Origin of the sequence: Fructilactobacillus hinvesii, assembly GCF_024029435.1 — a bacterium.
GTDB lineage: Bacteria > Bacillota > Bacilli > Lactobacillales > Lactobacillaceae > Fructilactobacillus > Fructilactobacillus hinvesii.
Map to the genome: position 1 here is coordinate 114,131 of NZ_CP097118.1, position 57,671 is coordinate 171,801.

Genomic DNA, 57,671 nt, shown 5'->3' on the forward strand with positions numbered 1-57,671 from the left:
TCAACCAGTGGTAAAGCAGGAGCACTGGCATTTAGTTCGGCTACGTTATGCACAGAGAGCCCGATTAACCAATCTGGATGTTGTTCGCGAAGCGGAGCAACGTTCGCATCAGTCTGGCCGACGTGAATCCCTTCGGCACCAACTTGTTCTGTAAGCTGCACGTTATCGTCAATGAAAAGGGGCACGTTCGCGGCAGTGGTCAGCTGATGAACTTTTCTGCCCAATTCCACTCGCTCTGCTTCATGCAAACGCGAACCGTCTTTATCCCGAAACTGAACCGCGGTTACTCCAGCAGCAAGCGCTTGCTTAACCACGTCTAACAGTCGGTTTGGTTGATTATCAACGTCCTGGGTGCCAATCACTAGGTAAACTTGCAACATTGCTGAATTAAATTTCATCGTGTTCCTCCCATAATCCATGATTTACCGGTCCGTGCCCGTGTCCCAATGGCAGCGGGTGGGGAATAATTTGTGCTAGATAGTCGTGAGCCAACCGAATCGCTTGGTTAATACTGTGACCGTGAGCCACGTACGCTACCATGGCCGCTGAAAGCGTGTCGCCCGTGCCATGGGTTCGGTTGGTGTTCACCCGCGGGCTTTCTAGCCAGTAGTCGGTTCCGTCGGCCAGTTTAACGTAGTCGGAAACCACCGGATCCGTGCCGTGTCCTCCTTTAATGACGACGTTTTCGACTCCCAATTGCTGAATCTTTTTAGCAGCGTTTAAAATATCGACTGGCGTCGTAATCGTTTGCCCAGCCAGTAACTCCGCTTCTGGTAAGTTCGGCGTTACTGCGTCAGCCACCGGCAGCAACTCCTGCTTGAGAACCGTAATGCCTTCGTCATCTAACAAGTGGCTCCCACCCTTGGCAACCATGACCGGATCCACAATGACCACTGGAAAATGGTATTTAGCCAGATTTTGAACCGCTAAGCGCACATGGTCGGCATCAAACAAGGCTCCCGTTTTCACAGCCCGGATAGCAAAATCAGTTGCGACCGCAGCAAATTGTGCGTTCACCATGGCTGCTGAAACGGTCTCAATTCGTTGAACGTCCTTCGTATTCTGCGCGGTAATGCCCATCACCACGGCAGTGGCAAAGGTTTTTAAAGTTTGTATCGTTTTTAGGTCCGCCATCATTCCGGCACCCCCGCCAGAATCAGTTCCAGCAATCGTCAATCCCGTTGGATATTGTCGCATTTTAGTTTTCCTCCTCCGCCTGGGCAAAAAAGGCTAATTCATATTCACAACTCTTTTGAAACACAACCAGTGCTTCCTGCCGGTCTTCATTTGCAACCGTCGGGCTTAGTTGATCTAATTCATGAAACATCGTCTGGTCAAAACCATCATCCGTTCCTGCGTAAAAATTAATCCACGCGGCAAACGGATTAGTGGGAACATTAGCGTCTTTTGCCACTAGTTGATTGGCTAAAGTAACGTACACTGCCGGACAGGCTTGCATGCTCGCTAATCCGATAAAAGCTGATTGTTTGGCAGCTGATTCCATGTGTTGCAAATAGGTTTGGGTCACATTCTTAGTTGGCGGCCACGGCGTCATAATTTCTTTTGTAGTTGTTTGGGCAGCTTGTAACAGCACCTGGTGAGCACCATTCTCCATCCGAATATCATGTTCGGTATTTGCCAATAACTCTGGAGAAAGTTGGCCCAGCACTCGCTGGTATAAGTTCAAAAAGCGTTGCAGGTAGATGTTATCCTGCTGAACGTAGTTAATGACCACCGCGCGGGGTAAATCTCCTGTCGCGATTCCTTGCACAAATGAATTCGCCCCAAATTGTGGCATCATCGTCTGAACGGTTTGTTGCATTTGTTCACTAATTGCTGGTTGCATTAGTAGTTCTCCTCATCACTAGCTAAATTTAACCAAATAAAAAAAAGTTCCCAGCATCAGCTGAGAACTTGGGAATTGGTATTTTTATTTGAGGACGGACTCCGCCCGCAACATAAAAGTTTCCTGCGGTAGTGTTAACTACATCAGGTTCAATGGGTTTAATCTCAGCTCATGGCACCCCAACTTTTTATTTGATTGTCATCAGTGTAGCATTAGTTGGACTAGACGTGCAACTTACACATCCCGGTCCAAATTGTTGTAGTATTCCACTTCAATTGTATCCGGTTGAATTAACAACTTAGTGATGCTCCCATTTTGGGCGGCTTGGCCCTCATCCAATTCGGGTGCGTACCGGTCCACAATTGAACGAATCGTCATCCCGTGCGAAACAATCAGGATCTTTTGCCCGTCACTAGTGTTTTCCCGAATCCGGTCAAAACCTCGGTCTAGTCGTTCCCAGAATCGTTGGTTATCTTCGGCATCATTATACAAATCAGCCTTCGCAATCAGATCCCGAGCTCGTTCTAACCCATAGTGGTTTAACACGCCCGCTTCGTTGGTAATGTTGACCTGTTCTCCCACGAACTGCCACATTTGTTCCAGATTTTCCCCTTCAAAGTAACCATGGAACTGTTCACGCAGTTCTGGAAACTGGTAGGTAATGATATCCATTCCCCGGGGGTTTTGCTTCAAAATTTCGTTACCGGTTTCGACTGCTCGACCTGAATCACTGGTAAAGGCCGCATCAAAATCAATTTTAGCTAGGCGTTTCCCAGCAGTTTGGGCATCGGCAATTCCCTTATCAGTTAAGGGCGAGTCAATCCATCCCTGCACTTTGTTATATCGGTTTAAATAGGTTTGTCCGTGTCGGACTAAGTAAGCTGTTACTGTCATTTGGCATCTCTCCTAACCGTGCGCTTTTTTCGCCACCACCAGCTGGCCAGTAAAGTTCCCACTAAGCCCAATAGCGAAATGAGCACTCCCACTTTAAGCCCCGGTGTCTGGTATCGGAACGTTAGGCGATGAGTTCCCGGAGTCAACCGGACCTGAGCCAGGCCATTCACCGCCTTCTTCATTTTAACAGGTTTCTGGCCGTCTGTAATCGTCCATCCCTGATCATAAGGGATGCTAAGCAAAACGACAGGACGCGCTGTGGTAGTCTTCACCTTAGCCGTAAATTGATTGCCATGTAAGGCTAATCGAGCTGGATCATCCACCTGCAGTTGGTAAGGAACCGTCGCCTGGCTAAAGCGCTCAACCGCATCGCCTTGATAGCTAGCAAAGGTCGTCTTGAGATCTTGCTTCGTTAACTTCCGGTTACTCATAAACTGAACGGTTAACTGATCGCCCTGCTGGCGGTGCCCCAGTTCAATTAATTCGGCTCCATTTTGTGGATACCGACTGGCTAAGGCCTGTCCATTAACCTTGATTTGCAACTGCTGGTTCGGACTAACTCGTTGTAAATCGAGGTACTGCATCCCGGTAGTTTGCGCCGTTACCCGAACGCGGTAGCGATACTGACCCCTCTGCTTTTGTAACCGCAGCACTTGAGCCGGATTAGGGTGAAAGACCAACGCCTTCGACCCACTTTCTGACTGAAAGAGGCGGTTTAAGTTCCCATACACATCGTTATTAACCAAATGTAACTGGTCAAGAGTTGGAGCTACCGCATACCCCACACCAGTTAGCTGCGGATTAGTGTGTAACTGCATTTTTCCCGTCCGACTAATATTAACCTGCCGGCCAACGCTTAGGAGTTGAGCGGTTACCGGGGTCAAGCCCCGGACGCTCACCCGACGTTCGTTTCGACTATATAAGCCGAGCTTCGTCAACGCATCATGAGTATGCACGTTGAGCGAGGACGTGTAGCTGTTGACTCCGTAAAAGTTAAACAGCAACGAATCATTATATTGATTATAATTAATGTTGAAATTGTGCACGTACAGTTGGTTATTCACATCTAACCGGGTAAACTGACGTTGGTTTTGCGCGGCTTGCACGAGCTGTGCCGACCGCTCGTACTTTTGGACAAACTGACTCTGATTACCATATTCATGGGTTCCGCCAAGGGCAAGCCAGAAGTTAGTGCCCATTTCTAGGGAAACTACGACTAATAGCAACGGCCACCAACGTACATCACGCTTGCTAATTCCAATCACAGCGACCGTTACTAAAATAAAGAGTAGCGCAATTAACCAGTTCCAGTAGCTAGTCACGTAGAACGGAGTCGCCCAGTGAAAGGCCCGGGCCACTCGAATTTCCACAAAGGCGGAAAGGTAACCCAGGGTAATTAGCCCTGCCAAGATCACAGCGGCCTTTTTGACGATTGCTAACTGGGAAAAGGCTCCGCGCCGCCAAGCTTGATAGCCAAAGCCAATCATGACAAAGCTTAACATGTAAACTTCACGGAACGGGAAGCCGGCTGGCATCTGGAACATGTGCCACACCGTGTCAAAGGTGGCAATTAGCATCCCCACAAAGATGGCCCCGACGAGCCAGAGGGAGGCCCGTTTTTCCTGGCGTTTAATCTGCGGACTCAACCAAAAGATTAACATCCCAAGGGCAAAGAAACTCCCCACAAACAACGATGGTTCGTGGTTTAAACGACCGACGAAATTGGTTGCTCCAACCCCGAAACTAAGTAAATCGGAAGGTAAAAAGCGAAAAATTGGTAAGAAACTGGTCCAATCGAAGTTCCCCTTCCCGGTCGATAACATCCCGACCAGAGTGGGAACTAATAGAAACGCGGAGAGTGCTCCCCCCAGTATCGAACTACCGATGTACTTCACTAGAACCGCTTTTCTAGTTCTAACGAAGGACCAGAATTTCATCGTCTGTGGTTGCTGCAAAATAAACAGGTACACAAAATAAATCACAGAGTACACACACAACATATACCCCATGTAGTAATTTAAAATGATACCCACTAGTAGGGTAAACGTGTACCAGCCCCACTTTTCCTTTTTAAACAGTCGATCAATCGCCAACGTTAAAAACGGTAAGACCATGAGGGCTTCCAGCCACATAAAGTCGTAAAAGTACATGGCCACAAAGCCACATAAACCATAGGCAACGCCTGCCACTAGTTGGCGCCAGTTTACGGCATGTTCCTTTACCCGTAAAAAAATCACCATTGAAAGACTAATCAAGCCAATCTTAATCATGATGATGGCTTCCATTAGCAAGGGAATTTGGGCACTTTTCACAAAGAACACCAGTAAATTCAACGGACTCATCAAGTAGTAGGTATAGACCGGTATGGTATTATCCCCGAGCGAAAACAAAAAGGAATAGGTACTAATCCCCCCATTGTGTAACTGCGTTCGTAAAAAATTAAAAAAGGGGAAATACTGGGTGGCCAGGTCACTCACCAATAAATTGTGCCCCCCCAAGGGCGCAATTCCCCGCCCAGCAAAGACTCCAATTACGATGAGAATCGGAAGGAAGAAGGCTCCCAGGTAGGCCAGTACCTGAGACATTTTTTTATTCATAAAATTCAACACTCTCTTCAATTTTTAATTTCGAAAAAAATTGCTATCAATTTTATTTTACTATAAAAGCAGAATGACTTCCTAAATATGCTATAATTAATAATATCTTAAGATATAAGGAGGAAACAAAATGTTTAGTTCCGCAAGAAAATTTGACCCATTTACGTTGGTTGTCGGAATTTTATTCGCCATCCTTTCGTTAGTGATTTTGAAATACCCTGGCGGCTCACTCATGGTTGTTGCCTACATCATTGCCTTTGCGATGATCATGGAAGGAATCTTTAAATTAGCCGACTTAACTGCTATCGATAAATCATTAGGAATCAGTAACACCTGGGTGATTATTAGTGCCATCTTGGACTTGATCCTAGGGGTCTTGATTATCTTTATGCCTGGTTTAGGTGGGATTTACCTATGGATTGTCTTATCAATTTCATTCATCATGGACTCCCTCTTCGAACTCTGGGCTAGTCGTTACATCGGCAAGAATCACAAGGGTTACTTCTGGTTCACGGTTATTTTAGCCGTAATCGGGTTAATCCTAGGAATTTTACTGTTATTTAACCCAATGCTGGGGGTAAGTACCAGTCTCTTCCTGATTGCTTTTTACCTGATGTTCTTTGGAATCTTATTAATTATCCGTTCGTTCTAAAGTACGAACCCTGAGGAGTGACGAAAAGTCGCTCCTTTTTTATTGGAAAAATAAAGGAGGAGTTTTTATGAAATACGCCATAACCGCTGCTACTGGTCGTTTCGGACAACTAGTTGTCAATCAATTGTTAGACAAAGTACCCTTTCGAGACATTGTGATCATTGCCAGAAACCTTGAAAAAGCCCACCAGCTGTTCCCCCCACTATTTAGACATCCGAATGGGGGACTACAAAGATGCTACTAGCATGGATCAGGCGCTAGCCGGTGTAGATCGCTTGTTACTAATCTCTTCTTATCCTGACCAATCAGTGCCGCGGTTCACCCAACATCAAAACGTCATTAATGCAGCCGTGCATAATCAAGTTAAATGGTTAGGTTATACCAGTTTTTTCCATGCCGACCGAACTCAGAATCCCCTGGCAGCTGATCATTTAAAAACCGAGCAGTTCATTACCAAAACGGATCTCCCCCATTCTTTTCTGCGAAATAATTGGTACCTAGAAAACGAACTTCCGGCGCTCCAAGCGGCTCTGACACACCAGCAACCAATCGTGACGACCGCCGGTAAACAAACCATTGGCTGGGCGAGTGAACGCTACTACGCACAAGCCGCTGCTAATCTGCTAAGCAACAGCGAGGACGAGTTAAAATTCGTTTACGAACTAACCGGCACTTTTCATACCTACGCAGAACTAATCAAAACCGTAACCAACGTCACCGGTCAGGAAGTTAAACTCCAGCAACTACTTCCCGCTGAATTCGCGGACTGGATAAAACAGCAAAATTGGAACGCTCCGACCCAACAATTCTTTCTTAATTGTCAAAAACTGATGCGAGCTGGGGACCTCGGTCCACAAGAAGAACAGCCAGCAATTCAAATGGGTATGATTCATGCAGAGATTAACCAAAGTCGTTCACACTACCAGGACCTACCGCAGGTGTTAGGACGTCCCTTGCCTAGCCTCACGGACCAAGTGCGAGACCTGATGACTCCCAAACCAGGTTACCTGCTATAGCTAAATTAATTTTAAAATGCTCCAATTTAGTCGGAAGATTTGGGGGAGCCTCAGTTGTACGACCGGAAGTGCTTTATTAATAAAATCCTATCAACCATAGGAAAGAGAGCACTATTTCCAGGTTAGGACTGGCACTTGGAAACTTAGTAGCGGGCCCGTTTAGCAAATGGGTAACATGTCTCAAATGATGCTTCTAATCCTAATTTTCAGCATTATTACTTTCATCGCGTATGATTGGAAAAATTTAATTCTGAAATGAATTAAATTCATTTTAATTGCCTAGCTACTAAAAAAGCTTGTCAGAGATTAATGAGGTGTACCCCATAACTGACAAGCTTTTTAATTTATTCCATCTTACGTGACCAAATCAGAGCCACCGTAATAAACAGCACGGGTCCCAGAATCATCCACATCGTAGTGGTCCATTGTCCACTCATGACCGGAGCAACCAGGGTAAAGAGAATCGCAGCACCCACCGTTACTAAAACAACGATGGAAGCTAACCGAGCCACTGAGTAACTCTTAAAGAACACGAAGGGATGCTCAATTTGTTTCTTGCGGAACTGCCAAAAGGCATAGGCCACAAACAGGTACGGTAGTGACATGGCCACGTTAGTCATCGACACCACGATTTGGAAGAACATCTTCGCATCCTTCCCTCCAAACGAAACCAGCAAAATGAATGCAATTACGATAAGTGCCTGAATTTTCATTGCGTTTACCGGAAGGTCCCGTTTCACCTTCCGCATCCATTGTGGCCACATATGATCCGGGGTCCCCTCTACCAACTGTTTGATTGGCGAGAAGACCACCGTGGTAAAGGCTCCCATTAACGCTAGAAACATGGATAACCCAATGTAACGCGCCACCCAGAGCCCCATTTGCACGGCCACCCCATGGTGAAAATGCAGGGCTAAGCCGAGCTGGTACCCAAAGTTATTCATCGCAATGAAGGCCTCGTTTCCAATGTTCACGTGCTTGCCACCGTTAGCGTTAAAGACCTGGTTCCAGTTGGTAAACATCCCGGTCACAAAGATTCCCAGCGCGTACACAATTGTAATCAAAATGGCGCTGATGGCAATTCCCCTTGGGAAAGTTCGTTGGGGATTCTTGGTTTGGTCCACCAGGCCACTAATGATTTCAATCCCACCAAAGGCAAAGATTGCGTAGACAGAAAAGCCCAGAACTGCGATCCCGGTTTGATAATCCGGATTCGGAGAATGAATGAAGCTCAGCAAACTCAATGGTTGCAGCGGGTGTCCGTTTAAAAGCAGGATCACACTGCCCCCCACAATCAGAATGAAGCTGGCCAGTAACATGGCCGAACCCCCGATTGAGGTAATCAGCTTGAACTGATTCAAACCCCGACTGGCAATGAAAGTCACGAGGAGCACCAATGCCACCGCCAGGATTCCGAGGGTTTGCACGTCATTGAGTCCCAACAAGTGCCAACTTTGGGTCTTATCTACCCCAAAAATGGCGGTCGAAATCGGGATCCAAATAATGGAACTGGTATTCAACATCCACGTAATAAACGAGGTATACCACATCACGATTCCCACGAAGGCGTACCGAGAGTTAACCGCAGAGGCCATCCACGTGTAAATCCCGCCCTTCGCGCTCGGATAAGCAGAACCAAACTCCGCTACCATGAAGGCAAACGGTAAAAAGAAACACAAGGCCGCAATTACATAAAAAATGATGGAGGCATAACCCATCAAGTAAAAGGCCCGGGGAATGTTAACAAAGTTAAAGATTGAGGTAAAGATAATCAATACCAACGATAACAGGGTGATTTTTCGGTTATTCATTTGTTAATCCTCTCAAAGTTAGTCTGTGAGTTTATAGTAACTCCCGTAACTCTGATTTTGGACTTTGTTCCAGATTACGTAGGTAAATGCGCATCGAAGCATCGGTGCGGTACCCACGATCGTCGCCGCGTTCGACCACCCGGTGGAGCGGAATTACCAGCCACATCGGACAGTTTTGCAAGGCTGCTTGCACCACCTGTGGTTCTAAGCGTAATTGATCTGCAATTTCAGCCAACGTCAGAGTTTTTCCGTATGGAATTGCTCGAACGAGCTGCCAGACCTCTTCTTCCTGAGGAGTCCCGTTGACAAAGTAATCCAAGGTAAAACCAAAGTGGTCACTCTTGCCTTTTAGATAGCGTTTCAACGCCTTGCGGTAGTGGTCGGTCTGCTGGTGATCGTGAACATACTCAAATGCCTGCGGATAAAACCGTAGCACCTGTGAGACTCCGTGCTCTGGCGAGCTGACGAAGTTTAAACCGGCATCGGTCACCGTGTAAAAGACCTTCTGACCGTTAATGTTAATCGCATCCCAGTATAGCCGTTGCATCCGCTAACTCCTCATTTCGTTCCAATTAATGTGACTGTTATTTTAGCACACTTTCTAGCTACCGCCTAGCTGCTTTCCGCTCCCTAGCGCGGCGCCACCATTTGCTGATAACGAGCCCTAGTCCCCAGACCAATAATCCGGCCCAGGCCGTAAGTGAACCAAAAATAGCCACTTTAACCCATAAGGGGGCTCGATAAGCTACCAGTACGTGGTTCACTCCCCTCCGTGGTTGGACCTGAATACTCCCAATGTCAGTAACTTGATAATGATGAATATCTGCTTGCTGGCCCCGGTGGAGTAACTGGCCGTTCAAGCGGACCGTGGTATCGTGGTAAGCCACCACGGGCACCGTCACTAACCCATTCTGCTTACTGTTCCAGGTCACATGCATCTGTCCAGAACCATCGACCCGTTTCTTCACAAAACGATTACGTCGCATAATTTGGGTCTGATACTGTGGTTGCAATCGTTTCACGTTCATTCGACCACTATAGTTTGGCAGATAATCAGTGATTCCACGCCGTTCATCCAGTAGTGGTTTTTCTAAATCGGCACTCATAAAGTCTGTTTTTAACTGCTTCTGTGTCGTGCCTTGTTGGTAGTAATCGTACCGATGTTTAACTGGGGTATAAACTCCCACCTGGGGCGGACGATTCCCCTTTTCCCAATCATTATCGGCTTGAATCTTAACGTTGCGCATCCCCAACATCACCGCCGTTACGGCCAATAATCCGACTAAGGCAAAGATGGATTCAAAGCTCCAGTGCCAACGCGGAGTTTGTAACACCTGGGTCAAAGACATGAGCACACTAGCTAATAATAGGAGCGCTGCAAATGAAAAGAAGCGTGAGGGAAACTGCAAAAAGTGTTGCAAAAACGGAAAAACTCGTTGCATCAACCGCCACGGAAACAGGGTCGAGGATAACCAAAAGAAGACCAGTCCCACGCCGGTTAGAAAGTAGTTTAACCGGTGCAGTGGTCGAACCAGGAATACCAACAAAAGTTGTAATCCTAAGATTACGATGAACACAATCCCTACATCCGCCTGTAACCAGTTCGGACTCATCAAGTGCATAGCACCAGTCCGTAAACTCTTAACGGCAAACGGTGACACCAACCGATTTTGCAACACGACGTTCAAGAAAGTTACCGTGTAGTTAGCCGTCAGCACTACCGCCAACAGTACGTTCAAGGCTACGCGGCCGAGGTACTTCCCTTTAGATGCTGCCTGCTTCCACCCCACTAAAAAGAATGGTAACAGCAAACAACAGGTCATCACTGCACTCAACGTGTGCACCTCAATCAGAATCGACATAATGAGGCCAAGCCCCCAGTGAATCTGACGTGGTTCCCCCTTTATCAAACTTAGTCCCGCCAAAACGGCAAAAGGCAACAGCATCGCGCCCCAATCTAAAAATGCGGAACTGGTAATCCAGTAAGTAATAAAATTCTGGGCTAAGTAAATAACCGCTCCTAAAACCGCTAGGACCGGATGAATCTGTAACCGGCGAAACAGGATCCAGGCACTAAGACCCGCTCCCACTAAAATCAAGCCCCCGGTCAGCATTTGAAAACTAAACCAGCTTCCGGTTAACCACAAAAAGACTCCTAAGAGATACGCAAAATAAGGTCCATATAGCGCGTTAATCATCTGGCCCGAACGCTGGTAGCCAAAGTTACTCATGAAGTAATTAAAATGGCCCGTCCGTAACTGTTCTGCTGCATCATAAATGCGATTAAAGTGAAAAAAAGTGTCGTAGCCGAGAATCACCGTGTGTAATTTCCACTGCATCAACATAATTAATGCCGACGCAAGTCCAATTAACAGAACTGCCGATCCCCACGCCCGAAATTTTTGCACCAGTGATGCCTCCTTTTCTTTTTAACTTTTCCATTTTACACCAAAAAAGCACCCCTCACCACGATGAAAGAGGGATGCCCATTTATGCTTGTTTGCGGCGTTTCCACACGTAATAAAGCGTTACCAATCCATACGGAATGTACGCACAGACCACCAAAATGGCAAGAATAATTACCAAAGGCGTCACCGCTTTTTGGACAAAGTACACCACGATGAGCGCCAAACATAACGGGGTAATTGTCCAATTAGCAATCCGGCGGAGCTTGATTAAACGCTGATCAATTTCATCTTGCTTCATCGCAAACCATCTCCTTCAAGCATTACTGAAAGACTTTAAAGCGTTGATCGTCATCCATGAAGTCCTTGTCGGCAGCCGGCTTTTCTACGGAACCAAAGTTCATTTCGGCCCGCAATTGCCAACTAGCAGGCAACTTAAATTCAGCCGCTACAGCACTGTTAATTAGCGGATCATAATGTTGAATGTTAACCCCTAACCCATTTTCCTCAAGCCCGGTCCACACGGCAAACTGAGCGTTCCCCTGTGCTTCTTCAGACCAGTTGTATTCTTGGTATTGGTAAGTAGCCAGTTTCTCGTTATCGGCGTAAGACTGAACCACCTTCATGTCGGTAAAGAAGAGAATCGAACCAAAGGCATTTCTAAAACTACTAATCTTTGCTTTGGTCCGTAAGAAAGCGTCTGGAGCGACCTTTTCTTCTAAAGCAGTCTCAACGATATCCCACAACTTTTCGTGGTGTTCGTTAAACAGGATGACAGCCCGCACTGGTTGGCTGTTAAAAGCCGATGGTGTGTGGCGAATCACCGCTTTAATGTATTCCGTTAGTTCTGGTTCTGGAATCTGAACGTTGCGACCTAGGTTATAAATGGTGCGCCGGTGTTTCATCAAATCTAGTAATTGGGTATCCAAAGTAGCTCCTCCTATTTAATTTGGTTTTCGGTTTCGCCTTTTTCAATGGCATCCTGAAAGTTTTGGAAGCTCACCCGAATCATATCCTGAGTAGCCGGTTGGGTATCATAACCCATGTGAGGAGTAATAATAACGTTGGGGTAGTGCTTCATCAAACTCAATAACTCTGGATTGGGAATGTCGTCTAAGCTATCGAATTGCTTCCCATCAATGGCCATTTCGTTCGGAATCACGTCAGCAGCATAGCCAGCTAAATTTCCGTCGACAAGTGCATCTGAAACGGCATCCGTATCCACTAATTCTCCGCGCGCCGTATTAACCAATACGGCACTGTTCTTCATGTTTCCAATTTCAATGGCCCCAATCATGAGATCATTTTCACCTGGGAAGTAGGGAACGTGAAGTGAGACAACGTCTGATTGCATCAGTAATTCATTTAACGAAACAAAGTCAACGTTGGGATTATCATCCGGGTGACGTTGGTAACCAACCACATGAGCTCCTAGATTATGCCACAGTTCGGCTTCCGCTGCTCCCATGTGACCAACACCAATGATTCCAACCGTCAAATGATCAATTTCATTGGCAAAGTAATCCTGTTGCAAAATGAAGTTTCCCTGATTGGTGTTATCAGCTGCTTCTGGCACGTGGCGAATCAGGTCCAAGCCCATCGTCAAAGCCAATTCAGCCACAGAGTATGGCGAATAACTAGGTACCCGGGCCACCATGATGTCTCTAGCGCTCGCAGCGTCTAGATCAATGTTGTTGTAACCCACAAACCGAGTAAAGCAATACTTAACGTCCAGCCCTTTCAGCGCTGCCAATAAGTCAGCGTTAGCAATGGTCGTCCCATCAATCAGAACTCCAATCGAGCCTTCAGCCGTATCTACGTTTGCTTCTGTTAGTGGTTCTGTTAGTAAGTTTAAGTCGAAGCGACCGTGATTTAAGTCTTCGTACATTGGTTTTTCAAACTCACGGACGTTATACACCGTAATTTTAGCCATCTTTAATTCCTTCCTACTCGTTGATTGGGTACAATGGAGTGCCCTTTTCCAACGTGTTGGCAAAGTTCTCAAAGCTAATCCGAATCATGTCTTCTACCGCTGGTTCCGTAAAGAAGCCCATGTGCGGGGTTACCAGCACGTTCGGGTAGTTTTTCATTAATTCAATGTTAATTGGGCTCGGTAAATCATCGAGGGAGTCAAACTGTTTGCCAATGATGGCGTCTTCATCCAAGATCACATCGGTTCCATAACCACCGATTTTGTTGCTTCGGATTGCATCAGCTACCGCTTGGTTATCAACCACTTGGCCCCGTGCGGTGTTAACCAAAATGGCATCATCCTTCATTTTATCAAGTTCTGCATCACCAATGAGATTACCAGTTTGACCAGGAATGTACGGAATGTGCAGTGAAACGATGTCTGACTTATGCAGCAAAGTATCCATATCCGTAAATTCAACCACATCATTGTTTGGATCTGGTTTCCGTTTGAACGCCAATACCTTAGCTCCTAAAGCCTTGTACAGCTTAGCTTCGGTCATCCCAATCTTACCAGCTCCAATGATTCCAACCGTAGCGCTGTGAATTTCGTTAGCGTAATAAGTGGGTAGCAAGCGAAAATCACCGGCATGGGTGTTAGCAGTCGCTTGAGAAACATTCCGGAAGAGGGTTAACCCTAAACTCAGTGACAATTCAGCCACAGCCCGTGGTGAGTAGTTTGGAACATTTGCCACTTGAATCCCTAGGTTCCGGGCTGCTTTCACGTTAATGTTGTTAATTCCCACCACTCGAGTGTAAATGTACTTAACGCCGTAACCAGCTAATTTTTCAATTACTTCTTCATCACAGTCATCAAAGGCCGTGATTAAAATAGCATCGGCTCCGTCCGCACGGTCCACGTTATCAAGCGTCATCCGTTCTGCAACTAAAGTCAGCTCATAATTATCTTTGTTCAACTTCTCAAACAGTGGGGTTTCCACCTCACGTACGTTATACACAGTTATTTTAAACATATTCATTCTCCTCGTTGGGTCGTCTACTTCTAATTATAAGGTACTTCGAATTTAGATGGCAAGAAATTAGGAAAACTCTATAATTTAGATTTGAAAAGCAGTGAAATTTGACCAAATCAATGTCATACTTAGAAATGGTGTTAATAAAGTCTTAAGAAAGGTGCTTAGTTTATGCATAAGCGAATCATCTATATCGATTTAGTTAATATTTTTGCCATCTTCGCAGTTCTAATGCTACATTCCTCGCAATATATCTCTAAAAACGGACTAGTTTTAAAAAATAACATCATTCAAGCTATTTTTGTCCCTGCCGTCTATCTCTTTTTTATGAATTCTGGAGCTACACTTCTAAATTATAGAACTAAATATTCGACTAAAACCTTTTTAGTTAAACGAATTAAAAGAGTTGGCGTTCCACTAATAATTTGGAGCCTGCTTTACTATTTGTATGACATTAGATTCACTGCTTTTCCCGGTCCAATCGCTCACCCGCACCCTGGGATCACAGATTTTATCTACAGCTTTTTGAACAACAACATCAATAATATTTTTTGGTTCTTCTACGCTGTCATTCTTCTTTATCTACTTACTCCAATATTGGCAGTCCTAGCTAATAAAAATAAAGATCTCCTCTTCTATTTAGTCGGTTTAAATTTTATCGGGAATTACGTTTACTTGTACTATGCTCATGCCCTCAATCTTCCAATCATTGGCGGAACAACTGGACTACAGATTAATCCCATTGCTTCTGAATTTGTCGGTTTTTTTATTATGGGTTATCTCATTAAAAGCAATTATTTTTCCGACAAGGCACAAAAAATTATGATTAGCTTGGGAGTCGTTTCCTTATTTATATCATTATTGCTGTGTCTTTTTAAACTCGATAATTTGGCAATTGGTGGTGCTTTACTCTTCTTTTATTCCACCGCTCTATACCTTTTAATTAAAAAAAGTAGTGAAGTCACAAACTTTTTCTATCATCATGCAAAGCTATTTGCTAGCGCTGCTTCAACTAGCTTGGGAATTTACATTCTTCATCCCTTATTTTTTAAAATTTTTGAAATCTTATTTAATCCGCACCCCACTAGTTTCCTTTACGTTTGGATTATGCCAATCGTTACCTACTTGATTGGGTGTGTATTCCTATTTATGATTAGAAAAGTTAAAATAATTAAAAGCATCCTACCATAAAAAAGTAAATATAAAATAATTAATATAAAGGAAAAATCAATGCTAAAATTACAACGTGTTTTTAAAGACCATCTGCAAGAAATAATTGTCATCGGTTTTGCTTTCATATCATTATTAATGATTCTTCCGTTGCTCCACGGTGGAATTGTTTATAATCAATTTGATTTACAATTTCATTTAACGAGTGTTCAGGAGAGTTACTTAAATTTAAAAAACGGAAATTGGAATCAGATTGTTCCTGCAATCAGTACGAGGAGCTTTGGTTCCTTTGGATATCCCAATAATCTTTTTTATCCGATTTTTACGTTCTTACCTGAAGCACTTATTCATTTAATTATCCCTAATCCTTGGTTAGCCTATCTTTTATTCATGGCTCTAGTCATATTTTTGATTTTTATTTCAATGTACATCCTAGGATTAAAGCTAAAATTCCCGGTATTTGCTTCAGCATTAGGTGCTTTAATTTATGGTTTTTCTGGATTCGTATTTCTCTGGTCCTATAATAATGAAGATCTTGCCCAAGTAATTGGATTAATGTTTCTGCCAATGGTCTTTTGGGGACTTTATCAGATCATTTTAAAAAAGCAAAACAAATGGATTTGGCTTAGCTTGGGTATGTTTGGAATTGCCATGACGCATATTCTGTCATTATTAATAGTTTCATTTTTTGTTGCCTTTCTTCTTCTATTTTTATTAATTAATCCCCATCAATCATGGAAGGAAAAAGGAAAACGATTCTTGAAATTTATTTATGCAACAATCACTACTATTCTGATGGGATCATTTTTTCTCATTCCACTAGCAGTTAATATGCACTATAACGGTGACATCACGGTCGCAATCCTGCAACTAAGCAAGTTTACCATTTCTCTTTCTAATTTCTTCTTTAGTAATATTTACGCAATTCACACTCAGCCTAATTGGACGGAATCAAGTGGAATTGGAATCACCAGTTTAATTACGTTACTGGTAATTGCTTTCAATTGGAAAAAGTTAAATTTTTTCTTTAAATATTTAACAATTGGATTAGGATTATTCAGTCTTCTTTGTACCAATCTCTTCCCTTGGGATTTATTCCAAAACTTACTAAAATTCATTCAATTCCCGATTCGCTTCATGATGATTGTAAGTTTCTTAATTGCTCTAATTGGAGCAAAATCCTTTGCAAATCTTGAATTAGATTCGTCTTCTCTTCTTAATCAAAAAAATTATCAAAAACTAACTATCAGCTTATTTTTATTTTTAGGAATTTGCTCTTTCTATTCTGGAGCAGAATTTTTAAAGCACGGTGGCTTAAATAATCTTTCTCAAAAACAATTCAAACGGGTCGCCACAAAATGGAATACGTTAGACTACTTGCCTCCCCAAGCGGTTAAGATTCAACCCAAATTAGAGGATCACGCTACCGCAAAACTAAATCCCGGTAAAAAAATTAAACAAAAGAATTATCAGACAAAACCAAATGAACTTATCTATACAATCAATAGTTCTAAATCTTATTCAAAAATAGTTATTCCGACTATTTATTACCCTGGATTTCAAACCACTGTAAATAATAGAGTCGTAAAAGTTAGAACAAATCAAAATAGAGCCATCGTGGTTCCAATTCAAAAGGGAGTTAATAAAATAACCGTGAAATACCAAGATCCCTTAATTAAAGTTGTTGCAATTTGGATCAGTATTTTCACTTGGATATTTATTCTCTTCAAATTTATTTATAATTGGAAATTTGAAAGATAGCAAAAGCTATCCGTGGCGTTGACCTGTACCCCCATAGGTTAAAATTAAAATTTTAATGGCTCTACAATTTTTGGTACTGATGACATTCACTAAGTGAATGTGGTCAGTACCTTTTTTGTATACTTAGTGAAAATAAAAAAAGAACATATCGGACGATCCCCGATATGTTCCCAACCCCTAAAAGGAGTTAATTGTTATGAATGAAATAACAATCAACAATTATATTAGGCCTCACAGACCCTAATATAATTGTTGATGATACCATGAAATCCAGAACAATTGTTAAAGAAGATGGCATCACTAAAAATTATTGGCACTTTATTTTAACTTATAAATCAAAGTGCAAAAACTGTGGACATTACTTGAATAAGAATGGCTTTAAAAAGGTTCAACACTTGGCACCCGCAGGTCTTTGGGGCTTAAATTTTATTGTCATCAAGAAGAAATCAAAAATAGCTTTACTTATTCCTTCAGTAATGGTCCTTTAGAAGGAATTAATAACAAAATCAAAGTCATAAATAGAACCGCTGATGGTCATCGTAGTTTCAAGAATTTCAGACTTAGAATTCTCATCTCATTTTCAAACAACTATTTCTCAAAAAATTATAAACAAAAAGCGACAGAATCGATTAAGGATTCCATCGCCTAGTGTCAGACTCATTTATTAAATGATCTACTCATCAGTACCATTTGACAAAGAGCCAAAAATGACAGCCTTGTTTATTATTTAGTTTTTTTATCCATCTCATAAGTCAGATACAAATTAGTAGGACTTACTTCCGGATAATTTCCGTACAATTCATGATTTCGATACGTAGGATTATCTTGATCAGCATGACTATATTGATATCCATCAATTTCTGGAATTTGTTTTGTATAATCCCATTTAGTCCCAACTTTACCGGTTAACTTCTTTGGTTGTGCAATTTCATTTCCATTTTCATCATGGAAATAAACTTTAACAACTCCCGCTGGCGCATAAGTTAAATAAACATTAGTTGGGCCTACCGCTGGATAATTTCCATACAGTTCATGATTTTGATACGTTGGGTTGTCTTGATCAGCGTGGTCATATTGATATCCGTTAATTTCTGGAATCCACTTTGTATAGTTCCAAGGAGTCCCCACATCATAATTCCAAGCAAAATGATCATGACCATCATTGGTTTGCAATTGCTTCCCATTTTCATCATGGAAGTAGAAGTTAACCGTCCCAGTTTTATGATAAGTCAGATAAACATCAGTGGGACCTACAGCTGGATAATTTCCAGATAGTTCATGATTTTGATACGTTGGATTATATTGATCGGCATGATCATAACGATAACCATTAATTTCTGGAATCCAGTTATGATAATCCCATGGAGTTGACACATCGCCCTGCCAAACAAATTCACTCTTACCATCGTTAGTCTTAATTTCATTCCCATCTTGATCATGGAAGTGGAACCGAACTATTCCAGGTACATTTCTAGCATAAGTTAAGTAAACGTTAGTGGGACCTACAGCTGGATAATTTCCATACAGTTCATGATTTTGATACGTTGGGTTGTATTGATCAGCATGATCATAGCGATAGCCATTAATTTCTGGAATCCAGTTTTTGTAGTCCCATGGAGTGCCAATGTCATAATTCCAAGCAAAATGATCATGACCATCATTAGTTTGCAACGGATTTCCATTCTCATCATGGAAATAGAAGTTAACCGTTCCAGTCTTACGATAAGTCAGATAAACATCAGTGGGACCTACAGCTGGATAATTTCCATACAATTCATGGTTTTGGTAAGTTGGATTGTATTGATCAGCATGATCATAACGATAACCGTTAATTTCTGGAATCCATCTCCGGTAATCCCACGGTGTAGCTATATTTCCTTGCCAAACAAATTCATTCTGACCGTCGTTAGTTTTAATTTCATTCCCATCTTGATCATGGAAGTGGAACCGAACTATTCCAGGTATATTTCTAGCATAAGTTAAGTAAACGTTAGTGGGACCAACTGCTGGATAGTTTCCGTACAATTCATGGTTTTGATACGTTGGATTATATTGATCAGCATGTGAGTACCAGTAACCACTAATTGCAGGAATCCAATTCTTGTAATTCCACGGCGTACTAACATCATAAATCCAAGTAAAGTGATCATGACCATCATTAGTTTGCAATGGATTTCCATTTTCATCATGGAAGTAAAAATTAACTTCTCCTTGCTTATGGTACGTTAAGTAAACATCTGTTGGTCCTTCTGCTGGGTAATTACCATATAATTCGTTATTTTGATACGTTGGATTCTCTTGAGAAGTATGGTCATAACGATAACCATCAATTTCTGGAACCCATTTTGTATAATCCCATGGTTGTCCTACTTCACCATTCCAAGTAAAGGAATCATGACCATCGTTAGTCCGGAGCTCATTCCCATTTTCATCTTGGAAATGAAACCGAACTACACCAGGCTGATTTTTAACGTACGTTAAGTACACATTAATCACACCATACAGTGGATATTTACCTGACAAGGTATGGGTAACCTTTCCACCTTCATATTGATCAGCATGATCATAGCGATAACCGTTAATCTGTGGAACCCACTTGGTATAATCCCAGTCAGTCCCAGCAAGGTATTGCCATGTAAAGTGGTCGTGACCATCATTGGTTTCAATTGGATTTCCATTTTCATCATGGAAATAAAAGTTTACAGTCCCTACTTTCGGTAATTCATCTTCTTTTCCAACCAAATTAAAGTAGTGCATTTGATTGTTAGAATACATATAAGCATCACGTAGCTCTACCCCATTAGGTAAGAAGAAATAAGTTTCACCATTAATTTCACGCTCACCAGTCACCATATTGCCGTTTTCATCGAAGTAATACCAGTTAGAAGCGTACGGAACAAAAGAGCTTTTAGCCTGATACCCACTTGTAGAATAATACTGGGTATTGTCCCCATTCTTAACGAATCCAGTTTCAGCACTACCTTCTAATAATTCTTTTGGTAGAAACACTTGACTATCATTTACAGTAAAGTAGCGATTCGAACCCCAGTCTTTTAAAACATACCAAGCACCACGGCCCTGAATGTTAGTCCCATTAAAATATTTAGCAGACCATTCCTTAATCTTTTCATCAGGATTCATTGGTTGACCATTAGATACTTGTTTAGCTTCAAAGATCCAAGGATACATCTCTTTTAATTTATCTAAGAATGCACCACCGTATATCTTTTGATATTCTCCTCCACCAACTGTGTGAGAATCATAAAGAGTGCTTCCATCTAAATCAGAGTTCTTCACTGGATTCCCAGATTTATCCACTCGTTTAGCCGCTACCACTTCTTCACCTGGTAAATTATAGAGTTGGTCTGGAACCCAATCATCAATTGCCTGCATCCCATGAGCATGCAATGCCTTCAAACAATCTAATAACTGTTGGGCAGTTCCATACTTGGTCGGTGCCCCAAAACCAACATCATAGCGATCAGTAAACGAGTATCCATTTTTAACTACGGAATCAACAAAACTACTATCCGTACTTGGTCGATATTGTGGTGCTAGCTCAAAACTAGTAATTCCAATACTTTGGAAGAAATCAGCATTTTGCGCAATTTTAACGTTGGCATACTGATCAGTAGTGGTGGGCATATCTAAGAAATTAGAGAAACCTTCAAAAATCATTTGTGAATCTAATGCCGCATTAGAATGATAAACATTTCCATCCGTAGAATCAGCAGTGCTACTTTCAGTTCTTGCATCTTGATTATTTGGCGCACCAACTGGAACCCATACTGATAATGCTCCAGATACTTGAACATCACTAACCCCATAAACGTAATTACCATCTAAAATTAATTGGCCTTGATCATTGGTCCAAAGGGTTGGTGCTCCAGCGTCACTATCATAACTTTTTAAACCATTATTGGTTGACAGTAAAACCGCACGATACTGCTGGTTTCGGTGTGCAGCCCCCATATTAATTACAATCTTATCTGTATCACTCAGCTTAAGATTCTTATTGTTACTGAGAACCACTGCCATTCCTTCAGTTCTAGTATTTTGGTCTCCCAAATCATTGGCAGTCATTGCCCCTTTTCCGTAACGAACTGAGGTTAGAACTCCCCGATAATCATTAGGTCCCATTGACTGATTACCATTAACATATTGAACATTCATGTTCTGGCCACCAGCTACATATTTAATTCTGGAACGTAACAGATTAACTAAAGCATCATAATATGGACTATGCTGTCCCATATATTGTCCATTGTCCATGAATAAGTCTCCGTAATAAATTCGCGGAACAGAGTCCTTATTCGTTAGTAACATGGCATAAGCAGCAGGAACATTATATAGAGCATACTTTTTATTAACACTATTTAAATCATCATTATAAATCTCAAAGGCTTTTTTAATTTCATCTGGAGTAGGATTCAATCCATCTGCATCTGGATTAATTTGATCAGTAATGATTTTTCCAATTACTTCTTGTACTAAAGAATCATGAGCACGAATAAAGTTATAGTTAGGGTGAGCCTTGTTCTCACTAGAGTTTTCACCCTCACGGTTATTTAAACTAGTCGTCATTAATGGTTCAAGTTTACTTCTATTCTCCGAAGGAGTTGTTAACCCATAAATAATCCCAAGGTGCCCTAAAAAGTCCATCGTTAACTGCGTATTGCCATGCTTAGCAACGTAGTCTGGATCAGCAAAACTCCAGTCTTCCAAAATTGATAAATGCTGATTGGCATTTTTATCATTTTTATTAATTCCATACGCAGCTTTAAAGTAATCGCCAGCAATTTTTAATAAATCAGCATCTACGTTATCAACTGCATCAACTCGATATCCATCAAAGTGAGCATCAGGATCATTCGCAATGATGGTTCCTAAATTCATCATATAGTACAGCCAATTCAATTGTTCTGCTTGAACTGCTGGATTAGAGTTATCAATATCATTGGCTAACAGTAATTCATAACCATCCGTAACCTTTTTCTGTTGTCCTTCCTGGTTAACAGGATTGCGATTGATTAATCGGTAATCAGAGTTAGCATTAGGAGTCAATTTATTATTGACGTAAGACAGTGCTCCTCCCTGAAGATGATCATCACTTCTAAACTCACTCTTAATATTCCAAGCAGGTTGAGAATTGACAAAATGTGTAATATCCTCACGTAACCAATCAACATTTCCTGAAGCTGTAATTCTTTTTTCAATGTTCTTTTGCACAGTTAGTGCCATAATATTTAATAATTTTTGATCAGCTTTAGCAAAATCAAATTTAACATTTGGTAATAACCCAGCAGCTTGCATATTTTGTAAATATGCCACTTGCGTGTCTTTATCAGGCCACCAAGCCATTAACAATGGTCGACGATCAGAATCAGTAGAAGGAACCCATTGTTCCCCATTTTCATAAATATCTTTAGGTCGATACCATGAATTAGCAGTTAAAAATCCATCGACATTATCAAAATTCTTGGCATCCTTAGAATAAGCAACATTATGTTCATTTCCAATTGTTGTTAATCCAGTTTTAAATTGATCAGTTGGGGTGGTTAATTCACCAGTCGTATCATTAAACCACAAAGTTTGCCCGCCAATAACGACTGTAAAGTTCTTCCGTAATTGACCATAATCATCATAAAAATATGTCTTACCATCAATTTGGTGAATATGAGGATCATCATACTTAACCTCATTCTGATTTGTCGCATTTAAATTAGTAAATAAAGCTGGAGTAGAATTTTGTTTCTCTTGATTGTCATTATTTTCGGTTGATGGATTGGGTTGATTAGTAATTTCTGCCGGTTTACTAGTAATTTTTTGAGATCCGTCATCACTAACGACCTTTTCGGAATCTTTATTATGGTCAGTAGCTTGGTTTTTATCTAGATTGTTCTGATGATTAGAATCAGCTTGTTGCGTTTGATTAGAATCATTAGTTGAATTATTTATACCACTATCATCAGATTGGGATTTATTTTGACTATCATTCTTTTCAAAAACATCAGAATGATTATCATTACTTGATTTGTCAGAATTGTCAGTTTGATTAGAATCTGATTTTTGTCCCGTAGAAATCGGTTGGTATTTAATTTCCGTACTATTAGAAGTTGTGTTGACCGTTTGAGTAATTTGAGATTGCTGTTGGTTATCATCACTCTTTTGTGATGATTGAACAGAATCATTATCATTAATTTCTTTAACAGCTAACTGCTGATTAGATTTAGATTGATTATTATCAGTAGAATTATTTGGAGACTGAACAGCCGTGCTGGTTTGATTTACAGAATTAATCTGATCATCGGCATGAGTAGTCATACTAGGTAATATTCCCACCAATCCCAACGCCACAGTTGCAACTGTTAAACAAGCATATACCCACTGCTTTCCCTTTTTGTACATTTTATAATGTTCTTTAATTTCCTGGCCTGGTCTCAATTACATAGCTCCTTTATTTATAAAATCATTTTAAAAATTTAATGATTTCTTATTAATTAAAGTCTTGTTTATTATATCTTAAAAAATTACATCTGTTACAAATGTAACATAATTGTAAAGTTTAATTGTTAAATGGTTACTTACAATTGTAAAGCTATTATTATTTAATTTATAAATAATTAGATAAAAAAAGACCTAATTCCAACTTAAATTGGAATCAGGTCTTTTAACTAAAAATGTAATCCTACTTTTAATAAGCTGCATTCGGTTTTACCATAATTTTTACTGTATTAAAAATTAATTTAAGGTCATAAAGCAATGAGCTTTTTTGAATATATTCTAAATCTAAATCAACCATCGTATTAAAGTCACCACTATTCCGGGTGGTGGTTTGCCAAAGCCCTGTACAGCCAGGGACAACTAAAAGTCGTTGCATATCGTAATCCGTATATTCAGCAACTTCACTAGGAATAGGCGGACGCGGTCCAACTAGGGACATGCTTCCCCCAATTACGTTTAATAACTGCGGTAATTCATCCAAACTATATTTACGAATAAACTTCCCCACGCGAGTAATCCGGGGATCATCTTTCATTTTAAACATTGCACCCTGAACTTCATTTTGGGCTTTTAGTTCGGCTAGTTTTTGATCAGCATTAGGAATCATTGACCGAAATTTAAACATTTGAAAATGCTTGCCGTTTTTACCAACTCGTTCTTGAACGTACAAAACTTTTCCATGGGAACCATCGAATTTAACTAAAAATGCAACTACTAGTAATAACGGGCTCAAAGCTAGCAATCCTAAGCAACTTAGTAATACATCGAAGATTCGTTTAAATGTAAAATAAATCGGTCGATCCTGTACCTTTTTCGGATCAAGCTGAATTTTTGTTTGCATTCCACCTTCTACCAAACTAAATCACCTTTTCTTTAAATTCGTCCATTCTCTTTTTAGCATAAAAGCACACTAATTATACCATAAAGAAACTAATCCCTTTTTTTATCTGAGTAATCTTTAGATTAATTCAATCAAGTTTAATTCTTTTTGATTACCTTTTGTAGTACATTTTGCACTAGTTGCGGTCGTAATATTAACAACATCAATAGATAGCTAATCATTCCGACCACAATTTCTAAAGCAAGCATCCCCCAGGTATCTTTCAACTCAATATCCATGGTAAACACTAATAAAAACATTATAATTCCAGCAATTAAATACTTGAAATAACCATTGAATAACCGTTTCAAGTCGATTTGATCCCTAATAATATAAATTTGATAGATTGTAACACATAACTCCGAAAGAACCGTTGCAAGCGCCGTTCCGGCTGCTCCCCACAGTAAAATTAGTGGGATATTGGCAACAATATTCACAATTGCTCCTAAAATAACAGAATAGTTATAAGCTTTATTTTGTCCCGTCGGAACCAAATATTGCACTCCAATTGCATTACTCCAAGCAATTAATACAATTACAATTGCTTCTAGCATCATCAAAGGAATCACTGGCATAAATTTAGAAGAAAAGAACAATGGAACAAACGAAGGTGCAACTGCCGCAATTCCACAAGTTAAAGGGATTGAAAGTGCCGTAACAAATTCAAACGTAGTGTATAAATAACCACGAACTCTTTCCATTTCTCCCCGTTGAAATGCATTAGCAACGTGGGGAAGCATCACCATTCCGGTCGCGGTTACAACCGCTAGTGACATTTTAATAATTTTATCCGACTGACCAAAGAAACCAGCTTGGGTTACATTGGTCATTAATCCCAACATGTACTTATTCACATATAAATAAATTTGGGTGGCAATTTCGGGAATAAAAAGAACTAAAGATGGATGTAAATGCTTCCACAAATGAAAATGTTTCCAATCGGGTAACCCAATGTACCGCTTCAAACTAGGAAAGAGCGTCAAATTACCAATTAATAATGAGAGCGATAAAATCAAAATATAAGTAGCTAAATCACTATATGATTTAACTAACGTAAAAATACTAATTAAAGTAATGATTTTAACTAATAGATTTCTCAGTACGGTTACCGCAAAGTTCTCGACACCTTGAAAAAACCAAGAGATGTCAAAAGCAGCAGCTAATAATGAGAATGATTGGGCGAGATAATAAATTTGAAACCGATGTACTAACGAAAGGAAAATAAAGAAAGCCACATACGCAATTCCAATGGTAATCATCCGCATGAAAAATATTTCATAAAAAGTATTAGTTAACTTTTCTCGATTATTACGAACGTATGCAACTTGGCGGTTCCCATACAATGCCACGCCAATACTACCAAAAATAATAAAAAATTGAATTACCGCGTTAGTATAATCATTAATTCCAACCCCTTTTGGCCCTAAAACTCGAGCCAAATAAGGTGAAGTAATCAAAGGAACTAATAAAATAAAAATCTGGTAAAAAGCATTGTATAGGTAATTTTTAATTACCTTCATTATTAATTACTCACCAAACTCAGTTTTAACTAAACGCAAAGCAGACATGATCGTTTGATCCATGTTGTAGTAACGATATTGTCCTAATCGACCACCAAAGACAACGTTATCAGCTTCTTTAGCTGCTAAATCAGTATATTGCTTGTAAAGGGACCGATTCTGCTTGTTATCAATTGGATAGTATGGTTCATCACCACGATGCCAATCCTTGGGATATTCGTGGGTAATCACAGTTTTGCCCTTGTTCCCCTTACCAAATTCAAAGTGTTTGTGTTCAATTACCCGGGTAAATGGTGTTTCGGCATCAGTGTAGTTAACTACCGCATTTCCTTGGTAGTTATCAACATCTTTAACCTCAGTTTCAAACCGTAAGCTCCGGTATTCCAATTCACCAAGGGCATAGTCAAAGAATTGGTCAATCATCCCGGTGAAAATAATCCGCTTGCCAGAGTTTAAATACTCATCTTTGTGCGCAAAGAAATCGGTGTTCAACTTCACGTCAATTAAGTCACTGGACAACATTTTTTCAACAATTTGCGTGTAGCCGCCCTTAGGAATTCCTTGGTATGGATCGCTAAAGTAGTTGTTATCATAAATAAACCGAACCGGAATTCGACGAATAATAAAGGAAGGTAAATCAACTGCTTTTCTTCCCCATTGTTTTTCGGTGTAACCTTTAACTAATTTTTCATAAATATCGGTTCCAACTAAGGAGAGCGCTTGTTCTTCTAGGTTAGTGGGCTTTTCTGGAACGTTCGCATTCTGCTTTTGTTCTTCAATTTTAGCCTGGGCTTCTGCCGGTGTCCGAACCCCCCAGAGCTTACTAAAGGTATTCATATTAAACGGTAAGTTATAAATTTCCCCGTTGTAATTAGCAATTGGACTATTAACGTAATTATTAAATTCGGCAAACTGGTGTACATATTCCCAGATGTCCTTCATTTTCGTGTGGAAAATGTGTGCTCCATACTGGTGAACCTGGATCCCTTCCACTTCTTTGGTATAAATATTTCCCGCGATGTGGTCACGTTTTTCAATTACTTCTACGTGATTACCACGTTTTGCTGCTTCGTAGGCAAACGTTGATCCAAATAAACCTGAACCAACTACTAAATAATCAGTCATTTTCGTTCCTCCAATTTGGTAGTTCTTTACAAACCATAAAAATCAAAATGAAAATTAATAAAGGGGTTTCATTGACAATCGTTAGGGTTAATAAAACCATGACCAATAATAACACAAACGCATCAACATAATGTTTTCGCATAAAGGCCATGATTAACGGAATCAGGTAAAAAGCAAGAAAGATAACTCCACCATATGATAAGATCTGTAGAATCCCTAATGAAAAGCCATGATTCCCCCCCTTCATTAACCGGTAACTAGCCATCAACCGTTTAATGGCACGAAGGTTCCCTAGTCCATTCCCAAAAATTGGACTCTGTAAGAACGAGTTCCAGCCAGCCTTAATGTCATCCGACCTAATGCTAACGGATCCTTGAAATGTATTGACTTTATTAATCCAAATCAAGGATAGACCCACTAGTAAAAGTCCTCCTAGTCCAATCCAAATGTAATATTTTTTTCTTCTCGGTAATCTAGTATATAAATCCCAATGCTTCATTACCAAGTTCCCTACCAAAGCCAAGAAGCAAATCAGCAATCCAGTGGTAGAAACCGTAGTAATAATTGTGGCAAACAACACAATTCCCCGAAAATAATAAGTAGGTGAATGCTTCAAATAAAACAAATTAAAAATAAAGGCAACGGATAACACAAACGAAAACATTGGTGCTTCTGCATAAAGGCCTGTATTTCTGACTAGTTGGAGGCCAAAGAAGCTGGCTGGCTCCTGGGCTAAAAAGTGAAGTCCCCAGAAACCCGGAACGTAGTGTTTTCCACCCCAATTAATGAAAATTTGTGAATTAAATGGATATTGGATTTCTGCCAGAATCCAGAAAAATAATGAAATAATTGCAAGTACCACAGCAATATTTACAATTGCAGAGAGCAACTTTGTTCCGCGTTTTAGCAAGAAAACCAGCATACAAAAGCAGAAAAATAAAACTGGAATCACTAAGTAAAATAGGAAAACATGAAAGAAATGGAATTTATAGTTTAAAAAGCTAATTAACAAAAATAGTGATATTAAAACTACATAGGTGCCGACTACCTTAAATATAAGGCCATAATTAACGTGGATCTGATACTTTTTTAACACTAGAAAATACACTAAAATCCCCAAGCTAGTGAATAAGGGAACCACTAACCTGAGTTCCTTAGGAAAAAATCCAGGAGCTACAAAATAAACCACGTTCGTGGATAATAACAAAAAAAGTGAAAACAAATAGTCAGCCACTGATAATAATTTAAGATCTTTGTTTTCCATAAATCTCCCATCTTTGCTTAATTATGCTTTTTAAATTGGGGAAATTGGATGGTAGGCTTAAAAAAGAGCCCTTTCCAGTAACCCTTGGTTAACACTCTTACTTTTTTTAGTTTATATTGCGACTTCCCAAACGTAATTTTAAACAACAGGTAAAAATACTTCAGCCCGTTTTTCACGCGATCGCGTTTTCCAAACTCACGGGCAATGTAGGCTTGATTTCTAAAGTTATAGTAATAACGGCCAATTTTATCCGGGTTTTGTTCCGCAATAATATCAACTCCGGTATTGGCTTTAGTGGCGTGTTCCACTAAGCTACTACCCACAAAGTAGCCATCAAATCGTTGGGTGATCCGCCGTGAATACTCCACGTCGTCTCCCCAAATGAAAAATTCAGCAACTGGTAACCCACACTGCCGAACTGCTGCATCGCTAATCAACATCGAAACAAACGAAGAAGACGTAATTCCAACTAGTCCTTGTTCAGCGTATTGATTCCACTGCTCATTAACTTGAGGAATGTTCATGATGGCTGGCACGGAATCTTTTCCCCACCGAACGTTACTTGCCAATACTCCCACTTGCTCTGGCTGATTGACCTTTTGCAACGCCGCAATTAATTCTTGCAGTGAGTCTTGCTTCGGATATGTATCGTCATCCATTACCCAATAATAATCGAATTGATTTGCTTCACATGCAATTTTAAGGCCCGCACTAAAACCACCGGCGCCTCCAACGTTCTGGTCTAAGTTAACTACCTCAATTAAATCATTATCTAACGTTGCTAAATAATCAGTTGTCCCGTCAGTACTAGCATTATTAATGACATAAATCTTAGCAGGCAAATACTGCTGTGCTAGCAGATAATTAAGTGATTCTTTCAAGTACTGTAAACGATTAAACGTTACCAAGACGACTGCAACGTTTGGATTATAATTAAAATCAGTCATAAACTACTCCATATATTGATCGATTGCATTCATAAAAACTTCAAAATAGTTTGCGCTATAGAATTGGTTAATCGAATTCTTAATTTTCTGTGGATCGTTAAAATCAACCTGGCGGTCAATGAATTTTTGTAAAACATGCGCCAGTTGTTGTGAGTCCCCACTTTGATACAAATAACCATTGTCACTATTCACGATATCATCCGGGCCGGTATCACAATTAGAAGAAATCACAGGGATTCCATTCGCAATCGCTTCATTTAGAACCATCGGTAATCCTTCAAACGTCGAAGTTAACACTAAAGCATCACATTTTTTCACTTCATGCCACAAATCATCTGCAAAACCATGAAAATGAATTCGATCGGATATCCCCAGCTTTTGCACATATTCCTGTGCCTCTGCGACATCTCCCATACCATAAACATCTAGTTGCCATTTTCCATGTGTTTGACTTAACCCGTCAAATAATTCATGAAGATTCTTTTGGCCATTCATCATGATCCGCCCAACATATAGAAAATGAGTCGGTTCATCGGGCGCCGAACGCGGAACCACGTGGTCCGTTTTTACAATTGGATTATAGATTACATTGATTTTAGACTGAGGAATGCCCCGCTGCTCCAATTGATGGGCAATTCCCGTGCTAATTACCAAATAACCATCCGCTGCCTTCAAAAACATTTCGGGAACTTGGTGGGAATCTAACGAGAAATGGTACCACGCCATCACTTGATAGTGATAACCGAAGATTCTTTTCAATACCGTCAAACAAAACCACATAATGTAACTATTAGAAATAACCACGTCCGGACGTTCTTTTCTGATCTGATGATTCAGGATAAAGAATAAAGAAATTAAATACTCAATTTTTCTAATTTTTTTGTTGCGACTTAACTGTAAAACCGTTTTATTTTTAATTTTACTCAACCAACCAGTATCAATCGTTCCCCCAATGCTACTTAGGCTTAATTGATACCGATCGTTTGGCAACGTCTTGTTGTATTCATCGAAAAGATTTTCGATAACCGTCTCTGTGCCCCCGTATCCAGTCATAAAGGGAACAAAAATCATAATTTTTTTCATTTTTGCACCCCCTCTACTAAAAGTGCGAATTCACTTGATTTTTGTCATCGTTATTTTGGAACTTTCGTTTCAAAAAGCCCCAAGCCTTTTTGATTAACTGTCGATCTCCAATTTGAACCCAATTACATTCCACAAATTTGACTTGGTTCTTGGTGACCCAAACATCCATCAACAATTCGGACAGATAGCCATACACACGCGCCTCTTGGACGGAATAATTAGAGATGTCCGTTTGTTCCTGCACTTTAAATAAAACGGGGAAAATGAACTCACAATAGTCATCAAAGGCAGTTTTCTTCATGATGAACATGTTAAACATGTGGGCCGACCGACGATTAAGCACTTGATCAAACGAGGACAAATAGTCAGGATAGTCCTGCTTAATTACATTTCTCAAATTAATTAAGGGTTGCTCATGATGGGAATGAACGTAATGAGAGTAAATCGTTTCAATCACGTAGTGCCGTTTCTTAGGTAAAACTACTGGTGCTTTTTCTAATAACTCAGCCACCTCTGCCGAAGTTAAAACATGCTCCAAATCACGCTTATGCGTCTTACTAAAAAGCCGTCGGTAGTGAACTAAACCCACAGCATCAACATCTGGCAGGTTCTTAAAAGCCCAGTAAACGGCCGTTAATTCGTTATAGTTCGGATTTAACCGAGAAATGTTCGTTCCCGTATTGTCTAGTTGATACCCCTTTTGCCCCTTAAAGTTTCGATCTGCTCCGACCAAAATGGGCAGATAAACCGGATCTTTAGGCATTGGTGCATCTTTATGAGTGGCGACCAAAACTTTGGCTTTAATTGAAATCAACTCCTTTAACTCGGTTTAAATTAATAAGTACTGCCCGCTGTTCCATCATAGCCATAATTAGAACTGGTCATTCCAGTTCCAGTGGTTGTCGTGGCTGGACTTCCAGCGGTGAGACCAGTGGTTGGTTTCGGAGTTGGTTTAAGTTTTGGCTTCGACTTATCTTTTTTAACTTCTCCGTTCACTTTTCCCTCATTTAATAAATCCAATTGCTTTTGAGCATCTTTGGAGCCATTAAACTGGGCATGATTTTTATATTTCCAGGTAAATGGGTGCACCATAATTTTAACCTGATCACCTGTATTCAACGCTAATAACTCTTTGTTAGTAAGGTGAGTCCCTCCATATGAAACAATCAAAGGATCGTGAGGAGAAACCGGGCGATTATTCACTTTAGCAATAATGGGATTATCTTCATGCCGATCATTGGTAACGATTGCCACTTTCCCATTTTCTCCATCAATTGAAGCTACGTGTCCCGTCGTCGCTAACTTAATTTGTTTACTTGGAATTAACTCGCTTGGTGGGTCAACCTTTGCCAAGCCCTTTTTACCCCCGACAAAAAGAACTAACAACAGTAACGGAATGATTGCCAGCCAAATTTCTTTCCGAATGTTATTTTTCCGCCCGTGCTGACCCTGTTTTAAAGTTCCAGAAAAAATCGGACCATTTGTCCGATAGTCATACCAAAAGACAGCTGCTACCAGTACAAAAAATAAGACTGCAAAAGCGAGCAGAAAGCCTTTGCTACTAAATAAATTGCTCAAGTGATACAGCATATACTTAAATTTTGAATATTCCATTAATCTGCGAACCCTCCTTTTAATTTAAAGCGATATCTCCAGTGGTGGCCTGCGGCAGATCTAAACTACTTCTGATTTGGTTGGTCGTCTTTTGTAGTTCAGATTGTGGCGTAACTTCCATATCTTGCCCTTGAATTTCTTCTCCAGACTGCCCGCTTAAGTACGTGTTTTCAATGTTGTTACGAGCCGACAGGTATCCCGTTGCAATCGCTGAGAGATCGGAGAATTGCAAGTCAGTTTGTGTGTTTTTCGCAATCGAGTTGATGAAGTTTTGGTTTAATAATGAAGTTACGGAACCGCTCTTTGTAACCACTCCTTCCAATAATTGTCGTTGCCGTTGTTCCCGGCCAAAATCTCCCCGGGGGTCATCGTAACGCATCCGAGAGTAAGCTAAGGCTTTCTTTCCGTCCATCTTCGTTGGTTGTCCCTTAGTGAAGTGGTACCCTTCGTAGTCAAAAGTCAGTTCTGGTGAAATCGTTACCCCACCAACCTGATCCACAATTTGGACTAATCCGCGCATGTTAATCAAGGCATAGTAATCAATCGGTACGTTCAGCATCTTTTGCACCGTTTGAATGGCAGTTTTAGCACTTCCATATGCATAAGCAGCGTTAATCTTAGCTGGAGATTGATCTGAGTAACCTGGGATGTTAACGGCCGTATCCCGAGGAATGCTGGTGATTAAAGTTTTGTGCGTAGTGGGGTTAATGGTTACGATCATCATGGTATCGGTTCGTCCTTTGTAAGTCCGCCCCAATTCCCCTGTATCGGTTCCCATCAGTAGGATGGAAATCGGCTTTTTGTTTTTCAACAGAGAACTCGTGTCCCGCTCTTTTTGTAAACCGGCACTGTTATAAGCATTATTAACCGCGTTTTTAACGGCAAAGTACTTATAGGAACCAAAAGCCACTACCCCAAATAGTAAAACTAGAATAATCGTCAAAATAATGTTTCGGGTTCGATGTGATTTTTTCGGTTGCTGATCACGATCTAATCGACTTTCTTCCATAACGGATAATCTCCTTTATCTTTTATAAGTCCAAAATACAATAGTTACAGTTTACCAAACTAAAGTAGATTTTAAAACATTAAGTTGGCCGTGTCCCCCGCGACGCGTGAATTTCTGTAAGAATTAAGTTAATTTTTTGACTTTTTTTGACTTTTGTGAGCTAATCGCTGTCCTTTTTGGTTAAGAAAGGTTAAACTATAAGTATAGAGATATAGAAATATCTCTACCGGGAATTCATCCAATGCCTTCCCAATAACTTAGGAAAGAAGGATTTTTCTATGCCACGTAATTTTGGAAATGATCCATTCGGTAACAGTGGAATGGATGATTTATTTAACAGTTTCTTTAACAACATGGGGGATAACCCGAACGCTCGTTACGTCGTTAACGGCCACGAATTAACCCCAGAACAAGTCGCTGAAATGCGGCGGACGGGACGTATCCCTGGTCAAACCGGGCAACACAACGTCACCCCTAACCAAACAAATCAAGCAAATCAAAAACAAGAAAGTTATCTCGATAAAATCGGTCGGAATTTAACTGATGAAGCTAAGCAAGGTCTCTTAGACCCTGTTATCGGCCGTGACAAGGAAATTCAAGAAACCGCTGAAATTTTAAGTCGGCGGATTAAGAATAACCCAATTTTAGTTGGAGACGCCGGAGTTGGTAAGACCGCTATCGTTGAAGGTCTGGCTCAAAAGATTGTCAACGGTGACGTTCCTGCTACCATCAAAGACAAACAAATTATTTCGATTGACCTTTCTTCTCTGGAAGCCGGAACCCAATACCGGGGTGCCTACGAAGAAAACATTCAAAAATTAGTTAAAGAAGTTGAACAACGTAAAAACGTGATCCTCTTCTTCGACGAAATTCACCAAATCGTCGGTGCCGGTGCATCTGGCGATGAAAACGGTGGTAAAGGTTTATCTGACATCTTGAAACCTGCTTTATCTCGGGGTGACATCTCCATCATTGGAGCTACGACCCAAGATGAATACCGAAACACCATTATGAAGGACGCTGCTTTAGCTCGTCGTTTCAACGATGTTACGGTTAACGCTCCTAGCAAGGAAACCACGTTTGCAATCCTGCAAGGAATTCGCAAGTCTTACGAAGACCACCACCAAGTTAAATTACCAGATGACGCTTTAAAGGCTGCCATTGACTACTCAGAACAATACATTCCACAGCGTTCTTTGCCTGATAAGGCAATCGACTTAGTTGATATGACCGCTGCTCACCTAGCTGCTAAACACCCAGTTACTGACAAAGTTAGCCTGGAAAAAGAATTAAAGGCTGCTAAGCAACAAAAGGAAGAAGACGCTAAGGCCGAAAACTTCGAAGCTGCTGCTAAGGACAAAGCTAAGATTGAAGAACTGGAAAAGAAGTTAAACAACCAGTCTGACAACTCAGAAACTCCAGTAGCAACTCCAGCTGACATTGCTGAATCTGTAGAACGGTTAACCGGAATTCCGGTTTCTCAAATGAGTTCTGACGATATGGAACGGCTCAAGGGAATGGGCGACCGGCTCAAATCCCACATCATCGGTCAAGATGAAGCTGTGGATGCCGTTGTTAACGCCATTCGCCGGAACCGGGCCGGTTTTGACGAAGGCAACCGTCCAATTGGTTCGTTCCTCTTCGTTGGACCAACTGGGGTTGGAAAAACTGAATTAGTTAAGCAATTAGCTAAGGATATGTTTAACAACCAAGATTCCATTATCCGACTCGATATGTCTGAATACCAAGACGAAACTGCCGTTTCCAAGATGATTGGTGCTACCGCGGGATACGTTGGTTACAACGATAACGGTAATACCTTAACGGAACGGGTTCGTCGGAACCCATACTCCATCGTGTTGCTGGACGAAATCGAAAAGGCTAACCCACAGGTCATCACCCTCTTACTGCAAGTGATGGATGATGGTCGGTTAACTGACGGTCAAGGAAACGTCGTCGACTTCAAGAACACGGTCATCATCGCTACTTCGAACGCCGGCTTTGGTAACAACTCCTTAGGTAAAGACGAAGACAAGAACCAGAACATTATGGATCGGTTAGCTCCGTTCTTCCGTCCTGAATTCTTGAACCGGTTCAACGCCATCGTTGAATTCTCTCACTTAACTAAGGATGATTTGAGTCAAATCGTCGACTTGATGATTCAAGACTTAAACACCACTTTAGCTCGTAAGGGCATGAAGTTGTCCATTTCTCAAGATGTGAAAGACTGGTTGATGGAACAAGGTTACGATGAAGCAATGGGTGCTCGTCCGCTTCGTCGGGTTATTGAACAACAACTGCGTGATAAGATCGCCATGTACTACCTTGACCACCAAGACGTTAAAGACATCAAGGCCGTTCTTGATAAAGAACACGATACCCTGAAAATTGAAGAAGATCATGTTGCTGAAAAGGCAGAAAAATAAGCTTCTGTAAGCACAAAAATAGCTCGTCATTACGACGGGCTATTTTTTTACTTAATTTTCCCTTAAATTAAAGTTCCCTATTGTAACGTAATTCACTAGGATATATTATTAAAGTTGTGTCCAAAAAATTTTGCAAAAGAGGTTTCATCGTCATGCCAACTGAACGACCAAAAAATCGCTTTATTACCGGCTTCACCGGTCTACGAGCGTTAGCAGTGATCTGCGTTATTCTATATCATTTTAATCCTGCATTATTTAGCGGGGGTTATTTAGGGGTTCCCGTCTTCTTAACCTTGTCTGGTTACCTAGTTACGGATCACCTGTTCAACGAATACCAGATCACCGGAACATTCAGCTACGGCCATTTTTGGTACAAACGCCTAAAACGATTGTACCCAACTTTGATTGTGATGCTCTTTGCAACCGCTGCCTACATCACCTTTTTCCAACGAAATATTTTAGCGAACCTCTGGCAGAGCATTGTAACTAACCTTGCCTACGTCTATAACTGGTTTGAAATTTTAAACGGGCAGTCCTACTTTCAAAAATTTGCGGGGTCTGAATCCCCGTTTACCCACCTCTGGACCCTCTCAATCGAAGGACAATTTTATTTAATTTGGCCCCTCATCGTGCTGATGCTACTGCATCTTTTCCGTAAATCCAAACGGGTCATTTTTTGGACGGCTCTGATTCTCTCAGTTGGTTCAGCCTTATTGATGGCCTTCCTCTTTCACCCCGGAGTAGATCCTAGTCGGGTTTACTATGGAACTGACACCCGGATGTTTTCCATCTTATTAGGGGCTTGCCTAGCAGTTCTCTGGCCTAGTCAACGAATGCTTAACAATCCTAATTCCCAACAACGGCTCTTCTTTGAAATCATCGGGGCCATTGGAATGGGAGGAATGCTAATTACGGTCTTCACGGTTGGGGCCCAAGCTCCCTTTCTTTACCGCGGGGGCATGTTCCTCTTTTCCATCTTTACCGTCTTAGCAATGTGGGCCATCGTTGCCAACGCTAGTGTTTGGAACCGCGTGTTAACTAACCCCGTGTTTGACTGGATTGGCTCGCGGAGCTACGAAATTTACGTTTACCAGCTGCCTGTTTTTGTTTTTTTCAGCGACAAGGTTACTAACATTGCGGAGCACCAGTGGCTCTATGCGCTTGTGGAGGTGGCCATTATCCTTGCGATTTCAGAGCTTTCCTATCGCTACGTTGAAGTCCCTTTCAGCCACTATGACTACTCCCAGGCGATCCGTCGGTTGTTAAGCTTTGTTAATCAAATCACCCTGCGACGTGCCGTTTTAACCACTATCATGGTCCTTGGAATGGTGGGATTCATCCAGTCCACCATCGTGGATCCAAAGGTTGCTAACCACTCTCCGTTAGCCAACCACATTAAGAAAAACGCGCAACAAGAAAAACAGTATAATCAAAAACTGGCCAAACAAATTAAAAGTGGGAAAAAGGTCAAACGCAATTCCGCTGATGAAGAGAAGATTGAAAAGGACGGCCTAACCAAACAACAGCTCAAGCAAGCCCAACAGCTTTCCGGTAGTGCCGTCGGTGATTCTGTGATGTTAGCGGGCCGAGACGATCTCCAAAACATCTTCCCGCAGCTTTACATTGATGCTCAGGTCTCCCGCCAAGCTGATGCAGCGGTTGCTTCGTTAAAAACCATGCAAAGTAAAGGCGTCCTGGGAAAAAACATTATCATCGGTTTAGGAACTAATGGTAACATTGACCAAGACACCATTGACGAAGTACTGAAAATTGCTGGACCAAGCCGGCATGTCTTTTGGATTAATAACCACATTCCGTCCCAACCATGGCAAAATAAGAATAATGAACTGTTAACTGCCACCCAGAAAAAGAACAAGAACTTCTACGTTATTGACTGGAATGACTACGTTGCTAACCATCCTGAATGGCTGTATGGAGACCAAGCCCACCCGAATCCAACTGGTGCTCCTAAGTACGCCACGTTCATTGCCAAGAACGTCTTAGATCACGCTACCAAGTAATTAGCATCCGGAGGAGTACCCATGAAATTACCCCAGCTCAATCGAATGAATGTGATTAAATTGGTAGCCGCCGTGATTGGCTTAGGGTTGCTCCTGCTCATTTTTCGGGATTATCAACCCCAAATTAAGATGATGTTTGATCCAGCTCAACGGCCGCAAGCCATCCAAGCAATTCGCCAACACGGGGTTTTTGATGCCTTCTTGATCATGCTCCTCTTGTTTTTGGGAACCGTGATTCCAGGAATTCCGGTGATGCCGATTGCTATTCTCGCCGGGATTTGTTTTGGCGCCCTACCCGGAACCATTATTAATGCCTGTGCGATTGGTCTGGGGAATTTAACCGCCATTTATCTCATCAATTGGTTCAAGCGTGACATTCAAAAGCAATATCGCCATAACCGGTTTGCCGATCATCTCCGGCAAAGTAAAAATCCTCTGATGGCCCTGGTCGTTGGTTACTCCATCCCAGCCATCCCTTCCTACCTAGTAAGTTTACAAGCCGCAAACGACGAGAAACGCTTTGGTAGAAAGCTGGTCTTCATTGCCGCTTGTTTAGGGACCATTCCGCTCGCGCTAATCTATGCCCTCGGGGGAAATTCCCTCTTGAACGGAAAATGGCTTGAATTATTGCTGGTTGTTGTCATTTTAATCATCTTCTTTGTAGGAGCCGATCACCTGTTGAAATATTTAGCGGGTTAAAAAACCGGTGTAAACGCTAAAAACGTTTACACCGGTTTTTTTAGTTTATTTTACGCATAATTGACTCTAACCATTTAGCAGCTACTTCCATATTTGCTTGTGTATCTGGTGCATTAGTCATTTTTAAAATAAATTCTTCACCAGTGTTATTAACGATATCATCATCAACAACATCATATCCATTTTTATATAGAAAGAATAGTGCTGCTTGGATTGCTGTTCTTTTATTTCCATCTACAAAAACATTCTTTTTCGTGATTTTCTGAAGAATAAAAGCTGCTTTTAACCAAATGGTAGGATATAAATCTTGACCATATAATGCTTGTTGTGGAGAGTTAACAATTACATCTAAAGCTGACGAAGATTGAACACCGTAATTTTTACCGCCAACCATAGTAACTATTCGTTCATTGATGCATTTCAACTCATCTGCATTTAAATATTTAATAAAATTACTCATTAATATCCTAACGATCTTTAAGTTTTTCCATTAAGGGTTTAAATCTATCCATAAAATCAGCTAATCCAGGATCAATCTGATCTTTTTCACTTTTTTTTACAGGAATATAAGTAATAGATTGATCTGAATTTTGCACTACTCTAAATTCTTCGCCAGTATTAACTTCAATCCCATTCGGAACAGTTAAAATCTTTGAGTTTCCAACCTTTCTAACTTTTAGGACATCATTATAAGTCATTATTAATCCCCCTATTAAGACTATATTCCGTAGTATATACCACGAGTATATACAAAAATCACGCTAACTAAAAGAATTTTTCCAAATATATTGCTAAAAAGAAGTCAGATTAACTCACACCATCCATACTTATGAAACCACAAAAACCCCCGTTAGTCAGAAAAATCTAACCAACGGAGGTTTTACATCCAAAGAAAGATAACTATGGGACTAAATTAGCAACCAATTACGCCATCCATGCCGGTGTTTTCAACACCCTTGGTGGCATCGTTAGTAGTCATTTGGCCATCTAAGAGTTCACTATCACTCTTTAATTGTAACCAGTTGTGATTAAAGTCAATCTTCATTCCCTTGTCAAAGAAAGACATGTCATTTTTACTCGTGTAGAAAGGAGCATCCTGATTATTATCCATTTTAACGTCATATGGGGATTCTAACTTAGAAATACCCACCACTTGGAAAGTGTCACCAACGGTACAAGAACCGCCACCTTTTGAGTATTGGTTGGAGCCGTCGTCAGTAGCCAACAAGTAGTATTTAGCGTCCGGTAACCGTTTCTTGATGTAATCCATTGCTGAGTCAGTAATCGTTAAGTTCATAATAATTTCCTCCTTTATTTAGCTTACTAATTCATTCTAACAGCTTCATCTTCCCAGCCCCAATATTTAGCTCACAAAATTTAATTTTTAACAACTTAATTTCCAAGGAGAACACCAGCTACCATTACAAAAGAGGTATGGTAAAATTAAGATACCTTAAACAGAAAAGGAGTAGCTATTATGGTTATGTACAAAGATCTTGAAAATAAAACAGCGGTAATTACTGGGGGCGACTCTGGAATCGGTGCTGCCATTGCAGTACGGCTCGGCCAAGAACATATGAACGTAGTGATCAACTACCACAAAAACGAAACAGCTGCGAACGAAACAGCTGCCAAAGTGGAAGCGGCCGGTGGAAAAGCCACCATCATTCAAAAAGACATCAGTGACGAAGCGGCCGCTGATGCCTTAGTTAAAAAGGCTGTTGATACCTTTGGTGGAATGGATGTGTTCTTTAACAACGCTGGCCTTGAAAAGAAGTGTCCAACGGATCAAATCGAACTAAATGATTGGAACGCCGTCATGGAAGTTAACCTTACGGGAACTTTCTTAGGTACCAAGGCTGCCTTAGACTATTGGATTGCTAACAAGAAAAAGGGTGCCATTATCAACACCTCTTCTGTGCACCAACAAATCCCATGGCCAAACTTTGCTAGCTATGCCGCCAGCAAGGGAGGAGTTAAACTCTTTACCGAAACGACGGCGATGGAATACGCTAACCAAAACATCCGGATTAACCAAATCTGTCCTGGTGCCATTAATACTCCAATTAATGCCAAGAAATTTGCTGATCCAGAACAATACAAAGAAACGGTTTCCATGGTTCCAATGAACCGCATCGGAACTCCAGAAGAAGTTGCTGCCGGAGCAGCCTTCTTAGCATCTGATCAAGCTAGTTACATCACTGGGGTTTCTCTTTACATCGATGGCGGAATGACCCTCTATCCTTCCTTTATGGATGGAAAGGGTTAAAATTAATCCCGTCCTTTATAAATTAAAAACAGGCGAGAATTAATTCTCACCTGTTTTTAATTTAATTAGATTACTGATCTAATTTTTTAGCTAATTCAATGATGTAATCTTTCAAGTCAGTGCTAAGGTCTGCTCGTTTCAACCCAAATTGAATGTTCGTTTTCAACCAGCTCAATTTGTTTCCGGTATCGAACCGTTCCCCCTTAAACTCGTGCGCATAAACTTTTTGGGTCTTGTTTAAAGTGTCGATGGCATCCGTCAACTGGACTTCATTCCCCTTCCCTGGTTTCGTTGTTTTTAAAACATCCAAAATTTCTGGGGTAAAGAGATAGCGCCCAATGATAGCTAGGTCACTTGGTGCGTCAGCTGGATTTGGTTTTTCCACGAATTGACGCACATCATAGGTTTCATCATCAACCTTTTCGACTGGGTCAATCACTCCATACTTAGCTGTATCTTCGTGAGGAACCCGCATCACGGCAAGCGTTGACGATCCCGTTTTTTCGTAACTGTTAATTAATTGCTTCGTTAACGGCACTTCGTCAGTCATCAAGTCGTCCCCGAGCATCACTACAAATGGTTCATCACCAATAAAACTCTTGGCAGTTAGGACAGCGTCACCAAGTCCTTTCGGATATGGTTGCCGTACAAAATAAAGCTTCAAGTTATCAGAGGCTTGTACCGACTTTAACATTTCAAGCTTGCCCTTGCTTTCCAAGTTTTCTTCAAGCATGTAGTTAGGCGAAAAGTGGTCTTCGATTTCGTTCTTTCCGTTTCCCGTCACAATTACAATGTCAGTAATTCCCGAAGCTTTTGCTTCTTCGACAATGTATTGAATGGTTGGAGTATCGATTACCGGCAACATTTCCTTTGGAACTGCTTTTGTTTCTGGCAGGAAACGCGTTCCCAGTCCAGCTGCGGGAATGACCGCTTTGGTAACTTTTTTCATTTGTTTTAATCCACCTTTTGTTCTGTATAATCTAATCGCCAAAATTCAAGCAATTAGTTGTTTTTCAGTAAGAATTTACCTTAAGCATACCAATTATAGCAACCTTTGTAAATCTTTTTTGGAATGCTAAACAACCCCAATCACCTATTGAGTGGCGTTAAACCAGCGTTCCGCAAACTCTTGGGTCCGTTGTTGGTACTCATCTGGATTAACGGAGCGAGCCTGCGCGTGTCCGGCTCCCTTTACAATCCAAATTTCCTTATGCTCCCCCTTATCATTACGATAGTTCTGGTAGGCAAACCTAGTAGGCACAAACTGGTCTTCATCCCCATGAATGATGAATAGCGGGATTTGATTATTCTTCAAAGTTTGCTTGGTATTGGCTTTCTGAAAGTCATATTTCGCTAAAACTTTGGAGTAGATGCTAGCCAGCGGCAGAATCGGAAAAGACGGCATTTTAAACATTGTCTTTAGTTCATACGCTAATTCAGCATCAATACTGGAATATCCACAGTCCGCAATCGCAAATTTAACGTTTTTGGGCGCCAAAGGCAGGGTGTACATCACGGCTGAAGCTCCCATGCTGACCCCAAACATTCCAATCTCTGCGCGCGGATTATATTCATTAATTTGTTTCATCCAATTGGCAAGATCCGTTCGGTCTAACCACCCGTACCCTACGTAGCGACCCTGACTGTCCCCAAAGGATCGATTATCTGGAGCCAGAACGTTGTAGCCATCATTATGAAACATCTTAATATATGAGCTCATCTTACGAGCTGAACTGCCGTAGCCGTGAACCACAACGACCGTTTTATTGGTCGGCTGCTGGGCAGCAAAATAATGAGCTTTCAGCGTTAAGCCATCCTTCGTTTTTTGTGTCCACGTCTGCGACGGCGTTTGATCATAAAATTCGGTATTCACGTTTTTCGCTTGTTGCGAAGCAAACCCGCCCCGTTGGAAGGCAAAATTAAAGAGATAGTACATCGCCAAACCACCAATTACTAACAGAACTGCTAAAAGAACGACAAGAACCCGTGGCCATACTCGTTTTTGTTTTACTTGATTCATTTTTAACCATACTTTCTTACTAACGGTGCCGATGGCCTCCGTTTAACTACCACTTTAGCGGATTAATTAAAGTCCATAACTCCGCATCATACTGTTCTTTATTTTACCACACCTCTAACTTGTGATTAGAAAATGATACAATAATGAAAGATTTAACAACCATAGAGGAGATGGACATTGTGGCGAAACCACACCGGTTATCGTTAGCAAACTTAAAATTCGTGGGGATTAGTGCTGTCATTGGGATCGCAACGGGAGGCGTAATCTCAATTTTTCGGGTTTTAATCGAACACGGCTTACAATTCTGTACCACTTTTTACCAGACGATTCCCAATCATTGGCAAAACCTTTGGCTTGCAGTACCAGCTGCACTCATTTTGGCCGTAATCGTAGGCTTACTGGTTCGTTCTGAACCAAACATTCGGGGTTCAGGAATCCCGCAGGTAGAAGCCCAACTCGGAGGGAACCTTGAGATGAACTGGGTTCACATCCTCTGGAAAAAGTTTGTAACCGGGGTGCTCACGAACTCCACCGGGGTCTTCATGGGACGAGAAGGGCCCTCCATTCAATTGGGAGGTGCCGTCGGTCAGGGAATTGCGGCTGGTTTAAAACAACAAGGTGGCACCCGGCGCCTTTCGATTGCTACGGGAGCAGCAGCCGGACTCTCAGCAACCTTTAGTGCCCCGTTAGCCGGGACCTTCTTTGTTCTAGAAGGTGTTTACCGCAATTTTCAACCCACTATCTGGCTCTCCTGTTTAACGGGAGCCCTCTGCTCGAACTTTGTTTCTGAAAACGTCTTTGGTCTGACCCCAGTGCTGCCCGTTACCTATCAGACGCTCTTTCAACCAGTAATGTACTGGCAATTGCTCCCCCTTGGGATTGCCCTTGGAATTTTGGGCCATATTTACAACCTCGGCTTACTTAATTTCCCAGCCTGGTACAGCAAAATCAAGGTAATCCCCAGCTGGTTTTATTGCGCAATTCCGCTCCTCTTAGTCATTCCCATCGGTGCTTATTTCCCAGCAACAACTGGGGGCGGAAGCAAGATCATCATGTTACTTGCGACACACCACTATGCATTACTGCTAATCTTAGCGTGGTTAGCCCTCCGGTTTAGCTTTGGGCTAGTTTCTTACGGAGCGGGATTACCCGGAGGATTCTTCATGCCGATTCTAACCGTTGGTGCTCTGATTGGGACCAGCTACGGTACCATCATGAACCAACTCGGTTTTCTCCCGGCTAACCTCATGAACAACCTCCTCATCTTTGGGATGGCTGGTTGTTTAACCGCCGTCTGTAAGGCCCCCTTTACGTCTATCATCCTGATTACCGAACTAGTGGGTAGTACTCGGAATTTTATGTCACTCACGATTGTGGTCTTAATTGCTTACCTTACTGCCGATATCTTAGAAACGCAGCCCATCTACCAGGTCCTTTCCGAACGCCTAACCAGCGTTAAGCGGTACTTGGATTCGTTGGAAGCCACGGATCAAATTCAGGTCCCGGTCTTTGGCTTTAGCGAGGTTGCCAACCAACCGGTTCGAGACGTAAAATGGCCGGAAAGTTCGATTTTAATTACCATCAAACGCGGTAATTTAACGATTCTGCCCCACGGCTCGACGGTAATTAAACCCGGTGATACCCTGATTTTTCTGGTTCATAAGGATACCGTGGGTTATCTGTATCAGGAACTACGACAGATGGCGACGAATCAAACGAGTGAGCTAAAATAAGTAATTCTAGCAATTTGTTAAATTTGTGTAAGTTAGCTCTTAAAATCCGCACCCAATTTCAGCAAAATGCTGTTTTTGTTCAAGTTACCTATGAAAAAGAGGTCCCAATTTGAACAAAATGGCCAATTTGTTCAAATTATAATGGTTATAAATAAACCCCCTTCACAAATTTAAGCCTCTGTCTAAATCCATAAATAAATTTTTCCACTAAAAAGCGGCTAGTTACCCAGATTTGGGAACTAGCCGCTTTTTAACTTGATCTATTCCACGACAATCGTGTGTGTCGCATTTAACTTGAAGGCTTCCTTCTTTTGACTCTTCATGCTTCGTTCTTGGAAATTAACTTCTACCACGTTTCCTGCGTTCCGTAGTTCAGCCGCTTTTGCTAGCGCGTCGTCAAAGATCCGGCTTGCTTCTTCCGGTTCCTTCCCCTTGGTATCCGTACAAATGAAGTAATCCACCGCGTGTTCAGATTCCTTAGCTTGAACAACCGTTGCTAACCGTTCTTCTCCAAACGCAAAGCCGACTCCACCCATTTCTGGGCCGCCAAACTCTTGCACCATGTTGTTGTACCGTCCTCCGGCACAGATGGTGGTGTATTCATCGCCAAAGGCTTGGGCCTTCGCCTGAATTTCAAACACCGTATCAGTGTAGTAATCCAAGCCCCGGACCAAGCGATCATCGACCACGTAGTCCACGTGAAGAATGTCTAAGGTGCGTTTTACTGCCGCAAAATAACGTTGCGAGCGTTCATTCAAACTATCTTCTAACTTAGGCGCTCCGGCCACGATTTCTTGGTCATGGCGATCCTTACTGTCCAGAATCCGAAGGGGATTTTGTTCCAAGCGACGTTGGGAATCACTACTTAGTTCATCCCGGTACTGTTCAAAGTATTCTACCAACGTATCCCGGTAAGCAGCTCGACTAGCATCGTCACCCAGTGTATTTAACTCGACCCGCAGATCTTCAATGTCCAATCCTTGGAAGATATCAATTGCTAACCGAATCACTTCCGCATCAATTTGGGGACTAACCGTGCCAATCGTTTCACAACCAATCTGATGGAACTCCCGGTTGTGCGTTGCTCCCGGCCGTTCGTAACGAAACATGGGTCCCATGTAGTATGTTTTTACTGGTTTAGGATGTTCTGGACCAAATAGCTTGTTTTCAACAAAGGATCGCACGATGCCGGCCGTTCCTTCTGGACGTAACGTGATGCTTCGTCCTCCCTTGTCTTCAAAGGAATACATTTGTTTGGTGACAATGTCTGAAGAGTCTCCGGAGGTTCGACTAAAAACATCCGTCTTTTCCACGAGAGGCGTTCTAATTTCAGCATAGTTGTAGCGGGCAAAAATCGTCCGTGCTGTATCTTCAATTCGTTGCCAGATCGCTGTTTGTTCTGGCAGGATGTCTTCCATCCCCCGAACGCGCTTGAATTTTCCGTCCATGAATTATTCAACCAACTTTCTTTTTGAGGTGTTTAGTTAAATTCTACCATTATTCTCGATTTTTGAATAATTTCCCCTTTATTTCCAAACATTTACTCCAAGTAAAGAGGTTACGTACATTTATTCGCTAAGATGGAATTAGTGTTCGTGATTTTCTTTGATTTTCCGCGATCTTTCTGCTATTCTATGATATTAATAACAGTCACTTATAATTGGGGAGGATTCTATGGATAATTGGGAAAACAAGTTTGGCCAACACGAAGCACTTACTTACGATGACGTGTTGTTGGTACCGGCAGCCAGTGAAGTGTTGCCCTACCAGGTCAGCTTAAAAACAAAATTAGGCAAAAACCTGCAGTTAAACATTCCGGTACTCAGTGCCGCAATGGATACGGTTACGGAATCAGCCATGGGGATTGAAATGGCCCGTCAGGGAGGCCTCGGAGTCATTCACAAGAACATGTCAGTAGCTGAACAAGCAGCCGAAGTTGAAAAGGTCAAGAATGCCGAAGTAACGGGTGAAAATGCTGCTGTGGACGACCAGGGTCGTTACCTCGTTGCTGCTGCCGTTGGAATCAACGAAGAAACCTTTGACCGGGCCAAAGCTCTCTTTGCAGCTGGTGCTGATGCCATCGTGCTTGATTCAGCTCACGGTCACTCCAAAGGGGTGCTCTCCAAGGTTGCTGAAATTAGAGCCCAGTTCCCCGACCAGACGTTAATCGCCGGAAACATTGCTACTCCAGAAGGAGCTCGGGCTCTCTTTGAAGCCGGAACCGACGTTGTCAAAGTGGGAATCGGCCCTGGTTCAATTTGTACCACTCGGGTCGTTGCCGGAGTCGGCGTTCCCCAAATCACGGCGGCCTTTGAATGTGCGGCCGTAGCTAAGGAATACGGGCGGCAAATCATCGTTGATGGTGGGATGCAATACTCAGGTGACATCGCCAAGGCCTTAGTAGCCGGTGGTGACGCCGTCATGCTGGGGAGCATGTTAGCCGGAACCACGGAAGCCCCTGGTAAAATCCTCGAAAGTGCCGACGGAAAACAATTCAAAGTTTACCGGGGTATGGGTTCCATTCCCGCCATGGAAAAGGGGTCTTCTGACCGCTATTTCCAAGGCAAAGTTAAGTCTGAAAAGAAGTTAGTTCCAGAAGGAATTGAAGGTAAGACCGAATACAAGGGTGACGTTGAAACCATCTTGTACCAAATGATGGGTGGTCTTCGTGCCGGAATGGGGTACGTTGGTGCGCCAACGATTGCTGCCATGAAGGATGCCCAATTCTGCCGGATCACGAACGCCGGCTTACGGGAATCACACCCCCACGACGTTTTGATTACCAAGAGTGCTCCGAACTACCACAAATAGGAGGATTGGAATGCCAAATTTAGCGAAAAAATATGATTCCGTGGTTGTGTTAGACTTCGGAAGTCAATACAACCAACTCATTACCCGCAGGATCCGGGAAATGGGCGTTTATTCCGAACTAAAGCCACACACCATGTCTGCCGCAGAGATCAAAAAGATGGATCCCAAAGCCATCATCTTCTCTGGGGGCCCAAATAGTGTTAACGGTCCCAACGCATTAGGGGTGGACCCAGAGATCTTTAACCTGGGCTTGCCAATTCTCGGAATTTGTTACGGGATGCAACTGATGGCTCACGATCTCCCTGGTGGAGAAACCGTCACTGCTAAAAATAGTGAATACGGACAAGCCGACATCAACGTGACGGATCATAACTCCGAGTTCTTTAAGGACATGGACGAAAAGCAGCGCGTTTTGATGAGTCACGGGGACTTTGTTACCAAAGTTCCAGATGGGTTTTCGGCCACTGCCACTAGTGCCAACTGTCCAATTTCAGCCATGGCTGATTCAAAACGAGGCTTTTACGCCGTCCAATTCCACCCAGAAGTAAACTTAACTGCTAAAGGTCGCGAAATGCTGCGGCACTTTGTCTTTGACATTGCCGGTGCGAAGGCCAACTGGTCGATGGACGACTTTATTGAAGACGAAATTCAAAACATCAAAGAAACGGTTGGTGACAAACGGGTTATCCTCGGTTTATCTGGTGGAGTGGATTCTTCCGTGGTCGCCGTGCTGTTGCACCGGGCCATTGGTGATCAATTGATTCCCGTCTTCGTGGATCACGGTTTGCTCCGGAAAAACGAAGCCCAACAAGTTCTGAAATCATTGGGTGAAGACTTCGGGCTTAACATTGATTTTGTAGATGCCAGTGAGCACTTCTTGGACAAACTCAAGGGAGTTACGGATCCTGAAAAGAAACGGAAGATCATCGGGAAAGAATTTATTGCAACCTTCTCCAACGAAGCCCGCAAGTTTAAGGACGTGGACTTTTTGGCTCAAGGAACGCTTTACACCGATGTAATTGAATCCGGAACTGATACGGCCCAAACGATTAAATCTCACCACAACGTCGGCGGGTTGCCAGAAGACTTGCAGTTCAAGCTAATTGAACCACTTAACAAGCTCTTCAAAGATGAAGTTCGTGAACTCGGCGAAAAACTGGGTATGCCTAGCGAACTCGTTTGGCGACAACCATTCCCTGGTCCGGGACTTGCCATTCGGGTCATTGGAGAAGTAACTCCCGAACGCCTCCGGATGGTACGTGATTCTGACGCCATTTTACGGGATGAATTTGCCAAAGCCGGACTCAACAAGACCGTTTGGCAGTACTTCACGGCTCTACCTGGCATCCGCAGCGTCGGGGTCATGGGTGACGAACGGACTTACGATGAAGCCGTCACGATTCGGGCCGTCACCTCTGTCGATGGAATGACCGCTGAATTTGCCGAAGTTCCGTGGGAAGTGCTCGGTAAGATTTCCAAACGCATCGTCGATGATGTTCCAGGAGTTAACCGGGTCCTGTATGACATTACGGGTAAGCCACCTGCCACAATCGAATACGAATAAGAAATTGCGGGAACCGATTGGTTGAATAAATATTTAACGTTATCCCCTGGGAGTTCCTGAATTACGTAAAAGAGTCTCACCATTATGAATTTTGTTCATAGTGGTGAGACTCTTTTTGGCGTCTAAAATGTTATTTTTAATGTGTTATGATATTATTTATAAATTAGTTTAAATAAGGAGGTCACTGCCATGTTACATCGTGAAAATCAACTCCATCCTTCCAATTCAAGTTCAGCTGCCGATTTAATCAAAGAATTTATGGACTACCATTCGATTACACAGCAAGACTTAGCTCAAAGAATCGGGGTGTCTCAAAAACACATTTCTGAACTACTCAATAGAAAAACCTATTTAAATCCAGATGAAGCCCTTAAAATTCAAAAAGTAATGGGCATTTCTAGTTCCCTATTATTGAACTTAAACAGTAACTATCTGCTAAATGAACAAAAAGATAAAGTTATGGTCTCTGACAATAACGTCTATGAATGGACTAAAATTAATGAGTAAAATTCAAAAATTACCAAATTAATTTAAACCATTAAGCAAAATAATAAATAAAGCGCGTAACTGGAATTTAGTTTTAGAGCTAAATTCACGCTACGCGCTTTTTAATATTACGAAACTATAATTATAACTATTTTGCTAACGTGGCTAGATAATTAGGAAAGAGGTCACGGTATAATTCTGTAAACTCTAAGTACATGTTTTCATCACAATACTCGTTCTTGTGGTGAGCCATTTCTGTTTTTCCCGGTCCAAAAACAACCGTATTGAATCCAACCGGATGTTTTACCAAAAGCTTTGATGCATCCGTTGCCCCAGGAATTCCAATAACTGGAACATTAATTCCAACCTTATCCTTTACTAGTTTTTGGATCATGGGAATTAACGTAGAATTAGCATCACCTTCAACAGAAATAATGTTCATACCCATTTCATGGGAAATCTTTCCATCTGCTGGTTGTTCAGCATTAAAAGCAGCTACTCGCTTATCAATGATATCCATAACCGTTTGATTGTTAAATTCCGGAACAGTCCGAATATTAACTAGTGCCTCAGCTTCCGCTGGAATAGTATTAGCCTGGTTACCTCCCCGAATGACGTCAATGTTATAAACATCGTTACCAAGAATGTGATTCTTCACAGTGCTATCCTTGTGATCCAAATCAGCTTTCAGTTGATTCCAAAATTCAATCAATTGTTGAGCTGCATTCAATCCAAATTCAGGCATTGAACTGTGAGCAGCTTTTCCTTGGGATTTAAAGGTGATGTTAATTTCACCCTTGCTAGCATATGCAATCCGATAACCACTGGGCTCTCCAATTAGCAAAGCATCAACGTCATCCATATATCCCTGTTTCTCTAAAGCTTCAGCTCCAGGCATATCAACTTCTTCCCCCGCCGTGGCTAACAGTCGAATCGTACCTGGAATTAGCGTTCCCGCTTCCTTGAGTTCAATCATGGCAATTACCATGGCTGCCAACCCACTTTTCATGTCAGTTACTCCTCGACCATATAATTTGCCATCTTTAGCCGTCATTTGGAATGGATTAGTGTCCCAATCATCGTTAACGGCAACTGTATCCATGTGTCCAGTAATTGCTAAAACTGGTTTTTGATTCCCTAATTCTACCACTAAATTAGCTCGTGTTTCGTCATTTTCTAACGGAATGATTTTAGACTGAATATCGTGTTGCTGTAATAACTTTTGTAGGTATTCGGCCACTTCTAGTTCGTTTCCGTTTACACTATTAATGGCCACCAGATCACTTAAAATTTGTAATTTTTCGTTTTTATCCATTATTCCCAGTCCTTTGTAAACTCTAATTACCAATCAGCTAAATTATAGCAAATTCAATAACCATAAATTTAAAAGCAGGCTCATATGCGAGTCTGCTTTTTAGTTATATTTATCTAACATCAAGGACACGTGAAACAGGTGGCGCTTCAAATTTCGTTGCACTTTAATCTCCGTTAAATTAGCATTCTCATCTACCATAAACAGGTGATTCTGCCATTTGCGTAACCGCCCTAAATAAAATTGCTGATCCTGCACCAATACCACCATTTGATTAATCAAATTATCGACCTGTTCAAATTCGGTTAAAATCAGCAAGGATTCCTGCCCCATTCGAGAGGGCCACCGCTTAATTGGATACCGAATCAGATACTTACTGTTAACGTCAACTTGTGATTTCAAAAAAGGCAGGTAACAAATGAGATTATCAGGATGATCAAGATTATTTTTTACGAGTGGATTTTTTAAAAGTGGCAGCTGAAACACGGGTTGTTGTTGATTATCCTGATCATACGCAGGATTAAAACCTGCCTGGCGCAATAACGTTTGCTCATCAATCCGTAATCCGTTGGCTAATTTTTTCACAGTACTGGGCTTGATTTCGTGGGTAGTACGCCCATTTTCTAATCTAGATATGTATGAAGCAGAGACATCTGCTTGCAAGGCTAATTGCCGAACTGAGTAGTTCCGCTTTGTTCGTTCTTGTCTTAAATACTCACCCAAACGTTCATTTGCCATGCAAAGCATCCTTCCCTTAGTTTTATTATCAGGTTCATGCATTAATTTTAAAGCAGTGTTGAAGAAACTTCATTATAGTTGAAGTTATCTGCATTTTTTATGTTGTTTTTATTTCAACATAAATTTATAATGAACGTGGGAGGGAGGAAAAGATGAGTCTAGTTGTCAAAGATCCTCACGATTTCAAACGACGCATTCGGCAGACAGGAAAAACGTCTAAAGACCTCGCCAAGTCACTAGGAATAACAGATCGTTATTTATCTAGCATTACTAATCAGAAAACTTCCTTTTCGAAGACCCTTGGTAAACTAATTTCCTATGAACTAAATGCTGATGAAAGTGAATTGTTTTTAACAACTAGTGTTGCATTAAAGTCTACACATGACCATGAAAATTTCTCATAAGGAAGGTTTTGTTATGAATATGAATAAAAAAAATTTACTAACAGGATTACTCTTGAGCTCTGTTGCTCTAGGAGTATTTGTCACAGCTAACAGCATTACTACTAACGCTTCCACTGGTAGTACGACTAAAACAACTGCTAAAGATAAACCAGTCCAAAAAACAATTACAATTCAACCTGGTGATACGGTTTCTCAATACGCTGTTACTTACAACAGCACCGTTAAAGACATTGCCGATTTAAACAAGCTGCCCGATGCTAACTTAATTTATGCAGGTGCTCAAATCACTATTCCCGTAAACACCAGAAAACCAGGTGAAAGCATCTACGCAGGTTGGAACCAAGCAGCAACCACCAATGGAACGAAAGCTGCTCAAGTAGTTACAGGTTCTAACTATCAAACTCCTGCTACTACTAACGAACAAGGAACTATTACCAAAGGAAACGTTGCAACCACTAATAACGATACGGCTAATTCAAAAGCTGCAACAACCTCGACTAGTTCCCAAACAACTGCACCAGCTCCAATTGCTACTAACAATGCTGGTACAACTGTTTCAGGAACTAATACTCACGAAAATAGTGCAACCACTAATTCTGGAGTAGCTAACCCAGCTCCACAATCAAATGGTCAACCAACATCAACAAATCCTGCTCCAGCACAAACCGGTAACCAAACTCAAGGTGGAGTTACTCCTACTCCAAACCAAGGCAGTCAAAGTACGCCCTCCACTCCCGTAGATAATGGTTTGCACGCTAATAATGGTACCCAAACTCCAAGTCAAAATAACGGTGCTCCTAGTCAACCAAATACTGGAAACAGCACCGTTACAACTCCTACTCCAGGTACTCCTAACACTGATAAGCCAAGTCAAGAACCAATTCCAAATCAAGGAAACCAGGGACAAAATAATACCCCTAGCAACCCAACTAATGATGGAAATAGTAACCAAGGTCAACCAACTAACCCGTCTGACAATAAAAACAATGGACAATCTACTGAGTATGTTCCAACTGAAGCAGGCTTAAAAGCAGCATTACAAGCTAAAATTGACGATGACAATGCAAATGCTGGAATGAAAAATCATCCAGTAAATCCCCAAAGCTCAGGAACAATTAGTGGCGGTAGTGAAAACTTACCATTAAAGGGCGTATTTACATCAGATGAACAAGTTATTGACCAACTTTGGGAACAAGAAGGAAATGCTAATCTTGTAAAAGAAGAGCTTACCAGTTTCACTTTCAAAAATAATGGAAACGGTACATTTACAGTTGAATATACCGTGACTTACTACACTGCTTAGTTTAAATAAAAAATTCAATACTAGAAAAAAGTAATTTTACTAATCTGCAAAAAGAATTTCCTCAACCTAGGTAAATTCTTTTTGTTTCTAAAGGAGTTTTCATAATGAAATGTACTAATTGTGGTCAAGAACTCAACCCTGGACAAAAATTTTGCCCTAACTGTGGTCAATCAGTTCAACCTCAAGTCAAAAAAACGGTCAAATCAGAACCACCAAAGTCCGCTTCAACCGTTAAAGATGAATGGGACCGTGCCGCTAAATCAACGTGGGACAAGATAAAAGAAAAACCCAGTCTTCAATGGATTATCGGTCTTTTCGCTTTTATCGTAATTGTGGGGGTTGTCATTTTTATGTTTAAACCTGAACAACTTAACGGCTCTTACTCTCATAGTACTAACTTAATTGTCACAAACGTGAAAGAAAAAGTAATGTTCAAAGGTAATAAATTTACCGATAACCAAGGAGACGAAGGCACTTACAAAATTGATGGCGACCAGCTAAAGCTAGATGGAAAAATCAACGGCAAGAAGACCAAAGCCGTTGCCACTCTATCTAAAGATCGGAAGTCATTCGACCTATCAGGAGAAAAATTTACAAAAGATGATGAATAAAAAGATTAGTTTATTAGCAGTTGCCGGTGTGACCCTCTTAACTATAACCGCTTGTGGTAGTCAGGGTCAGAGTAAGTCCGATTCAAAATCCAGTTCTACTACCACTCATGCAACTAAAAAATCAGATTCAAAAAAAATGAATAATAAAAAGCAAGCCGACAAGCAAAAGACTCCAACTGAGCAATCAATGAACTTGCAACAAATTCAGAAAGGAAATTATCAAAGTATCGCTGGAGATTGGCAAGAAGTGGGTCGGGTTGAGAATCATCATGATGGCAATGGTCCTACCTACGTTAGTGGTGGTCAGGATCAATTAACCGTTACCCAAAATGAACTTAGAACTACTGACATCACAATGCAGGGCACTAAGTTGACTGACCACAATGGTACTCACGATTTGGGTTTCATTGATGCAAATGGACAACTTCAAGCTCAATTAAAAGACGAGGATAGTGCCCCAATTAACTGGATCATTACCTTTTATCCAAAAGGTAATGCCACCGACTTTAACGAGGATGGTAGCAAGACCGCTAACCAACAAGACTTAATCTCTGTTTGGACCAGTAATAACAACGTCAAAACTGTTTATGCTAAAAAGTCCGGGAATGCTACTAAGGAGCAAGCCAAAACAGATCAACAACCGAAACAAGAAGCTAGTTCAAAGTTTAATCTAAATCAATTAATGAATAATAACTTTAGTAGTTTGGTTGGAAAATGGCAGAATCAAGCTGGCGATTCCTTTACGGTTACTAACCAAGTGGAAGACAAACCAGATGATTCTAATGTGATGTACAAAAAAGGGGCCGTCGTTGAAAATCACGATACAAACGGTCACAAGACTGTTATTGGAACCGGAAGTATGAGCAATGGCTATTTGATGAGCGGGATTGGTACCTTTGATACCCAAACGCCGGGTGCATTTGAACCACTTGCGATTGTTCCCAAAGGACAAAAAGCAGGTGATCAGGATGATTCTAATGTGAATAAGGATCGATTAATTATTGGTGGCGGACAAACTGGTTATGCCAGCCAGGCTTATTACCGTCAGTAATCAGTAAATGGAAGGAATTTATTAATGGACGAACTACAATTACCACAAAAATTTAATTTATTTAATTTTACAGGGATGGTAGCATTTCAAAATTCTGAAACAGGGAAGCCCCTCCTTCAAAAATATCATAAAGTAAAAAAACAAACTGATACAGAGCTTAAATGGCTAAAATACGGCATGATTGCAGCAATTGTGCTTGGCCTTTCAACGGTTATTTATTTTTGGGGAATTTTTCTTCTAATTTTAGCTTATTTCATGCGTAAAAAAGGATTGTTCGCTAATATGATTAAAACTAATCTTAATCAGATATCTGACGAATACGATCAAGAATATATAAAATACAATACAAAATTAATTGAAAAAGCCACTCAGAAAATTATGACTGATAATTGGCGATCAATGGTAGCAGGAAGTAAAGGGCTTGTTTACAACAGCAATGAATTCTTTTACTACGAACTCGGATCTGGTCTGCTAGTCGCTTACAACGATGAAAACATTAAAGAAGTTTCTAGAGAACGAGTTCACGTTGGCTCTCATACAGTATCCAGCACCAACACAACTGGATTTGGTTCTGGGCACAGTAGTGGTAAGGCAAATTTTTGGTCTGGAAGTAATGGATTTGCAACTTCATCATCTAACTCTGGAAACGTGCTTTTTGCTCATACGAGCGGTAAGTCTGATACTAATGACATTTATGAATGGCATTTTGACATCCTGACTAACTTTGCGGATTACCCTAAAGTTTCCTTTGTTGTTCCTGATAGCAAGCAAGCCGAAGATGCGATTGGTGAAGCATACGCCATTCTTAAACCATAAGTTTGATTTAACCTTAAAGATAATCATTTAGGATCTAGCATGACTAATCATTGTGCTAGGTCTTTTTTATGGATTAATTATAAGTAGAAAATTTAATTTTACAGCTTAATTCCTTCCATAAATTTCATAAACTCGCCTTCCTCCGGTATAATTAAATTGTTAATTACTTTTATATAGGAGGAATTGCCATGCACATTTTAGAAGCCGTGCTCATTTTGCTCGGTTTGGTTTTAATTTCCAACGTTGCTAGTCACTACATTACAATTGTGCCCGTTAGCTTGATTCAAATCGTGCTCGGGGTCGGAATGGCATTACTCTTCGACTTCAAAATTGATCTAGATACTACCTGGTTCCTCCTACTGTTTATTGCGCCGTTACTGTTTAATGACGGTCGTGACTTTCCTAAAAAGGAGCTCTGGGAACTACGGGGACCAATTTTTGAAAATGCCATCTGGCTGGTCTTTTTAACCACGATCGTCGGTGGCTTCATCGTCAACTGGATAATCCCGTCAATGCCGTTGGCAGTTTGTTTCGCTCTGATTGCCATCCTGTCTCCCACCGATCCGGTAGCCGTACAATCAATCTCCAAACGAGTGAACCTGCCGAAAAGTATCCTGCACTTGGTTAGTGGAGAAAGTCTTATCAACGATGCCAGTGGTCTAATTGCCTTTAAATATGCGATTGTGGCCGTCGTAACTGGCTACTTTTCTTTCTACAAAGCCGCCGGAGACTTTATCTACATGTCACTGATGGGACTCTTCATCGGATGGCTTTTAATGCAAGTCCTATTGTGGGTTAGAAATAAACTCGATAGCATCCACTTTCACGACGCCATTTTTAGTGTGGTGCTCCAAATCTTGACCCCCTTCTTGATTTACGTGGTAGCCGAAGATTATCTGCACGCCTCTGGAGTAATTGCAGTGGTGACCGCCGGAATTCTAGATCACTTACAGAGTAAGCGGGTCACTGGTCAAACCCCAGAAATCACATTGTTAACAAACCGCACTTGGGACATCATCGTTTACTGCTTAAATGGGGTTGTCTTTCTGATTCTTGGAATTGAACTCCCAATTGCAATGCAGAGTGTGATCAAGGGCAATAAGTATGGAACTCTGGAATCAATTGGTTATGCCTTTTTAATCTGGCTGATGATTTTAATCATTCGGGTGGTTTGGATTTTAGGTTACCAATCATTCTCATACTACGTAACGAAGCGGGAAAGGAAGAAGCCGCAATTTAAGATTGGATTGCTCGCTGGGCTTTCTGGAGTTCGTGGTGCAATCACCATGGCTGGAGTACTTTCTGTTCCCGCCGTGATTGATACTGGAGCCCCTTTCCCGGATCGCGCTCTGATGCTTTTTATTGCTGCTGGAGTCATTGTAATTAGTTTGGTAGCCGCGTCCATCACCCTCCCCCTAATTGCCCCGGGCCAAGGAACGATTAAAACCCGAGCTTCCAGCATTAAGGACGATGAACCAGAAGACGACAATGAAGAGGAAAATGAGAAGCAGAACAGTTCCTATGTCAGCTATGCGGTTGCTAAACTCTATATGATGAACTCAGCGATTGCCTACTTGGAGTCCAACAAAACGGAATCAAATCAGCGGGCCGTCTTTGACATCATCATGGACTACGAAGTAGCCATCAGAAAACAACAGCGACGCTTCAATAATCGTCCTGAAACTACCAAAAACTTCAACGAAACAATTGCCCTACGAAGGGTAGCACTCAAGGGACAACGTAATTCGATTGAGGAATTATACCAACAAAAACTAATTGGGCCTGATGCTTACTGGATTGCAACCCGACATTTAAATCAAGATGAGTATCGCCTATCGCAAGCAACCGGATCCAAGCAGTCACGGATTAAAGTACAACACATCAGTCTGTGGACTAGGATCATTCACCTCTTGAAGTTCTGGCAGTGGAACCAACAGGCGACCCAAAAAACAAAGGATGATTTACGGTTAGTCCAAAGAGTGGCCTCCCAGGGAGCCATCAAAGCGATTAACACCTTCTTAAACCGGGATGACATTAACCGCAAGGATTTTTCAGCTCAAAACGTTCATTTTCTCCTAGTTTACTACCAAAATCAAGTTCAAAAAGCCAAGTCATTTGGTGATACGAAACAAGAAGAAGAACAGTATGAGCGAGAAGTGCTAGAACTCCAAACCCAGTCATTGGAAGCACAGCGCAAAGCAATTGAAACCCTCATTGATAACGGCCATATTTCCCGTAACATGGGCTTACACTTACGCCAAAATGTCAACTATGAAGAAACAATTTTGTTAAATGAATATAAAAGAGAAAATGATTAAAAATTAATTCAATTTTCAATAGCATCCTTTTATGTGGATGGGCAAT

49 protein-coding genes and 1 riboswitch (1 of these 50 cut by a window edge) are annotated in these 57,671 nt (G+C 41.4%); of the genes, 19 read left to right on the forward strand and 30 right to left on the reverse strand.

What is annotated here, in order from left to right:
- The 5 genes from thiE to M3M39_RS00590 all read right to left on the reverse strand — a co-directional run.
- On the reverse strand, positions 1-398 hold the 5' portion of the coding sequence (gene thiE, locus M3M39_RS00570; protein ID WP_252797304.1) for a thiamine phosphate synthase. 262 nt of this gene lie to the left of the window's left edge; the window shows 398 of its 660 coding nt (coding positions 1-398); it begins with the start codon at positions 396-398; the stop codon falls past the left edge of the window.
- Complete coding sequence (gene thiD / locus M3M39_RS00575) at positions 388-1,197, reverse strand: bifunctional hydroxymethylpyrimidine kinase/phosphomethylpyrimidine kinase (RefSeq protein ID WP_252797305.1); 810 nt, start codon at positions 1,195-1,197, stop codon at positions 388-390. The genes thiE and thiD overlap by 11 nt, the downstream gene beginning before the upstream one ends.
- 1 nt (position 1,198) lies before the next feature.
- Positions 1,199-1,846 carry a TenA family protein gene (locus M3M39_RS00580; protein WP_252797306.1) on the reverse strand — a complete coding sequence of 216 codons (648 nt, stop codon included), beginning with the start codon at positions 1,844-1,846 and terminating at the stop codon, positions 1,199-1,201.
- A gap of 103 nt (positions 1,847-1,949) precedes the next feature.
- Positions 1,950-2,038, reverse strand: a riboswitch (TPP riboswitch).
- 42 nt (positions 2,039-2,080) lie between these two features.
- Positions 2,081-2,740, reverse strand: a complete 660-nt coding sequence (locus tag M3M39_RS00585) for a histidine phosphatase family protein (protein WP_252797307.1) — start codon at positions 2,738-2,740, stop codon at positions 2,081-2,083.
- The gene (locus tag M3M39_RS00590; RefSeq protein WP_252797308.1) at positions 2,737-5,337 is read right to left on the reverse strand and encodes a YfhO family protein; all 2,601 of its coding nucleotides are present in this window, start codon (positions 5,335-5,337) and stop codon (positions 2,737-2,739) included. The genes M3M39_RS00585 and M3M39_RS00590 overlap by 4 nt, the downstream gene beginning before the upstream one ends.
- Before the next feature lie 130 nt (positions 5,338-5,467).
- Here M3M39_RS00590 and M3M39_RS00595 point away from each other — a divergent pair, with 130 nt between their 5' ends.
- From M3M39_RS00595 to M3M39_RS00605, 3 genes are all read left to right on the forward strand, one after another.
- Positions 5,468-5,989, forward strand: coding sequence for an HdeD family acid-resistance protein (locus tag M3M39_RS00595; RefSeq protein WP_252797309.1), 522 nt, complete (start codon positions 5,468-5,470; stop codon positions 5,987-5,989).
- A 67-nt stretch (positions 5,990-6,056) separates the two neighbouring features.
- Positions 6,057-6,233 (forward strand): hypothetical protein, encoded by a 177-nt coding sequence (locus M3M39_RS00600; RefSeq protein ID WP_252797310.1) that lies wholly within the window; start codon positions 6,057-6,059, stop codon positions 6,231-6,233.
- Positions 6,208-7,005, forward strand: coding sequence for a Rossmann-fold NAD(P)-binding domain-containing protein (locus M3M39_RS00605; RefSeq protein ID WP_252797311.1), 798 nt, complete (start codon positions 6,208-6,210; stop codon positions 7,003-7,005). Before M3M39_RS00600 ends, M3M39_RS00605 begins: the two co-directional genes overlap by 26 nt.
- A 344-nt stretch (positions 7,006-7,349) precedes the next feature.
- Here M3M39_RS00605 and yjeM read toward each other — a convergent pair whose 3' ends face one another.
- The 7 genes from yjeM to M3M39_RS00640 all read right to left on the reverse strand — a co-directional run bounded on the left by yjeM (position 7,350) and on the right by M3M39_RS00640 (position 14,166).
- On the reverse strand, positions 7,350-8,816 hold the full coding sequence (gene yjeM, locus M3M39_RS00610; protein WP_252797312.1) for a glutamate/gamma-aminobutyrate family transporter YjeM: 1,467 nt from the start codon (positions 8,814-8,816) through the stop codon (positions 7,350-7,352).
- Between the two features lie 31 nt (positions 8,817-8,847).
- A complete protein-coding gene (locus tag M3M39_RS00615; RefSeq protein ID WP_252797313.1) occupies positions 8,848-9,363 on the reverse strand; it encodes a methylated-DNA--[protein]-cysteine S-methyltransferase in 516 nt (171 codons plus the stop codon).
- 58 nt (positions 9,364-9,421) lie between these two features.
- Entirely contained in the window at positions 9,422-11,224 is a 1,803-nt protein-coding gene (locus tag M3M39_RS00620) for an MFS transporter (protein ID WP_252797314.1), read from the reverse strand.
- Positions 11,225-11,306: 82 nt separating this feature from the next.
- Complete coding sequence (locus M3M39_RS00625) at positions 11,307-11,522, reverse strand: hypothetical protein (protein WP_252797315.1); 216 nt, start codon at positions 11,520-11,522, stop codon at positions 11,307-11,309.
- Positions 11,523-11,544: 22 nt separating this feature from the next.
- A complete protein-coding gene (locus M3M39_RS00630; RefSeq protein ID WP_252797316.1) occupies positions 11,545-12,150 on the reverse strand; it encodes a nitroreductase family protein in 606 nt (201 codons plus the stop codon).
- Positions 12,151-12,161: 11 nt separating this feature from the next.
- Complete coding sequence (locus M3M39_RS00635) at positions 12,162-13,154, reverse strand: NAD(P)-dependent oxidoreductase (protein WP_252797317.1); 993 nt, start codon at positions 13,152-13,154, stop codon at positions 12,162-12,164.
- A gap of 13 nt (positions 13,155-13,167) precedes the next feature.
- Positions 13,168-14,166 carry an NAD(P)-dependent oxidoreductase gene (locus M3M39_RS00640; RefSeq protein ID WP_252797318.1) on the reverse strand — a complete coding sequence of 333 codons (999 nt, stop codon included), beginning with the start codon at positions 14,164-14,166 and terminating at the stop codon, positions 13,168-13,170.
- Positions 14,167-14,337: 171 nt separating this feature from the next.
- Between M3M39_RS00640 and M3M39_RS00645 the strand changes: the two genes are divergently transcribed.
- From M3M39_RS00645 to M3M39_RS00655, 3 genes are all read left to right on the forward strand, one after another.
- The gene (locus M3M39_RS00645) at positions 14,338-15,357 is read left to right on the forward strand and encodes an acyltransferase (protein WP_252797319.1); all 1,020 of its coding nucleotides are present in this window, start codon (positions 14,338-14,340) and stop codon (positions 15,355-15,357) included.
- 39 nt (positions 15,358-15,396) lie between these two features.
- Positions 15,397-17,097: a YfhO family protein gene (locus tag M3M39_RS00650; RefSeq protein ID WP_252797320.1), complete on the forward strand. Its 1,701-nt coding sequence runs from the start codon at positions 15,397-15,399 to the stop codon at positions 17,095-17,097.
- A gap of 412 nt (positions 17,098-17,509) precedes the next feature.
- Positions 17,510-17,746, forward strand: coding sequence for a transposase (locus M3M39_RS00655; RefSeq protein WP_274705487.1), 237 nt, complete (start codon positions 17,510-17,512; stop codon positions 17,744-17,746).
- A gap of 74 nt (positions 17,747-17,820) precedes the next feature.
- Here M3M39_RS00655 and M3M39_RS00660 read toward each other — a convergent pair whose 3' ends face one another.
- The 10 genes from M3M39_RS00660 to M3M39_RS00705 form a co-directional block, all read right to left on the reverse strand.
- Entirely contained in the window at positions 17,821-23,541 is a 5,721-nt protein-coding gene (locus M3M39_RS00660; protein ID WP_252797321.1) for a glycoside hydrolase family 70 protein, read from the reverse strand.
- A 250-nt stretch (positions 23,542-23,791) separates the two neighbouring features.
- Positions 23,792-24,442 carry a sugar transferase gene (locus M3M39_RS00665; RefSeq protein ID WP_252797322.1) on the reverse strand — a complete coding sequence of 217 codons (651 nt, stop codon included), beginning with the start codon at positions 24,440-24,442 and terminating at the stop codon, positions 23,792-23,794.
- Positions 24,443-24,579: 137 nt separating this feature from the next.
- Positions 24,580-26,001: an oligosaccharide flippase family protein gene (locus M3M39_RS00670; RefSeq protein WP_252797323.1), complete on the reverse strand. Its 1,422-nt coding sequence runs from the start codon at positions 25,999-26,001 to the stop codon at positions 24,580-24,582.
- A 6-nt stretch (positions 26,002-26,007) separates the two neighbouring features.
- Complete coding sequence (glf, locus tag M3M39_RS00675; protein ID WP_252797324.1) at positions 26,008-27,126, reverse strand: UDP-galactopyranose mutase; 1,119 nt, start codon at positions 27,124-27,126, stop codon at positions 26,008-26,010.
- Positions 27,119-28,048: a hypothetical protein gene (locus tag M3M39_RS00680; protein ID WP_252797325.1), complete on the reverse strand. Its 930-nt coding sequence runs from the start codon at positions 28,046-28,048 to the stop codon at positions 27,119-27,121. Before M3M39_RS00680 ends, glf begins: the two co-directional genes overlap by 8 nt.
- A 359-nt stretch (positions 28,049-28,407) precedes the next feature.
- Positions 28,408-29,337 (reverse strand): glycosyltransferase family 2 protein, encoded by a 930-nt coding sequence (locus M3M39_RS00685; RefSeq protein ID WP_252797326.1) that lies wholly within the window; start codon positions 29,335-29,337, stop codon positions 28,408-28,410.
- Positions 29,338-29,340: 3 nt separating this feature from the next.
- Positions 29,341-30,420: a glycosyltransferase gene (locus M3M39_RS00690; RefSeq protein ID WP_252797327.1), complete on the reverse strand. Its 1,080-nt coding sequence runs from the start codon at positions 30,418-30,420 to the stop codon at positions 29,341-29,343.
- A 16-nt stretch (positions 30,421-30,436) separates the two neighbouring features.
- Positions 30,437-31,225: a DUF4422 domain-containing protein gene (locus tag M3M39_RS00695; RefSeq protein WP_252797908.1), complete on the reverse strand. Its 789-nt coding sequence runs from the start codon at positions 31,223-31,225 to the stop codon at positions 30,437-30,439.
- A gap of 29 nt (positions 31,226-31,254) precedes the next feature.
- The gene (locus M3M39_RS00700) at positions 31,255-32,034 is read right to left on the reverse strand and encodes a hypothetical protein (protein WP_252797328.1); all 780 of its coding nucleotides are present in this window, start codon (positions 32,032-32,034) and stop codon (positions 31,255-31,257) included.
- 19 nt (positions 32,035-32,053) lie between these two features.
- Positions 32,054-33,043, reverse strand: coding sequence for an LCP family protein (locus M3M39_RS00705; protein ID WP_252797329.1), 990 nt, complete (start codon positions 33,041-33,043; stop codon positions 32,054-32,056).
- A 278-nt stretch (positions 33,044-33,321) separates the two neighbouring features.
- Here M3M39_RS00705 and M3M39_RS00710 point away from each other — a divergent pair, with 278 nt between their 5' ends.
- From M3M39_RS00710 to M3M39_RS00720, 3 genes are all read left to right on the forward strand, one after another.
- The gene (locus M3M39_RS00710) at positions 33,322-35,469 is read left to right on the forward strand and encodes an ATP-dependent Clp protease ATP-binding subunit (RefSeq protein WP_274705488.1); all 2,148 of its coding nucleotides are present in this window, start codon (positions 33,322-33,324) and stop codon (positions 35,467-35,469) included.
- Positions 35,470-35,621: 152 nt separating this feature from the next.
- A complete protein-coding gene (locus M3M39_RS00715; protein WP_252797330.1) occupies positions 35,622-37,490 on the forward strand; it encodes an acyltransferase family protein in 1,869 nt (622 codons plus the stop codon).
- A gap of 21 nt (positions 37,491-37,511) precedes the next feature.
- The gene (locus M3M39_RS00720; RefSeq protein WP_252797331.1) at positions 37,512-38,189 is read left to right on the forward strand and encodes a TVP38/TMEM64 family protein; all 678 of its coding nucleotides are present in this window, start codon (positions 37,512-37,514) and stop codon (positions 38,187-38,189) included.
- Positions 38,190-38,229: 40 nt separating this feature from the next.
- On the opposite strand, the gene M3M39_RS00725 is transcribed toward M3M39_RS00720, so the two are convergent.
- The 3 genes from M3M39_RS00725 to M3M39_RS00735 all read right to left on the reverse strand — a co-directional run bounded on the left by M3M39_RS00725 (position 38,230) and on the right by M3M39_RS00735 (position 39,486).
- Positions 38,230-38,649 carry a type II toxin-antitoxin system death-on-curing family toxin gene (locus M3M39_RS00725; RefSeq protein WP_252797332.1) on the reverse strand — a complete coding sequence of 140 codons (420 nt, stop codon included), beginning with the start codon at positions 38,647-38,649 and terminating at the stop codon, positions 38,230-38,232.
- 7 nt (positions 38,650-38,656) lie between these two features.
- Positions 38,657-38,887, reverse strand: coding sequence for a hypothetical protein (locus M3M39_RS00730; protein WP_252797333.1), 231 nt, complete (start codon positions 38,885-38,887; stop codon positions 38,657-38,659).
- Positions 38,888-39,102: 215 nt separating this feature from the next.
- The gene (locus tag M3M39_RS00735; RefSeq protein ID WP_252797334.1) at positions 39,103-39,486 is read right to left on the reverse strand and encodes an iron-sulfur cluster biosynthesis family protein; all 384 of its coding nucleotides are present in this window, start codon (positions 39,484-39,486) and stop codon (positions 39,103-39,105) included.
- Between the two features lie 186 nt (positions 39,487-39,672).
- On the opposite strand from M3M39_RS00735, the gene M3M39_RS00740 reads away from it, so the two are divergent.
- On the forward strand, positions 39,673-40,458 hold the full coding sequence (locus M3M39_RS00740; protein ID WP_252797912.1) for a glucose 1-dehydrogenase: 786 nt from the start codon (positions 39,673-39,675) through the stop codon (positions 40,456-40,458).
- 70 nt (positions 40,459-40,528) lie between these two features.
- Here the strand turns inward: M3M39_RS00740 and galU are convergent, their stop codons facing one another.
- Positions 40,529-41,407, reverse strand: a complete 879-nt coding sequence (galU, locus tag M3M39_RS00745; protein ID WP_252797335.1) for a UTP--glucose-1-phosphate uridylyltransferase GalU — start codon at positions 41,405-41,407, stop codon at positions 40,529-40,531.
- A gap of 144 nt (positions 41,408-41,551) precedes the next feature.
- Complete coding sequence (locus M3M39_RS00750) at positions 41,552-42,478, reverse strand: alpha/beta hydrolase (protein WP_252797336.1); 927 nt, start codon at positions 42,476-42,478, stop codon at positions 41,552-41,554.
- A 170-nt stretch (positions 42,479-42,648) separates the two neighbouring features.
- Here M3M39_RS00750 and M3M39_RS00755 point away from each other — a divergent pair, with 170 nt between their 5' ends.
- Positions 42,649-44,211: a ClC family H(+)/Cl(-) exchange transporter gene (locus tag M3M39_RS00755; protein WP_420843004.1), complete on the forward strand. Its 1,563-nt coding sequence runs from the start codon at positions 42,649-42,651 to the stop codon at positions 44,209-44,211.
- Positions 44,212-44,471: 260 nt separating this feature from the next.
- Here M3M39_RS00755 and hisS read toward each other — a convergent pair whose 3' ends face one another.
- Complete coding sequence (hisS, locus tag M3M39_RS00760) at positions 44,472-45,659, reverse strand: histidine--tRNA ligase (RefSeq protein WP_252797338.1); 1,188 nt, start codon at positions 45,657-45,659, stop codon at positions 44,472-44,474.
- Positions 45,660-45,885: 226 nt separating this feature from the next.
- Here hisS and guaB point away from each other — a divergent pair, with 226 nt between their 5' ends.
- The 3 genes from guaB (at position 45,886) to M3M39_RS00775 (ending at position 49,093) form a co-directional block, all read left to right on the forward strand.
- Positions 45,886-47,022 (forward strand): IMP dehydrogenase, encoded by a 1,137-nt coding sequence (gene guaB / locus M3M39_RS00765; RefSeq protein WP_252797339.1) that lies wholly within the window; start codon positions 45,886-45,888, stop codon positions 47,020-47,022.
- Between the two features lie 10 nt (positions 47,023-47,032).
- Complete coding sequence (gene guaA / locus M3M39_RS00770; protein ID WP_252797340.1) at positions 47,033-48,586, forward strand: glutamine-hydrolyzing GMP synthase; 1,554 nt, start codon at positions 47,033-47,035, stop codon at positions 48,584-48,586.
- Between the two features lie 189 nt (positions 48,587-48,775).
- Positions 48,776-49,093 (forward strand): helix-turn-helix transcriptional regulator, encoded by a 318-nt coding sequence (locus M3M39_RS00775; protein ID WP_252797341.1) that lies wholly within the window; start codon positions 48,776-48,778, stop codon positions 49,091-49,093.
- Positions 49,094-49,220: 127 nt separating this feature from the next.
- On the opposite strand, the gene M3M39_RS00780 is transcribed toward M3M39_RS00775, so the two are convergent.
- Both M3M39_RS00780 and M3M39_RS00785 read right to left on the reverse strand, forming a co-directional pair.
- A complete protein-coding gene (locus M3M39_RS00780) occupies positions 49,221-50,387 on the reverse strand; it encodes an ArgE/DapE family deacylase (RefSeq protein ID WP_252797342.1) in 1,167 nt (388 codons plus the stop codon).
- A 99-nt stretch (positions 50,388-50,486) separates the two neighbouring features.
- A complete protein-coding gene (locus M3M39_RS00785) occupies positions 50,487-51,122 on the reverse strand; it encodes a helix-turn-helix domain-containing protein (RefSeq protein WP_252797343.1) in 636 nt (211 codons plus the stop codon).
- Between the two features lie 417 nt (positions 51,123-51,539).
- Between M3M39_RS00785 and M3M39_RS00790 the strand changes: the two genes are divergently transcribed.
- The 5 genes from M3M39_RS00790 (at position 51,540) to M3M39_RS00810 (ending at position 57,625) form a co-directional block, all read left to right on the forward strand.
- Positions 51,540-52,829: a LysM peptidoglycan-binding domain-containing protein gene (locus M3M39_RS00790; protein ID WP_252797344.1), complete on the forward strand. Its 1,290-nt coding sequence runs from the start codon at positions 51,540-51,542 to the stop codon at positions 52,827-52,829.
- A gap of 104 nt (positions 52,830-52,933) precedes the next feature.
- Positions 52,934-53,440, forward strand: a complete 507-nt coding sequence (locus M3M39_RS00795; protein WP_252797345.1) for a zinc-ribbon domain-containing protein — start codon at positions 52,934-52,936, stop codon at positions 53,438-53,440.
- Positions 53,433-54,491: a DUF6287 domain-containing protein gene (locus M3M39_RS00800; protein WP_252797346.1), complete on the forward strand. Its 1,059-nt coding sequence runs from the start codon at positions 53,433-53,435 to the stop codon at positions 54,489-54,491. The genes M3M39_RS00795 and M3M39_RS00800 overlap by 8 nt, the downstream gene beginning before the upstream one ends.
- A 24-nt stretch (positions 54,492-54,515) precedes the next feature.
- Complete coding sequence (locus M3M39_RS00805) at positions 54,516-55,307, forward strand: hypothetical protein (protein WP_252797347.1); 792 nt, start codon at positions 54,516-54,518, stop codon at positions 55,305-55,307.
- 188 nt (positions 55,308-55,495) lie between these two features.
- Positions 55,496-57,625, forward strand: a complete 2,130-nt coding sequence (locus M3M39_RS00810; RefSeq protein WP_252797348.1) for a cation:proton antiporter — start codon at positions 55,496-55,498, stop codon at positions 57,623-57,625.
- Positions 57,626-57,671: the final 46 nt, after the last annotated feature.

Coding starts and splice junctions, on each gene's coding strand:
- M3M39_RS00635 (WP_252797317.1), bottom strand. CDS start 13,154: ATGGCTAAAATTACGGTGTATAACGTCCGTGAGTTTGAAAAACCAATG.
- M3M39_RS00755 (WP_420843004.1), top strand. CDS start 42,649: ATGGACATTGTGGCGAAACCACACCGGTTATCGTTAGCAAACTTAAAA.
- M3M39_RS00775 (WP_252797341.1), top strand. CDS start 48,776: ATGTTACATCGTGAAAATCAACTCCATCCTTCCAATTCAAGTTCAGCT.
- M3M39_RS00790 (WP_252797344.1), top strand. CDS start 51,540: ATGAATATGAATAAAAAAAATTTACTAACAGGATTACTCTTGAGCTCT.
- M3M39_RS00810 (WP_252797348.1), top strand. CDS start 55,496: ATGCACATTTTAGAAGCCGTGCTCATTTTGCTCGGTTTGGTTTTAATT.
- M3M39_RS00585 (WP_252797307.1), bottom strand. CDS start 2,740: ATGACAGTAACAGCTTACTTAGTCCGACACGGACAAACCTATTTAAAC.
- hisS (WP_252797338.1), bottom strand. CDS start 45,659: ATGGACGGAAAATTCAAGCGCGTTCGGGGGATGGAAGACATCCTGCCA.
- M3M39_RS00720 (WP_252797331.1), top strand. CDS start 37,512: ATGAAATTACCCCAGCTCAATCGAATGAATGTGATTAAATTGGTAGCC.
- glf (WP_252797324.1), bottom strand. CDS start 27,126: ATGACTGATTATTTAGTAGTTGGTTCAGGTTTATTTGGATCAACGTTT.
- M3M39_RS00700 (WP_252797328.1), bottom strand. CDS start 32,034: ATGGAATATTCAAAATTTAAGTATATGCTGTATCACTTGAGCAATTTA.
- M3M39_RS00805 (WP_252797347.1), top strand. CDS start 54,516: ATGGACGAACTACAATTACCACAAAAATTTAATTTATTTAATTTTACA.
- M3M39_RS00595 (WP_252797309.1), top strand. CDS start 5,468: ATGTTTAGTTCCGCAAGAAAATTTGACCCATTTACGTTGGTTGTCGGA.
- M3M39_RS00725 (WP_252797332.1), bottom strand. CDS start 38,649: ATGAGTAATTTTATTAAATATTTAAATGCAGATGAGTTGAAATGCATC.
- M3M39_RS00640 (WP_252797318.1), bottom strand. CDS start 14,166: ATGTTTAAAATAACTGTGTATAACGTACGTGAGGTGGAAACCCCACTG.
- M3M39_RS00580 (WP_252797306.1), bottom strand. CDS start 1,846: ATGCAACCAGCAATTAGTGAACAAATGCAACAAACCGTTCAGACGATG.
- M3M39_RS00650 (WP_252797320.1), top strand. CDS start 15,397: ATGCTAAAATTACAACGTGTTTTTAAAGACCATCTGCAAGAAATAATT.
- guaB (WP_252797339.1), top strand. CDS start 45,886: ATGGATAATTGGGAAAACAAGTTTGGCCAACACGAAGCACTTACTTAC.
- M3M39_RS00715 (WP_252797330.1), top strand. CDS start 35,622: ATGCCAACTGAACGACCAAAAAATCGCTTTATTACCGGCTTCACCGGT.
- M3M39_RS00590 (WP_252797308.1), bottom strand. CDS start 5,337: ATGAATAAAAAAATGTCTCAGGTACTGGCCTACCTGGGAGCCTTCTTC.
- M3M39_RS00735 (WP_252797334.1), bottom strand. CDS start 39,486: ATGAACTTAACGATTACTGACTCAGCAATGGATTACATCAAGAAACGG.
- M3M39_RS00605 (WP_252797311.1), top strand. CDS start 6,208: ATGGGGGACTACAAAGATGCTACTAGCATGGATCAGGCGCTAGCCGGT.
- M3M39_RS00800 (WP_252797346.1), top strand. CDS start 53,433: ATGAATAAAAAGATTAGTTTATTAGCAGTTGCCGGTGTGACCCTCTTA.
- M3M39_RS00625 (WP_252797315.1), bottom strand. CDS start 11,522: ATGAAGCAAGATGAAATTGATCAGCGTTTAATCAAGCTCCGCCGGATT.
- M3M39_RS00665 (WP_252797322.1), bottom strand. CDS start 24,442: ATGCAAACAAAAATTCAGCTTGATCCGAAAAAGGTACAGGATCGACCG.
- M3M39_RS00785 (WP_252797343.1), bottom strand. CDS start 51,122: ATGGCAAATGAACGTTTGGGTGAGTATTTAAGACAAGAACGAACAAAG.
- M3M39_RS00730 (WP_252797333.1), bottom strand. CDS start 38,887: ATGACTTATAATGATGTCCTAAAAGTTAGAAAGGTTGGAAACTCAAAG.
- M3M39_RS00795 (WP_252797345.1), top strand. CDS start 52,934: ATGAAATGTACTAATTGTGGTCAAGAACTCAACCCTGGACAAAAATTT.
- M3M39_RS00690 (WP_252797327.1), bottom strand. CDS start 30,420: ATGAAAAAAATTATGATTTTTGTTCCCTTTATGACTGGATACGGGGGC.
- M3M39_RS00780 (WP_252797342.1), bottom strand. CDS start 50,387: ATGGATAAAAACGAAAAATTACAAATTTTAAGTGATCTGGTGGCCATT.
- M3M39_RS00670 (WP_252797323.1), bottom strand. CDS start 26,001: ATGAAGGTAATTAAAAATTACCTATACAATGCTTTTTACCAGATTTTT.
- M3M39_RS00600 (WP_252797310.1), top strand. CDS start 6,057: ATGAAATACGCCATAACCGCTGCTACTGGTCGTTTCGGACAACTAGTT.
- yjeM (WP_252797312.1), bottom strand. CDS start 8,816: ATGAATAACCGAAAAATCACCCTGTTATCGTTGGTATTGATTATCTTT.
- M3M39_RS00685 (WP_252797326.1), bottom strand. CDS start 29,337: ATGACTGATTTTAATTATAATCCAAACGTTGCAGTCGTCTTGGTAACG.
- M3M39_RS00740 (WP_252797912.1), top strand. CDS start 39,673: ATGTACAAAGATCTTGAAAATAAAACAGCGGTAATTACTGGGGGCGAC.
- thiD (WP_252797305.1), bottom strand. CDS start 1,197: ATGCGACAATATCCAACGGGATTGACGATTGCTGGAACTGATTCTGGC.
- M3M39_RS00680 (WP_252797325.1), bottom strand. CDS start 28,048: ATGCTGGTTTTCTTGCTAAAACGCGGAACAAAGTTGCTCTCTGCAATT.
- M3M39_RS00750 (WP_252797336.1), bottom strand. CDS start 42,478: ATGAATCAAGTAAAACAAAAACGAGTATGGCCACGGGTTCTTGTCGTT.
- galU (WP_252797335.1), bottom strand. CDS start 41,407: ATGAAAAAAGTTACCAAAGCGGTCATTCCCGCAGCTGGACTGGGAACG.
- M3M39_RS00705 (WP_252797329.1), bottom strand. CDS start 33,043: ATGGAAGAAAGTCGATTAGATCGTGATCAGCAACCGAAAAAATCACAT.
- M3M39_RS00645 (WP_252797319.1), top strand. CDS start 14,338: ATGCATAAGCGAATCATCTATATCGATTTAGTTAATATTTTTGCCATC.
- guaA (WP_252797340.1), top strand. CDS start 47,033: ATGCCAAATTTAGCGAAAAAATATGATTCCGTGGTTGTGTTAGACTTC.
- M3M39_RS00615 (WP_252797313.1), bottom strand. CDS start 9,363: ATGCAACGGCTATACTGGGATGCGATTAACATTAACGGTCAGAAGGTC.
- M3M39_RS00710 (WP_274705488.1), top strand. CDS start 33,322: ATGCCACGTAATTTTGGAAATGATCCATTCGGTAACAGTGGAATGGAT.